61 protein-coding genes and 1 pseudogene (2 of these 62 running past the window's edge) are annotated in these 57,671 nt (G+C 41.5%); 22 read left to right on the forward strand and 40 right to left on the reverse strand.

Annotated features, from left to right (window positions below):
• Both ABIE66_RS25030 and ABIE66_RS25035 read right to left on the reverse strand, forming a co-directional pair.
• Positions 1-361, reverse strand: the 5' portion of a protein-coding gene (locus ABIE66_RS25030; RefSeq protein WP_289326772.1) for a cell wall hydrolase. Its footprint begins 68 nt before the window's first position; 361 of the gene's 429 nt are visible here — the first part of the coding sequence; its start codon is at positions 359-361; its stop codon lies beyond the left edge, outside the window.
• A gap of 226 nt (positions 362-587) precedes the next feature.
• Complete coding sequence (locus ABIE66_RS25035; protein WP_289326773.1) at positions 588-857, reverse strand: DUF1292 domain-containing protein; 270 nt, start codon at positions 855-857, stop codon at positions 588-590.
• Between the two features lie 360 nt (positions 858-1,217).
• Here ABIE66_RS25035 and ABIE66_RS25040 point away from each other — a divergent pair, with 360 nt between their 5' ends.
• Both ABIE66_RS25040 and ABIE66_RS25045 read left to right on the forward strand, forming a co-directional pair.
• Positions 1,218-1,604, forward strand: coding sequence for a VOC family protein (locus ABIE66_RS25040; RefSeq protein WP_289326774.1), 387 nt, complete (start codon positions 1,218-1,220; stop codon positions 1,602-1,604).
• Between the two features lie 292 nt (positions 1,605-1,896).
• Positions 1,897-3,540: an alkaline phosphatase gene (locus ABIE66_RS25045; protein ID WP_370017114.1), complete on the forward strand. Its 1,644-nt coding sequence runs from the start codon at positions 1,897-1,899 to the stop codon at positions 3,538-3,540.
• A gap of 479 nt (positions 3,541-4,019) precedes the next feature.
• On the opposite strand, the gene rpsN is transcribed toward ABIE66_RS25045, so the two are convergent.
• The 10 genes from rpsN to purT form a co-directional block, all read right to left on the reverse strand.
• The gene (rpsN, locus tag ABIE66_RS25050; protein WP_289326775.1) at positions 4,020-4,289 is read right to left on the reverse strand and encodes a 30S ribosomal protein S14; all 270 of its coding nucleotides are present in this window, start codon (positions 4,287-4,289) and stop codon (positions 4,020-4,022) included.
• Between the two features lie 149 nt (positions 4,290-4,438).
• Complete coding sequence (locus ABIE66_RS25055) at positions 4,439-4,687, reverse strand: hypothetical protein (protein WP_370016677.1); 249 nt, start codon at positions 4,685-4,687, stop codon at positions 4,439-4,441.
• 186 nt (positions 4,688-4,873) lie between these two features.
• On the reverse strand, positions 4,874-5,023 hold the full coding sequence (gene rpmG / locus ABIE66_RS25060) for a 50S ribosomal protein L33 (protein WP_034310390.1): 150 nt from the start codon (positions 5,021-5,023) through the stop codon (positions 4,874-4,876).
• Positions 5,024-5,042: 19 nt separating this feature from the next.
• The gene (locus tag ABIE66_RS25065; RefSeq protein ID WP_289314589.1) at positions 5,043-6,236 is read right to left on the reverse strand and encodes a GTP-binding protein; all 1,194 of its coding nucleotides are present in this window, start codon (positions 6,234-6,236) and stop codon (positions 5,043-5,045) included.
• A 434-nt stretch (positions 6,237-6,670) separates the two neighbouring features.
• The gene (locus ABIE66_RS25070) at positions 6,671-6,841 is read right to left on the reverse strand and encodes a hypothetical protein (protein ID WP_181762212.1); all 171 of its coding nucleotides are present in this window, start codon (positions 6,839-6,841) and stop codon (positions 6,671-6,673) included.
• Positions 6,842-7,005: 164 nt separating this feature from the next.
• The gene (locus ABIE66_RS25075; protein ID WP_289327401.1) at positions 7,006-7,386 is read right to left on the reverse strand and encodes a nucleotide excision repair endonuclease; all 381 of its coding nucleotides are present in this window, start codon (positions 7,384-7,386) and stop codon (positions 7,006-7,008) included.
• Between the two features lie 205 nt (positions 7,387-7,591).
• Entirely contained in the window at positions 7,592-7,744 is a 153-nt protein-coding gene (locus tag ABIE66_RS25080; RefSeq protein WP_072272311.1) for a YpzG family protein, read from the reverse strand.
• Between the two features lie 103 nt (positions 7,745-7,847).
• Positions 7,848-8,495, reverse strand: a complete 648-nt coding sequence (locus tag ABIE66_RS25085; protein WP_370016678.1) for a DUF4352 domain-containing protein — start codon at positions 8,493-8,495, stop codon at positions 7,848-7,850.
• A gap of 22 nt (positions 8,496-8,517) precedes the next feature.
• Complete coding sequence (locus tag ABIE66_RS25090) at positions 8,518-9,885, reverse strand: alkaline phosphatase (RefSeq protein ID WP_370016679.1); 1,368 nt, start codon at positions 9,883-9,885, stop codon at positions 8,518-8,520.
• Between the two features lie 451 nt (positions 9,886-10,336).
• Positions 10,337-11,497 carry a phosphoribosylglycinamide formyltransferase 2 gene (purT, locus tag ABIE66_RS25095; RefSeq protein WP_370016680.1) on the reverse strand — a complete coding sequence of 387 codons (1,161 nt, stop codon included), beginning with the start codon at positions 11,495-11,497 and terminating at the stop codon, positions 10,337-10,339.
• A 276-nt stretch (positions 11,498-11,773) separates the two neighbouring features.
• Between purT and ABIE66_RS25100 the strand changes: the two genes are divergently transcribed.
• The gene (locus tag ABIE66_RS25100) at positions 11,774-12,100 is read left to right on the forward strand and encodes a hypothetical protein (protein WP_289326781.1); all 327 of its coding nucleotides are present in this window, start codon (positions 11,774-11,776) and stop codon (positions 12,098-12,100) included.
• A gap of 443 nt (positions 12,101-12,543) precedes the next feature.
• Here the strand turns inward: ABIE66_RS25100 and ABIE66_RS25105 are convergent, their stop codons facing one another.
• The 4 genes from ABIE66_RS25105 to katA all read right to left on the reverse strand — a co-directional run bounded on the left by ABIE66_RS25105 (position 12,544) and on the right by katA (position 16,097).
• Positions 12,544-13,737, reverse strand: a complete 1,194-nt coding sequence (locus ABIE66_RS25105) for a M14 family metallopeptidase (protein WP_370016681.1) — start codon at positions 13,735-13,737, stop codon at positions 12,544-12,546.
• A gap of 95 nt (positions 13,738-13,832) precedes the next feature.
• Positions 13,833-14,009, reverse strand: coding sequence for a hypothetical protein (locus ABIE66_RS25110; protein ID WP_370016682.1), 177 nt, complete (start codon positions 14,007-14,009; stop codon positions 13,833-13,835).
• 1 nt (position 14,010) lies between these two features.
• Positions 14,011-14,226 (reverse strand): hypothetical protein, encoded by a 216-nt coding sequence (locus ABIE66_RS25115; RefSeq protein WP_370016683.1) that lies wholly within the window; start codon positions 14,224-14,226, stop codon positions 14,011-14,013.
• A 416-nt stretch (positions 14,227-14,642) separates the two neighbouring features.
• Positions 14,643-16,097: a catalase KatA gene (katA, locus tag ABIE66_RS25120; protein WP_370016684.1), complete on the reverse strand. Its 1,455-nt coding sequence runs from the start codon at positions 16,095-16,097 to the stop codon at positions 14,643-14,645.
• A 650-nt stretch (positions 16,098-16,747) separates the two neighbouring features.
• Here katA and ABIE66_RS25125 point away from each other — a divergent pair.
• From ABIE66_RS25125 to ABIE66_RS25145, 5 genes and pseudogenes are all read left to right on the forward strand, one after another.
• Positions 16,748-17,638: a TetR/AcrR family transcriptional regulator gene (locus tag ABIE66_RS25125; RefSeq protein WP_289326786.1), complete on the forward strand. Its 891-nt coding sequence runs from the start codon at positions 16,748-16,750 to the stop codon at positions 17,636-17,638.
• A gap of 152 nt (positions 17,639-17,790) precedes the next feature.
• A complete protein-coding gene (locus tag ABIE66_RS25130) occupies positions 17,791-18,138 on the forward strand; it encodes a phage holin family protein (RefSeq protein ID WP_289314575.1) in 348 nt (115 codons plus the stop codon).
• A 206-nt stretch (positions 18,139-18,344) separates the two neighbouring features.
• Positions 18,345-18,719, forward strand: a complete 375-nt coding sequence (locus ABIE66_RS25135; protein ID WP_370016685.1) for a DUF6359 domain-containing protein — start codon at positions 18,345-18,347, stop codon at positions 18,717-18,719.
• A 101-nt stretch (positions 18,720-18,820) separates the two neighbouring features.
• A pseudogene (locus ABIE66_RS25140) lies at positions 18,821-19,501 on the forward strand (endonuclease I family protein); the annotation flags it as partial.
• A 313-nt stretch (positions 19,502-19,814) separates the two neighbouring features.
• Complete coding sequence (locus ABIE66_RS25145; RefSeq protein ID WP_370016686.1) at positions 19,815-21,182, forward strand: amino acid permease; 1,368 nt, start codon at positions 19,815-19,817, stop codon at positions 21,180-21,182.
• A 52-nt stretch (positions 21,183-21,234) separates the two neighbouring features.
• Here the strand turns inward: ABIE66_RS25145 and ABIE66_RS25150 are convergent, their stop codons facing one another.
• Positions 21,235-22,098: a DUF4349 domain-containing protein gene (locus tag ABIE66_RS25150; RefSeq protein ID WP_370016687.1), complete on the reverse strand. Its 864-nt coding sequence runs from the start codon at positions 22,096-22,098 to the stop codon at positions 21,235-21,237.
• A gap of 120 nt (positions 22,099-22,218) precedes the next feature.
• Between ABIE66_RS25150 and ABIE66_RS25155 the strand changes: the two genes are divergently transcribed.
• A complete protein-coding gene (locus tag ABIE66_RS25155; protein ID WP_289326790.1) occupies positions 22,219-22,701 on the forward strand; it encodes a TspO/MBR family protein in 483 nt (160 codons plus the stop codon).
• A 61-nt stretch (positions 22,702-22,762) separates the two neighbouring features.
• On the opposite strand, the gene ABIE66_RS25160 is transcribed toward ABIE66_RS25155, so the two are convergent.
• Together ABIE66_RS25160 and ABIE66_RS25165 are read right to left on the reverse strand one after the other, a co-directional pair.
• On the reverse strand, positions 22,763-22,918 hold the full coding sequence (locus ABIE66_RS25160) for a hypothetical protein (RefSeq protein ID WP_370016688.1): 156 nt from the start codon (positions 22,916-22,918) through the stop codon (positions 22,763-22,765).
• 96 nt (positions 22,919-23,014) lie between these two features.
• On the reverse strand, positions 23,015-26,833 hold the full coding sequence (locus tag ABIE66_RS25165; protein ID WP_370016689.1) for a bifunctional 2',3'-cyclic-nucleotide 2'-phosphodiesterase/3'-nucleotidase: 3,819 nt from the start codon (positions 26,831-26,833) through the stop codon (positions 23,015-23,017).
• A 636-nt stretch (positions 26,834-27,469) separates the two neighbouring features.
• Between ABIE66_RS25165 and ABIE66_RS25170 the strand changes: the two genes are divergently transcribed.
• Positions 27,470-27,955 carry a DUF2798 domain-containing protein gene (locus ABIE66_RS25170; RefSeq protein ID WP_483313980.1) on the forward strand — a complete coding sequence of 162 codons (486 nt, stop codon included), beginning with the start codon at positions 27,470-27,472 and terminating at the stop codon, positions 27,953-27,955.
• 278 nt (positions 27,956-28,233) lie between these two features.
• Here the strand turns inward: ABIE66_RS25170 and ABIE66_RS25175 are convergent, their stop codons facing one another.
• The 3 genes from ABIE66_RS25175 to ABIE66_RS25185 form a co-directional block, all read right to left on the reverse strand.
• Positions 28,234-28,692: a DinB family protein gene (locus ABIE66_RS25175; protein ID WP_370016691.1), complete on the reverse strand. Its 459-nt coding sequence runs from the start codon at positions 28,690-28,692 to the stop codon at positions 28,234-28,236.
• Between the two features lie 16 nt (positions 28,693-28,708).
• On the reverse strand, positions 28,709-29,557 hold the full coding sequence (locus ABIE66_RS25180) for a GNAT family N-acetyltransferase (protein ID WP_289326794.1): 849 nt from the start codon (positions 29,555-29,557) through the stop codon (positions 28,709-28,711).
• Positions 29,558-29,947: 390 nt separating this feature from the next.
• A complete protein-coding gene (locus ABIE66_RS25185) occupies positions 29,948-30,109 on the reverse strand; it encodes a YvrJ family protein (protein WP_176526338.1) in 162 nt (53 codons plus the stop codon).
• 159 nt (positions 30,110-30,268) lie between these two features.
• Here ABIE66_RS25185 and ABIE66_RS25190 point away from each other — a divergent pair, with 159 nt between their 5' ends.
• Together ABIE66_RS25190 and ABIE66_RS25195 are read left to right on the forward strand one after the other, a co-directional pair.
• Positions 30,269-30,892, forward strand: a complete 624-nt coding sequence (locus ABIE66_RS25190; RefSeq protein WP_370016692.1) for a sigma-70 family RNA polymerase sigma factor — start codon at positions 30,269-30,271, stop codon at positions 30,890-30,892.
• Positions 30,885-31,103, forward strand: coding sequence for a hypothetical protein (locus ABIE66_RS25195; protein WP_289326796.1), 219 nt, complete (start codon positions 30,885-30,887; stop codon positions 31,101-31,103). The genes ABIE66_RS25190 and ABIE66_RS25195 overlap by 8 nt, the downstream gene beginning before the upstream one ends.
• A 54-nt stretch (positions 31,104-31,157) precedes the next feature.
• On the opposite strand, the gene ABIE66_RS25200 is transcribed toward ABIE66_RS25195, so the two are convergent.
• From ABIE66_RS25200 to ABIE66_RS25210, 3 genes are all read right to left on the reverse strand, one after another.
• On the reverse strand, positions 31,158-33,527 hold the full coding sequence (locus ABIE66_RS25200) for a penicillin acylase family protein (RefSeq protein ID WP_370016693.1): 2,370 nt from the start codon (positions 33,525-33,527) through the stop codon (positions 31,158-31,160).
• 356 nt (positions 33,528-33,883) lie between these two features.
• Positions 33,884-34,318, reverse strand: coding sequence for a hypothetical protein (locus ABIE66_RS25205; protein ID WP_370016694.1), 435 nt, complete (start codon positions 34,316-34,318; stop codon positions 33,884-33,886).
• Between the two features lie 190 nt (positions 34,319-34,508).
• A complete protein-coding gene (locus ABIE66_RS25210; protein ID WP_370016695.1) occupies positions 34,509-35,372 on the reverse strand; it encodes an STAS domain-containing protein in 864 nt (287 codons plus the stop codon).
• Positions 35,373-35,516: 144 nt separating this feature from the next.
• On the opposite strand from ABIE66_RS25210, the gene ABIE66_RS25215 reads away from it, so the two are divergent.
• Entirely contained in the window at positions 35,517-35,660 is a 144-nt protein-coding gene (locus ABIE66_RS25215; RefSeq protein WP_289326800.1) for a hypothetical protein, read from the forward strand.
• 88 nt (positions 35,661-35,748) lie between these two features.
• On the opposite strand, the gene ABIE66_RS25220 is transcribed toward ABIE66_RS25215, so the two are convergent.
• The 4 genes from ABIE66_RS25220 to ABIE66_RS25235 all read right to left on the reverse strand — a co-directional run bounded on the left by ABIE66_RS25220 (position 35,749) and on the right by ABIE66_RS25235 (position 40,044).
• Positions 35,749-36,078: a hypothetical protein gene (locus ABIE66_RS25220; RefSeq protein ID WP_289326801.1), complete on the reverse strand. Its 330-nt coding sequence runs from the start codon at positions 36,076-36,078 to the stop codon at positions 35,749-35,751.
• Between the two features lie 99 nt (positions 36,079-36,177).
• Complete coding sequence (locus tag ABIE66_RS25225; RefSeq protein WP_370016696.1) at positions 36,178-37,371, reverse strand: MFS transporter; 1,194 nt, start codon at positions 37,369-37,371, stop codon at positions 36,178-36,180.
• Between the two features lie 149 nt (positions 37,372-37,520).
• The gene (locus ABIE66_RS25230) at positions 37,521-38,843 is read right to left on the reverse strand and encodes an APC family permease (RefSeq protein ID WP_370016697.1); all 1,323 of its coding nucleotides are present in this window, start codon (positions 38,841-38,843) and stop codon (positions 37,521-37,523) included.
• A gap of 376 nt (positions 38,844-39,219) precedes the next feature.
• Positions 39,220-40,044: an undecaprenyl-diphosphate phosphatase gene (locus ABIE66_RS25235; RefSeq protein WP_370016698.1), complete on the reverse strand. Its 825-nt coding sequence runs from the start codon at positions 40,042-40,044 to the stop codon at positions 39,220-39,222.
• A gap of 147 nt (positions 40,045-40,191) precedes the next feature.
• Between ABIE66_RS25235 and ABIE66_RS25240 the strand changes: the two genes are divergently transcribed.
• Positions 40,192-40,941: a glycerophosphodiester phosphodiesterase gene (locus tag ABIE66_RS25240; protein ID WP_370016699.1), complete on the forward strand. Its 750-nt coding sequence runs from the start codon at positions 40,192-40,194 to the stop codon at positions 40,939-40,941.
• A 59-nt stretch (positions 40,942-41,000) separates the two neighbouring features.
• Here the strand turns inward: ABIE66_RS25240 and ABIE66_RS25245 are convergent, their stop codons facing one another.
• Entirely contained in the window at positions 41,001-41,210 is a 210-nt protein-coding gene (locus tag ABIE66_RS25245) for an alpha/beta-type small acid-soluble spore protein (protein WP_034310322.1), read from the reverse strand.
• A gap of 169 nt (positions 41,211-41,379) precedes the next feature.
• Here ABIE66_RS25245 and ABIE66_RS25250 point away from each other — a divergent pair, with 169 nt between their 5' ends.
• Complete coding sequence (locus tag ABIE66_RS25250; RefSeq protein WP_370016700.1) at positions 41,380-42,663, forward strand: glycoside hydrolase family 18 protein; 1,284 nt, start codon at positions 41,380-41,382, stop codon at positions 42,661-42,663.
• Positions 42,664-42,927: 264 nt separating this feature from the next.
• The gene (locus ABIE66_RS25255; RefSeq protein WP_370016701.1) at positions 42,928-43,920 is read left to right on the forward strand and encodes a potassium channel family protein; all 993 of its coding nucleotides are present in this window, start codon (positions 42,928-42,930) and stop codon (positions 43,918-43,920) included.
• Here ABIE66_RS25255 and ABIE66_RS25260 read toward each other — a convergent pair.
• The 3 genes from ABIE66_RS25260 to ABIE66_RS25270 all read right to left on the reverse strand — a co-directional run bounded on the left by ABIE66_RS25260 (position 43,917) and on the right by ABIE66_RS25270 (position 47,375).
• On the reverse strand, positions 43,917-44,321 hold the full coding sequence (locus tag ABIE66_RS25260; RefSeq protein WP_289326808.1) for a YugN-like family protein: 405 nt from the start codon (positions 44,319-44,321) through the stop codon (positions 43,917-43,919). The two genes, ABIE66_RS25255 and ABIE66_RS25260, sit on opposite strands and share 4 nt — an antisense overlap.
• 396 nt (positions 44,322-44,717) lie before the next feature.
• Positions 44,718-46,064 (reverse strand): glucose-6-phosphate isomerase, encoded by a 1,347-nt coding sequence (locus tag ABIE66_RS25265; protein ID WP_289326809.1) that lies wholly within the window; start codon positions 46,062-46,064, stop codon positions 44,718-44,720.
• Positions 46,065-46,211: 147 nt separating this feature from the next.
• On the reverse strand, positions 46,212-47,375 hold the full coding sequence (locus ABIE66_RS25270; protein ID WP_370016702.1) for an iron-containing alcohol dehydrogenase: 1,164 nt from the start codon (positions 47,373-47,375) through the stop codon (positions 46,212-46,214).
• Between the two features lie 206 nt (positions 47,376-47,581).
• Between ABIE66_RS25270 and ABIE66_RS25275 the strand changes: the two genes are divergently transcribed.
• Positions 47,582-47,815, forward strand: a complete 234-nt coding sequence (locus tag ABIE66_RS25275) for a DUF378 domain-containing protein (protein ID WP_370016703.1) — start codon at positions 47,582-47,584, stop codon at positions 47,813-47,815.
• Positions 47,816-48,009: 194 nt separating this feature from the next.
• On the opposite strand, the gene yugI is transcribed toward ABIE66_RS25275, so the two are convergent.
• Positions 48,010-48,414 (reverse strand): S1 domain-containing post-transcriptional regulator GSP13, encoded by a 405-nt coding sequence (yugI, locus tag ABIE66_RS25280; RefSeq protein WP_061143894.1) that lies wholly within the window; start codon positions 48,412-48,414, stop codon positions 48,010-48,012.
• Between the two features lie 347 nt (positions 48,415-48,761).
• Here yugI and ABIE66_RS25285 point away from each other — a divergent pair, with 347 nt between their 5' ends.
• A complete protein-coding gene (locus ABIE66_RS25285) occupies positions 48,762-50,105 on the forward strand; it encodes a sodium-dependent transporter (RefSeq protein WP_289333999.1) in 1,344 nt (447 codons plus the stop codon).
• 139 nt (positions 50,106-50,244) lie between these two features.
• Positions 50,245-50,598 carry a helix-turn-helix domain-containing protein gene (locus ABIE66_RS25290; protein ID WP_289326812.1) on the forward strand — a complete coding sequence of 118 codons (354 nt, stop codon included), beginning with the start codon at positions 50,245-50,247 and terminating at the stop codon, positions 50,596-50,598.
• Between the two features lie 161 nt (positions 50,599-50,759).
• Here ABIE66_RS25290 and ABIE66_RS25295 read toward each other — a convergent pair whose 3' ends face one another.
• Together ABIE66_RS25295 and ABIE66_RS25300 are read right to left on the reverse strand one after the other, a co-directional pair.
• Positions 50,760-51,929 carry an aminotransferase gene (locus ABIE66_RS25295; protein ID WP_370016704.1) on the reverse strand — a complete coding sequence of 390 codons (1,170 nt, stop codon included), beginning with the start codon at positions 51,927-51,929 and terminating at the stop codon, positions 50,760-50,762.
• Positions 51,926-52,426 carry an Lrp/AsnC family transcriptional regulator gene (locus ABIE66_RS25300; RefSeq protein WP_100533585.1) on the reverse strand — a complete coding sequence of 167 codons (501 nt, stop codon included), beginning with the start codon at positions 52,424-52,426 and terminating at the stop codon, positions 51,926-51,928. The genes ABIE66_RS25295 and ABIE66_RS25300 overlap by 4 nt, the downstream gene beginning before the upstream one ends.
• A 295-nt stretch (positions 52,427-52,721) precedes the next feature.
• Here ABIE66_RS25300 and ABIE66_RS25305 point away from each other — a divergent pair, with 295 nt between their 5' ends.
• Complete coding sequence (locus ABIE66_RS25305) at positions 52,722-53,564, forward strand: alpha/beta fold hydrolase (RefSeq protein WP_370016705.1); 843 nt, start codon at positions 52,722-52,724, stop codon at positions 53,562-53,564.
• A gap of 37 nt (positions 53,565-53,601) precedes the next feature.
• Here ABIE66_RS25305 and ABIE66_RS25310 read toward each other — a convergent pair whose 3' ends face one another.
• Complete coding sequence (locus ABIE66_RS25310; protein WP_289314545.1) at positions 53,602-53,862, reverse strand: DUF1871 family protein; 261 nt, start codon at positions 53,860-53,862, stop codon at positions 53,602-53,604.
• Between the two features lie 93 nt (positions 53,863-53,955).
• Here ABIE66_RS25310 and ABIE66_RS25315 point away from each other — a divergent pair, with 93 nt between their 5' ends.
• Positions 53,956-55,140, forward strand: a complete 1,185-nt coding sequence (locus tag ABIE66_RS25315) for a MalY/PatB family protein (protein ID WP_370016706.1) — start codon at positions 53,956-53,958, stop codon at positions 55,138-55,140.
• A 39-nt stretch (positions 55,141-55,179) separates the two neighbouring features.
• Here ABIE66_RS25315 and ABIE66_RS25320 read toward each other — a convergent pair whose 3' ends face one another.
• Positions 55,180-55,935, reverse strand: a complete 756-nt coding sequence (locus tag ABIE66_RS25320; RefSeq protein WP_370016707.1) for a TraR/DksA C4-type zinc finger protein — start codon at positions 55,933-55,935, stop codon at positions 55,180-55,182.
• A gap of 143 nt (positions 55,936-56,078) precedes the next feature.
• Between ABIE66_RS25320 and ABIE66_RS25325 the strand changes: the two genes are divergently transcribed.
• Positions 56,079-56,936, forward strand: coding sequence for a manganese catalase family protein (locus tag ABIE66_RS25325; protein WP_370016708.1), 858 nt, complete (start codon positions 56,079-56,081; stop codon positions 56,934-56,936).
• Between the two features lie 41 nt (positions 56,937-56,977).
• On the opposite strand, the gene ABIE66_RS25330 is transcribed toward ABIE66_RS25325, so the two are convergent.
• Together ABIE66_RS25330 and ABIE66_RS25335 are read right to left on the reverse strand one after the other, a co-directional pair.
• Positions 56,978-57,592, reverse strand: a complete 615-nt coding sequence (locus ABIE66_RS25330; protein ID WP_370016709.1) for a PH domain-containing protein — start codon at positions 57,590-57,592, stop codon at positions 56,978-56,980.
• A 39-nt stretch (positions 57,593-57,631) separates the two neighbouring features.
• Positions 57,632-57,671 carry the 3' portion of a GNAT family N-acetyltransferase gene (locus tag ABIE66_RS25335; RefSeq protein ID WP_289314540.1) on the reverse strand. Its footprint extends 437 nt past the window's final position, so 40 of the gene's 477 nt are visible here — the last part of the coding sequence; its start codon lies beyond the right edge, outside the window; the stop codon is at positions 57,632-57,634.

Here is a 57,671-nt window from a genome sequence, read left to right on the forward strand (position 1 = left end):
GCCCAACCAGAGGCTGATTATACCAGGTTGCCGGACAATCTCCCGGTGGCCTGAAGTACCATAGGCTAAATTTCGAGGGCCATAGCCTTTCACCACTTACACTGCGGCGTGCAAGCCTTTTTTCCCTATCCCTTGCTCGTTGATAAAAATACCCCTTCTGCACAGCTTCAAAGGCATGTTCCTGATAAATCATGTCTGGAATCGTCCTTAACCCTTTGAAATCGGAACAATTCGACCTGATCCGATTCACCCCTACATTCCCGATCATCAACATGCCTTGATCGCCTTCGCCCTCGCCTTCAGCTCTAAGCAACCTTGCCAATAAAGCAATATCGGCATCAGTGTGCTTTACAACAGCCATCCTATCACCTCCACTTTTTTATCCTATGCCTTGGAGATGGAAAAATGCTCCGTTTATTAACAAAACCTTCATATAGAGTACATGTCCCATCAATAATACAATCCTATACTTAAGTAAGGTTGGATAGCACGAGTGGCTATCATGGTATATGGCGAAGGCGGGGCCAATACTTTCTTATACATATAAAAAAGGCGGCACATATTGTGCCGTCTTTTATCTTGTCCCATCATTCTTTCTCTTCAAATGCGGCTTCAAACGCCAATGATACCTTTTCGAACTCTTCATCCGATTCGATATCGAGCAGCTCACCTTCGCCTTCGACCCTGAAAAAGAAAATATCGATATCTTCTTCAGTATCCTCTTCAATATCCTCAAGCAAACCTACCGCTACATATTCCGTTCCTTCTACATCCAATGATCCTAAAACCTCAACTTCATGGCCTTCATCATTATCATCAGAAAGAGTGAAAACTTCACCTTCACGAATTTTTCCCATATTACCTCTCCTCTCATATCCATTAATAATGGTGTTGTTTCCATAGTATATCGACTAATCCATATAGAAACAAATTTTTTCCTTGTAAAAATATAAATTCTATTCTTTCCAACATAATGTAATGTAAACGCAATAATTTTATACCTCGAATTTGAATAGACAATATTATGAAAAAAAATAAAAAATATTATCTATAACGTCACCGCTCACCTTTCAATATTCACCAATAATTCCTCTTCATTAACATTATTTTAAATATTATCTAAAAAAGGCTATAAAAATGTAATTTAATTCCGAATAATGTTATACATACTATTAATCAGCATATTGCACATGAACATAATGAAGGAGGAAATTTTCTTGGCTGCGAAAAGGGTCGATCACATTGGCATCGTTGTAAAAGATCTTGAAAAATCCATCGCCTTTTATCAAGATGTGCTGGATTTAAAATTAAAATTACGCATGCCTCATACTAATGGGGTAATCGAACTGGCATTCCTGGGTTACGAAGAGTCGGACGAAACAGAAATAGAATTGATTCAAGGATATAGCGACACACTGCCATCCGAAGCAACGATCCACCATTTTGCCATTACCGTGGATGATATCGAAGAAGAATATGCCCGGATCAAAAGCTTGGATAACACCGAGCTTATTGAGGAGGAAATCGTCACACTTCCAAATGGTTATCGCTATTTCTACGTTTATGGACCAGAAAAAGAGTGGATTGAATTTTTCCAAAGGTAACTAGCATACTAAAAAAGCAGAGTCCATGGGATTTCTGCTTTTTTAACGTTCACTCTTAAGCTATTCCTTCTGAACGGCCTTCAAAAATATCACTTCAGTCCATTTCCCATGAGCTTTTCCATGATAAATAACAGTCGCGCTTTCAAATGGTACGTTCATTTCATTTATAGCGAGAAAATCAAATTTTACAGATAAAAAACCTTTCTTTACTTAAATGAAGGAATTTCTTAATATATCCCATTTATCCTTAGATGTATCAAGTATATTTTTGGAGGTATGCATTTTGGGGAAAATGAGTAAAAAGGTAGCAGGAATTACGTTAGCGGGTACAGTAGCCCTTTCATCACTGGGTATTTCAACAATGAAGGAAGATGTTCAGGCAAAAGACAAGAAAAAAGAACCAACAAACGTCATCATGATGGTTATGGACGGAACAAGTACAGGTGCCACAACCCTTTCAAGGTGGTATAAAGGCGATAATCTGGCCATGGACGAAATGCTGGCTGGTGGTATGCGTACATACTCAGCTGAATCAGCGATTACAGACTCAGCTCCTGCAGCAACAGCGCTTGCGACAGGAAATAAATCCAATGATAAATTTGTCGGTGTCCTGCCATCCATCGTCAATTCTCCAGGGCTCGATCCGGTTAATCCGAAAAATGCCCATAAACCAGTCGCCAACGTATTGGAAGGGGCGAAACAAGCGGGAAAGGCAACTGGCATCATCTCTACCTCTGAAATCCAGCATGCTACACCCGCAGGCTTTTCAGCTCATGTGACACATCGAAGCAATTACGCTGATATTGCGGAACAGCAGGTTTATCAGGGCATTGACGTGGTTTTGGGAGGGGGCAAGGAATCCCTTTCACCAGGTAAAACAAAAAATGCAAGAATTGATGGGGAAAACCTTTTGGAAGTGCTTGATGATGGCAAATATGACTTTGTAGAAACCCGAGATGAGCTGTTAAACTCTAAATCTAATAAAATTTGGGGAAGCTTTGCACCAAGTGCCCTAGCATATGATTTTGATCGTGAAACAACAAAGCCAAGTGAGCCCACTTTAGCAGAAATGACCAATAAAGCCCTTAAAACCTTGAAAAAAGATAAAGACGGCTTCTTCCTATTTGTTGAAGGCAGCAAGATTGACTGGGCTGCTCACGGAAACGACACAATCGGAATGATCAGTGATACTTTAGCTTTTGATAATGCCGTGGACGAGGCACTTAAGTTTGCAAAAAAAGATGGAAACACAATGGTTATTGCTGTAACGGACCATGGGAACAGCGGAATTACAATGGGTAACTTAAACACGAACTCCTCTTACCCGGAAACACCCGTTTCAGCCTACATCGATCCATTAAAGAAAGCGAAGATGACAGTTGAAGGAGCTTTAAGTAAGTTGAAATCAGATAAATCCAATCTAAAGGAAGTTGCAGCCCTTTATGGACTTAATGATCTGACAGCTGAAGAATCAGCAAAACTATCCTCTTCTAAAAACGTAGGGGCTGACATGACAAAGCTGCTTGCTAACCGTGCCAACATTGGCTTTACAACAGGCGGTCATACAGGAGAAGACGTATTCCTGTATTCTTATGGCCCTTCAAAACCGACAGGATTAGTGGAGAATACAGATCTCGCTAAAAAAATGGCCCAATTCATGGGGTTTGATTTACAAAAGTTATCGAATCAACTATACATGAATGCTAAAGATTCCTTTGAGAAAAAGGGATATTCAACCCGTATTGATGTGTCTGACCCGAATAACCCAGTTTTCGTAGCAAAAAAGGGTAAGCAAAAAGTGGAGTTGCCTGCAAATAAGAATATCGTTATCATGAAGACTTCTAAGTCTATACAGCAAAAGAAAATAAATGCCATCACCGTTTACAATGGAAAAGACTTCTATATATCTGAACAAGCATTAAAGACAGTCAAGTAAGCATCACTTCTTTATAATGATGAGCGAATGGAAGGAGCCCCTGTTTTAACAAGGGCTCCGACTGTAGGCAAACTCAATGAAAATCGAGTTTGCCTACAGTTTTTTTTGATTAGTACAATTTGTCCACTCCAGGCACTCGCTTTCCGCGGGCGGTCCGGGAGCCTTTCCCGCAGGAGTCTGCACCTTCCGTTCCATTCACTTTTGCTTTAAAATTCAGATAGAAATCATACCTAAGGTGATGTAGGTGTGGCTTTGGGCCAATTGGTTCCTGAACATCGCTATGGTTTTATGATAAAGTCCGCCATACTCTTGGTTTGGTAACAACTACGGGCTAAAAAGGGTTTAGCCATGCGGCAATCTGGATCTTCAAAAAGGAGCCCATACTAGGGCTCCCTTTTTTATGACTGTTTTTTGTATTACTAGGACTTGATTCTAGTGAATGAAAGACTTTCATCCCTAATCACTTTCATCACCACGCTTCACCAGCTTGCCTTTTTGACACCCGGCAGATGCCCTTTATGTGCAAGTTCCCTAAAAACGATACGGGACATGTTAAATTTGCGCATATACCCACGCGGTCTCCCTGTTACTCCGCAACGATTGTGGACCCTTGTCGGCGAAGAATCCCGCGGGAGTTTGGCCAATGCAGCATAATCACCTTTCTCCTTCAATTCCCTACGGATTTCTGCATATTTTTCGACCATTGCCAACTGTTTTTGTGCTTTTACCACCTTGGATTTTTTCGCCATTTATATTCTCCTTTTTTAAACATAATGATTTTATTAATCCTATAACTGTTCACAATCCGTTCCGCTGCCTGCCTTGCTCCCGATATATTCATGGATATCGGGCCCATTTCAAGTTCAGCCAATGCTCCCGTGACATATAAACCAGGTCTCTACTGCAATGACTGCGATACAATCGGATAACCACATTCCGCGCAGCGTAAACCATGCGACTGGATGACTGGCGTTAGCCAATCCTTCCCTGGCATTGATGACTTAAAGCCGGTCGCCAAAAGGATCGTCCCTGTTTGTTGAATAACCTTTTCATTTTTATCCCTGAGGCTAATATGCCCATCCCTCCACACAGCGCTTATCACTTCAAGATCCATCACACGCAATAATCCCTGTTTAACTTGATTCATCAGCGCTTTATGTAAGTCAGGTGGAATGGATCCCTTATTACGGGCGTGGATAAGACTTTAGTAAAAATGCAGCCATCGTCGTACCTTGAATGCCTCCGCCAATAATGATCCATTCCAACATGAACTTCCCTCCTTTTACATCCAATCTCTTCATAAAGCATAATCATTACGATTTAAATCTCGATATTACTTCGTTTCACGGTGAAGCGTGTGTTTCTTTAAACGCGGGCAGTACTTTTTCAATTCGATCCTGTCCGGGTTATTCCGCTTGTTTTTCGTTGTGATATAGTTCCGGTCCCCTGATTCAGTGCATGCTAAAGTAATGTTCACTCTCATGTTTTTTTCCTCCTAAATTTTAATGGACTATTTCCGTAAATGCAGGTAATGGATCTTCATACAGAGACCAATCCTGCTGCAACTCTGCTGAAGTCAGTAAACATTGATCTAGTTCACGTTCTATCTCTTCTTGATTCATCTCGATGCCAATCATCACCAGCTCCGTCATCCGGTCACCATATACCGCATTCCACCGTTCCAGTAATTCAGGTGCTTCCTGCAAAATTTGGAGCTGTTCTTCCTCAGGGTAAGCTGCGACCCATTTACCGGCTGCTTGTATCGTTAATGACGGTCCTGCTTGCGATAGTAATCCGGCTATATCATTTCTTGATGCCAGCCAAAGGAAGCCCTTTGCCCGCACCACTTCCACCGGCCAACTTTCTAACCACGTCATCAGCCGTGATGGATGAAAGGGTAATTTCCTTCTGTAAACGAAGGATGAAATCCCGTACTCAAGGGTTTCAGGGATATGCTCTTCATTCAACTCTTTTATCCAGCCTGCACCTTGGCTTGCCTTTTCAAAATCAAATAAATGAGTATTCAATACTTCCTTTAGCTGCACCTTGGAATGATCCGTTTCGATGATCCTCGCATCTGCATTCATCTTATGAAGAACCGCTTTCAGTTCCTCCACGGCGTCAGCATCCATTAGATCAATTTTATTTAACAGGATGACATTGGCGAACTCTATCTGATCTATTAATAGATCGACAACTTCCCTGCCATCCGCAGTATCAGTTGCCTGCATCCTGTCAATAAGTGTTTCTCCGGAAGTGAAGTCTTGCCAAAAGTTATACCCATCAACAACGGTGACCATTGTATCCAGCCGGCAATATTCCGATAAATCAATTCCCATGCTTTCATCAACATAGGAGAAGGTTTGGGCTACAGGTACCGGTTCGCTTATCCCAGTCGATTCAATCACGATGTAATCAATGTCCCCTTGTTTCGCCAATTTCTCCACCTCGATCATTAAGTCCTCACGAAGCGTACAGCAAATGCAGCCATTCTGCATTTCCACAAGTTTTTCATCCGTCCGGGTAAACCCTCCCTTTTTGACCAGCGAAGCATCAATATTGATCTCACTCATATCATTAACGATGACGGCAACCTTCAGATCATTGCGATTTTCAAGTATATGATTCAAAAGCGTCGTCTTTCCCGCACCAAGGTATCCACTCAATACCGTAACGGGAATTTTCTCCTTCTCCATCCCTTGTCACTCCCTTACCTGTTTTATTATTTTTGTTTACAAATCAAAATCATTACGATTTAAATGCAAAAGTTAACCTCCATGAAAAATCACTCTTTAATAATAAAACGTAATCATTCCTATTTGCAAGCTTTTTTCAAAATTACCTCTCGAATACTCTTACTGAACATATGTAATCAGCCATTGCACCCAATACTCAGCATGGGCAATCACGGATAAATGAAAGGTGCTGACATTCTTCCTAAAACTAAAAACAAAAATTAAATGGAAGCCCAATCACACATAGCATCATGTGTAATGAACCTCCATTACAGTTTTATCATTTATTGTACTTCCATATTGACAAGCTGCTGATCATCAACAACGTATCATTATCCAATACATTTTTCTATTTCTTTGTTGCAAATCGAGAAAAAAATTATTGGTTACTGTGCTTATTCCGCCATTTCCCACCCTGAAGATTTTACTGTCTTTTGTTCAAAAGTTTCAATCTCTCTCTGTTTCGCCAGTTTAGAAGCTTGTGACACGGACCACGTTAAATTCCCAAAGGCAATCACTGTCCCGATTGAGATAACTAACACCTTTTTACAAAGTATTTTCTTCAATAGCTTCCTCCTGAAATGTATTGGAATACTCTAAATATAAACCAACATTGTTAACCTAACATGGAGCAGCTGTAAATGTACGAAATTATTTTTGTACATATGTAAACTTAAGTTCGGACACAAAAAGCTGAGTGCATATGCAGTCAGCTTTTCATAGGTTCTTCTTATTTATAAAACACTTTGTCGACGTTGTATTTAGCATGAAGTTTATTGATCATGTACGTTTCATAGATTTCACGTTCCATTGCATCTTCGACTATAAGAATGTCAATTTTCTTGACTTCATTACGATGCTCTTTAATTGGAGAAACATTATCCTCGAAGTGCTTTTTGACCCTTTGTCTTAATTTACGTGCTTTCCCGACAAAAATCAGCACATCGTTTTCATTGTAAAACAAGATGATGCCGCCTTTATCACGGGGAATCAAATGAAAATCGATAAACCCGTAAATTTCAGGAATGACGGCTTCGTCTCCTTCTATAACTTGCTTTCTTTGTTTAATGCTTATATCCGCTGCAGGGATTTCAATTTTAATCATTACAATTCACGTCCTCTATTTGTATAAGGTGAAACTTTCAATCGGGATCGAAACTCCAGTTTCACGCCAAGCTCATCACTTTAATCTTAAAGGTAAATGGTATCATAATTATCAATGAAAAGCCATGTATGCCTTGATTGGTTTAGATGAACTATTTTAAATATAAAGAAGAAGACTCGCTAAGAGCCTCCTTCTTTGTCGGGAATATCCTTTACCACCTGTGAGCCTTTGCATTGCTTCTTAGTATAATGTTTGTTTGCGATTCTTGCGTATGGCCATTAACTTGAGATTTTGAACGCTTAGGTCTTGTCCAATTATGGTGAAACTTTTGAGAATGTGGATCTAATTGATCTTTATAGCTCATTCTGTATCACCTCATCATTAGGATTTGAATATTCCGTCCAGTGATAGAAATCCCCATCACTTGTTCTAGTATTTTATTTTTCCAAGGCTTTTATACATATTCTTTAAAAAGCGAATTCAGATGACTTGCCTTTTGCAAGGACTTCCCCTTCTTCATCCACCGCATCACTTGTCATGAGGGATATTCCCTTTATGTTTCCATCATTTAGAATGAAACCGATGTTTCCGCTTTTTGAACCGTTTCCTTCTATTTTACCAGTAAGTTCTTCCAGGTAAATCTCATCTTCCCATGTCAGATGTTCTCCGCTGTCCGTTTCAAGGAAAGCAACTGGGGAAAACTTGATTTTTTTATCCGTATTATTTTTGATTTCCACGTTCACTTTTACGATATCGAAATCTTCATCATGCGTATAGCCGTGGAAGAAATCGATCATGCTGTAATCCGGAGTGGCATGCATCACTTTCATTTCTTTGACTTTAACCTCGATCGGACCAACATTCAACGTTTCATTCACTTTTTTATAGGCCTTCAAAGTTAATTCGCCTTTTGCATCGGAAACGTTCTGACCGATCTGGTTCAAGTTTATATCATCAGGAAGCTGTGGATTCGGAACATAGACATCCTTTTTTACCAGTGGTCGTGCACTTTCCTCTGTTTTTTCTTTAGCTGTTGTTTCTTCTTCGTAAGCTGGTTGGGTATTAAGAGCACCAAATGCCGTTAATAACAGGGCACCAATCATCAGTCTGTTCATTGAATCCCTCCCTGAAGTGTTATTACTTCTTTAATAGATCAAAGATGATTTTGGCATGATCCGTGTTATCGACCTGCCCGGCAAAACGCTCTTTATATGGCCCGTATGCGTAGACCGGTACATCTTCACCCGTATGTCCCCCGGTAGTCCATGCAGTATTGGTCCGATTATCGAATATGGCTTCAATGGCATTATCGACTTTCGTCACATTTTTTGTTTTGGCAGCTTCTGTTACCGTTTTGATTTCATCGTTAGTTAGCTTCACTTCATTTTGATCAATATATTGCTTTAACGTTTTTTCAACATCGGCGCCTTTGACGATGGCATCCGCCATGAAGTCAGGGGTGCGTTTGGCTGCCTTGATCGGTTCACCGTACCAGTTATAGATTCCTTTGGCTCCGATAGAGAATCCTCCTGTAGAGTGATCCGCAGTAGCCACCACTAAGGTATGTTTGTCTTTCTTCGCAAATTCTATGGCCGCTTTGTATGCTTTTTCAAAGTCTTCCATTTCACTCATTGCACCTACGATATCATTATCATGTCCTGCCCAATCGACTTGGCTTCCTTCGACCATAAGGAAGAAACCATCTTTATTTTTATTCAAACGCTTAATCGCCGAACTTGTCATGTCTTCCAAAGAAGGCGTTTCACTTGGGCGGTCAATCATTTTTGGGAGTCCTTCAGAGGCGAATAAACCAAGGACCTGCTCATTTTTGTCCTTAAGCATTTGATTTTTATCTGTCACATAACTATAACCGTCTTTTTCGAAGGCTTTCGCCAAATTGACATCCGGACGGACAAAATTGGATTCCCCACCGCCCAAGAGGACGTCAATTTTATGTTTGCCCTTGATTAAGTCATTATAATAATCGTCTGCGATTGAATTCATGTTTTTCCGATTTTCATCATGGGCGCCAAAAGATGCAGGTGTAGCATGGGTGATTTCTGAAGTGGCAACCAATCCCGTCGCTTTTCCTTTTTCCTTTGCTGCTTCCAATACGGTTTTGACTTCAGATTTATCATTATCCACTGCAATGGCAGCGTTATAAGTCTTCACTCCGGAAGACATTGCCGTTGCTGCCGACGCTGAATCCGTTATATTTTGTGCAGCATCTTCAGGGTAGGTCATCTGCTGGCCCACCAAGTATTTATCAAACTCTGTCCGTTCTGCCACCTGGGTACCAGGGTTATCTTTTAAATACCGGTAAGCGGAGGTATAGGAAACACCCATGCCGTCACCGATCAGGAAAATCACGTTCTTGATTTCGGGTTCTTTTTTTGAATTCCCCTTTGCCGAAACACGATCCGTAGCGGACCATGATAAACTTCCAAATGCTAATGCAGAAACGAGTGTGATGGGTAAAACCTTTTTACTCCATGTGCGATTCAAATGAATGACCTCCCATTAATGTTTTCTCTTTAATTAAACTATAGGTGAAGAAAATGAACTCAATGTCAAGGCTATGTAAAAATGCAGCAAGATAATTGTTAAGACAAAGTAAAGGCAGCTTGACTCGGAATTGCATGCCACTTTTATGAAGTTGTGGGTTATTCATGAAAATCATCAGTAGTGGGGTCATTTTACAGGTTTTAGAGGAATGAAAAAGATTTAGTTAACACCAGCGTGGGTAAGTGATCTTGAACCAAGTTCTTTTCATTCAACGTCTTCAAATCAGAGTGATTTGTTAGGTGTTTGAAAGTGCAAAAAAATTAATGGAGAAAAGAAAATAAAGCATCCAATCAGGATGCTTTATTTTCGCTTATAGAACTCTGTCGGAGGCCTGGTTATGGAGGTCATGCTATATGAAAAAGCGCTCCATTCAATGAAGCGCTTTTCACTGTCATTTCTCTACTATCTCTAAACATTCCAAAGCACGGGCCGCATTCACTCTCGCCAACTCGATTGAATCGGCAGATGACAGGGCGACAGCAACCCTTCTCCCTACCTTGGTAACCGGTTTTCCGAAAAGACGCACTTGTGTATTCGGTAAAGCCAAAGCTTGTTCAACACCGACTATAGAATATTCCGATAACTCATCTTGCGCTTTTAATGGACGGCTAGCACCTGGGGTGATCAGCGTGATTTCCGGGATCGGATATCCAAGTATCGCTCGAACATGCAGGGCAAACTCCGACAGATTCTGAGTCACTAATGTCACTAGCCCCGTATCATGAGGACGTGGGGAAACTTCACTGAAATAGACTTTATCCCCTGAGAGGAATAGCTCAACCCCGAATAATCCGTACCCTCCAAGTTCATCTGTAATGGCATGGGCAATTCTTTTAGCTTCCGCTATTTGCGCTTCTGTCATATTATGCGGCTGCCAGGATTCAATATAATCCCCGCCCTGCTGAATGTGACCTATGGGAGCACAATACATGGTACCGTTTACGGCTCGGACAGTAAGCAGCGTAATTTCCGAATCAAAAGAGATGAATTCTTCAATGATCACCCGTCCATTTTGAACCCGGCCGCCTTCCATGGCAATTTTCCAGCACTCTTCCAGGTCACCTTCCGTTCGGCACACACTTTGCCCTTTCCCTGAAGAACTCATCAGCGGTTTTACTACATTGGGAAATCCGACTTCTTTGGCAGCTTGGACAAATTCTTCATAGGTATCAGCGAATTTGTAGGCTGCAGTCGGAATCTCCAAGGTTTCGGAAGCCAACCTCCTGATTCCTTCACGATCCATAGTCAATTTAGCCGCTCTTGCCGTCGGAATGACGTGAAAGCCTTCCTCTTCCAACTTGACTAATTCAGATGTAGCAATGGCTTCGATTTCCGGCACAATCAAATCGGGTTGTTCTTTTTCTACAATTCCCCTTAGTTGTTCCGTATCCAGCATATCGATCACATAACTGCGATGAGCGACTTGCATGGCAGGGGCATGTTCATAGCGGTCTACAGCAATGGTCTCCACACCAAGCCGCTGTGCTTCAAGTATGACCTCTTTCCCCAATTCACCCGAACCCAATAATAAAATCTTTTTCGATTTATACATTCAGTCTCTCCTCCTCAATACCTTTAAAATCATTATATACGAACTATAACTAATAAACATAAATATTTATTCGTATTTTCAATCGATTTTCCCGGAAAATATAAAGTAAACACATCTATTTCAATAATTTTAAATACCAACTTGACAAATAGGATTAATGTATTTTATACTGCTTTTATATAAGGAACATATATAAGCTGACTAGTTCACTGGAGGCTCTCTATTCAACAAGAATAGGGGGTTTTTTCGTTTTTATCAATGAGGGAGGATTGCACTATGCAAAAGGAATCGCTACGGACCATTTCCCCTATCATGAATGAGAAGCAAAATGGGGGCTTAGAAGATATGGAGTACCTAAATCTGCCGGACAGAATATTTTTCCACTGGTGCCAGCAGCAATACCGACTGAATAGAGGGGTTTACAACACGATCGATCGTTGGTTCTATGAATATGGCATTGTCCATATTCTTTACCGCCGGATCAACTTATTAGCCTTTTTGGAATTCGCTTCTACCCCTGAACAAGATGCCGGAAAAACAAAGTTCATTAAATTCGGCAATGGTGGACTAACGCAAAAGTTGCAGGAATTCATTACAGATTAACCTGAATCTTATAGGGCCCTTATCAGTAATATGCCCATTCTCCTCCTACTGGTAAGGGACACTTATGCGAATGTCGAAATTTGCAATACGAATGTTTTTGTAAATGTAAGCGCTTTCTATTATAATGAAATTAGGTTGGATGGCATGCGTGGCCGTCAAAGTATCTGGCGTAGGTGGGGCCAATACTAGCGCTAAGGGAGACAAACTTCCTTACCGTAAAACTATTAGAATTCCTTTTGGTAGGGGCTGCATTATTACTAAGACGAAAACTGGAGAACGTCCTTACTTTTTAGGCTTAAAGCGAGTTAATCATGCAATCGATAAGTAAAGCATAACTTTACTTATTCTTTGCAGCAGCCCTCATCGTTTCAAGTCTAATAGTTTATAAGACTAAAAAGCTCTACCCCAGGAAACGGAGTTGAGCTTTTTCATTTGGTCAAAATTCACATATATAGCCCTGCTAAGAAAATCCCAAGCGATTTCTGATAAATCTCATCGAACTGTGATATAGGAAGGGGATTGGTTCCTTTGCCCAGCTCCACGGTAAATCCTGGCCTTCGCCAATCCTGAATGTACCAATCCTTATAGCCTGCGTAACTATTGGCGGATTTGACAGGCTCATATCCACTGACCCTCGCAAACTCATTGACTATCGTTTCGGACTCGGGTGGTTCCAACTCTTCAAACCCCCAATAAATGACCTCTCCTTGGGTATGGAAAGCAAGGACTTTGCCAAAATCGCGTTTTCTTGTCAACTCTGACATTGCAATCGCTTCAGGCTGCGTAAGTGGGCCTTCCCCAGGATAGTTTGCCGGACCTGGCTCCGTTACATTATTGCGCGCTTGTTCCAATTCCCATTTGGCGGGAAATTGATCATTCAGATCCACTCCATTGATATTGGCTTTCCAGCCAGAGAAGTCTTCGCTGCCATTATTCCATTCCACGAGCTGACCTTTCAATGACTCATCTGCAGGCGGGCCTTTCAGAACCAACTCCACTCCGTCCGGATTCACCATCGGAACGACCGATAACATCGTCTGTTGATAAAAAGGAAACATGGATAGACCGCGGATGTCAGCCTGATTCGTGATTGCGAGTAAATAATCATTTAAAAAGGTCATGACCACAGGTGTCGTAATCCACTCATTGGCATGAAAGGATCCATTATAGTGAACTCGTTTGTTACCATTTCCAATCAGCACTTCGGGGATATCCCTTTCAAGCACCGAGTCCCCAATTGGGGATGTTTTAATAAATGGATAGATATTTTTCAAACGTCTTACATCAGTCACCATCATCTCATAATCATATTCCTGGTTTCCTTGAACTAGCCTCCATGTAATCCTTAATGGCACAGAAATCGTTTGACCAACTTGCAGGGCATTCGGGTTGAGATTAGGATTAACCAAAAATAGGGCGTCCAATGAAAGATTACGTGATTTGGCAATTGCCCATAAAGAATCCCCTTGCCTAATCTTATGGCCGGTCGTCGTAAAGCCAGGAATTTTGATTTGCTGTCCTATCATAAGCGCAAGTGGATCAATCCCACTATTGGAATCAATGATAAGTTGGTAATTCACCTTGAATAATTGGCTATAATACCACAAGGAATCATTCTGCCTCACAAAAACGTCCATACTGCACCTCCTCTTAACCAAATGTATGCTGATTCGATTTAATTATTGCCAAAGCACCCGTGCCATCTTGATAGGGACTTCATGATTAATGATCCTCACTCCTCAAATCGAACCAAATTGGGGGCATCCTTCGGAATGCTTAAATAATGCTTGGTACTCCCATAGGTACCATCAGGATCCACTCCCTGATATCTTTTGAATTTCGCCATCCGATCTTCTTCTTTGACCCAGCCCAGATGCTTCAAGCGGATGTCAGATAACTTGTGAGGCAATTCAAAAACATTTCTCCAAATCTCCCGCTATGCTGCGGCCTATCGTTCCACTTGCATTCAAACCCCTCACGATACCTGACCTGGAACGGCCGATAGTACTGGTGAGCGCACCAGAGTTCATCCTCCTTGTAATGGGTTTCATTCCAAAAGTCATATAACCGGATTTTCTTGATCGCTCATCTTCATTGTCATCAATGAAAAAATGGCCAATCTCCATTCCCTCCACATCCAAGCGTTCAAGTTAGAGTAAAAGCTTTTGTAAAATATGTGGTTTCTGGTAAATTGGACTGCCTACTAAAACCCGTTTCTTTTTGTCATTAACTCCACCCTTTACCGATAAACTAAGTACCCAGCCCCCTATTGATCTGAAAGCATTACTTCCTTTACGAACATTTATAACTATATATTCATACCGAACTTGTTGGGTGTCAGTGATACCTTGTTCCACGCTTTATAAAACGATGGCTTTAATTCATCAACTTGCAGCAGCCACCTTTTTGGCGTCCTATTTCTTGGGGTCAAGGTCAGAATATCATCGCCTTCCTGATGAACAGGACATCCCGGTATAAAAAAAGGCACCCATTCATGAATGGATGCCTTTTTGCTTTAAAAATAGATTGGGAGTTCCATATTTTACGCTTCTTGTGGTACCGCCAAGCCTAAGCCTTCAGCTATGCGCGTTCCGTATTCCGGATCGGCTTTGTAAAAATGGCTGATTTGACGAAGCTTGATTTCTTCCAATTCAACAGGTTTCATTGCGCCCACAATCGTTTCGACAAGGCGAGTTTTCTCTTCCGCACTCAATAGACGGTATAAGTCACCTGCTTGAATGTAGTGATCATCACTATTATGACCCACTTGTGCAGCTTTTCCAGTCACCTCGAAAGGAGTGACTTTATTTTCCGTTGATTCTGCAGGACCGCCAAAGCTATTCGGCTCATAATAAACAGATCCCTTTCCATTGTCATCCGCCCGCATGAAGCCATCACGCTGGTAGTTGTTCGCTTCGACTTTCGGACGGTTAACCGGAAGCTGGTTGTGATTCGAGCCTACACGGTAACGGTGTGCATCTCCATATGCAAATAGACGTCCTTGAAGCATCTTATCTGGGGAAGCTTCAATTCCTGGCACGAACGTCCCCGGTGAGAACGTGGCTTGTTCCACTTCTGCAAAATAGTTTTCAGGATTTCGGTTCAATTCCATACGGCCAAGCTCGATTAGCGGATAATCTTTTTGAGACCATACCTTCGTTACATCAAATGGATCGAAACGGTATGTATCCGCATCTTCCAAAGGCATGATCTGAACATATAATTTCCATGCAGGGAAGTCCCCTTTTTCAATGGCATTGAAAAGGTCTTCCGTATGGTAATCAGGGTTTTCACCTGCTAGTTTTGCAGCTAGATTCACATCAAGGTTTTTGATGCCCTGTTCTGTTTTGAAGTGGTATTTCACCCAAACGCCTTTTCCTTCATCATTCACCCATTTAAATGTGTGGCTTCCGAAACCATGTGTATGACGGAGTGTAGCAGGAATGCCCCGGTCGGACATCAGGATCGTTACTTGATGTAAGGATTCTGGTGAATGTGACCAGAAATCCCAAACTGCAGTCGGGTTTTTCAAATGTGTTCTAGGATCTCTTTTTTGTGTATGAATGAAATCGGGGAATTTAATCGCATCGCGAATAAAGAATACAGGCGTATTATTACCGACGATATCGTAGTTTCCTTCTTCCGTGTAGAATTTAACGGCAAATCCACGCGGGTCACGGACTGTATCGGCAGATCCCAATTCACCGGCTACTGTAGAGAAACGGATAAAAAGATCTGTCTTCTTGCCTACACCATTGAAAAGTTTAGCTTTCGTATACTGAGAAAGGTCGTTCGTTACTTCGAAAGTACCGAATGCACCGGCACCTTTCGCATGAACTACACGTTCAGGCACACGTTCACGGTTGAAGTGGGCTAGCTTTTCCAACAAGTGTACATCTTGAATGAGTACAGGACCGCGTTCGCCGGCAGTGATTGAGTTTTGATTATCTCCAACTGGTGCTCCCCAGCTTGTAGTAAGGTTTTTCTTGTTCGTCATTATTGAACCACCTTTTTCATTATTATTTATGTATATAATGATAAAGCTTCTCAGAAAAAAATCAATACTTATTTATAATAATTTTAATATAATAATCAATTCATTAAGTCACCATTAATATTTCACCCCAAAACATACCCATAATATGGATTACTCGTACTTTATAAATGTTGGTTGTACAACATATAAACAAATTAATATTCCTAATAATGGTATACGACCCTCATGCCCAATATTCCTTCGTAATAAGTGTTTTTATCATTTCTCCTACTAATGGGATAGTAAACGAGAATGAGAGATAGATGCTTTCTTGATACGATGCAGCTGCACCTGGTTCCTTCTATTTATTTTATAACAATCCAGATGATTCTCCTGTGACTTTGTTCACTTCATTAGCCTTTATTTACATAAAGTGTAGAAGGATGCATTTTGTTGATTCCCGATTTCATCAGACTTGATCCATTCACGTACATTTTGGATTTCAAAAATCCATGAATTCCTATAAAAAAATTGACTGAAACAAGGTATCCATATGAGGACATCCCCCTTATTTTGCTAGAGAAATTGTAAACATACTGGTTTGTATTCGTATAGAAAATAAGATACTATTACGTTAAAATGACCGTCCAATAAGAGTAAGGGTGATATAAATGAATGAGCGGAAACAACAGGTAGTTAAATATGCACACCAATTATTTATCGAAAAGGGTTATCAAGCAACATCCATTCAGGACATTTTGGATTATAGCGGCATTTCAAAAGGAACATTTTATAACTATTTTTCTTCTAAAAGCGAATTGCTTAAGGCAGTCTTCCTGACTACCCTAGAAAAATTAGAAAAAGAGCGGAATGAATTGCTGATTGGGCAAAACCTTGGAGATATTGAAATATTCATCAAACAATCCGAATTGCAAATGCACTCCAATAAAAGTAATAAACTCTTTTCCTTATATGAAGAAGTAATGATTTCGAATGATACCGAACTTAAGAACTTCATAACCCATGCTAAATTCCAGCATATACATTGGCTATCAAAACGGTTTCTGGATATTTTCGGCGCTGAGAAAAAACCCTATATTTTGGACTGTGCCATTCTTTACTCGGGGATGATGCATCAAACGATTCATTTTAATGCCTTGGCTAAAGAGCCCGATTTCAACCCTACTGAAGTTATCCGTTATTGTGTGGACCGGATCAAAACCATTTTCGAAGATGTTAGCCAGTCTGGCGTACAGCTTTTAGAACCCGATCAAATCAAGCAATGGCTGCCGGAGTGCTTCAATACACAGCAGGATTTTCATACAGCACTACTGCACTCTGCAAACGACCTAAAAAAGATGATCTTGAAGCTATGTCAAGATGATGAAGCTGAACGGGTGAAAAACTTAAAATTAATTCACTTTATCCAAGAGGAATTTTTACAAAACAGTGATCCGCGAACCTTTCTCATCGAAAGTGCCCTGCTTTCCTTAAACACCAATCCAAAGCTGAAAAACACATTGGAGTTAAGTGAATTCGAAAAGATCATTGCCATCAACTAATGGAATAAGACCCTAAAAGGGTCCTTTTCTTTTCCGGGGGGAGTACATATCCGCATCCCTCTTTTTTGTGACAATTCTGCAAACATATAACTGAAATTCATGAAATTTTAGTATAATGACTTGTAGTAAAGTGACTTCAGGAGGAGTTTTTCATGAACATAATAATGCGCTTTCTTATCAACGGGCTGGTATTGCTCGTTATTGACTGGCTTCTCGACTCCATCACGATCAAATCTTACGGTACAGCCCTGCTGGCGGTTTTTATATTATCAATCATGAACTTGCTGGTTAGACCCATTCTGCAACTTATCACATTGCCGATCACCATCCTGACGTTCGGGTTGTTTTCTTTCATTATCAATGCCTTCACATTTCAAATCACCTCCTATGTAGTGAGTGGCTTTGTAATAGATTCTTTTTGGGGAGCTTTAATCGGATCATTTCTATTGAGTTTCATTCAAAGCCTTCTTATAAAAAAGAGTAAAAAAAACCGTCAGTAGGATGCTGACGGTTTTTCGTATCCATGTCATTTCCATAACGGCCTTCGATATTTCCCGGGCTATTTCCCTAAATTTCGCTAACCCTCACTAGCTGTATTCTCTCATTTTTGACAATCCAGAAGGAGAAGGCACCATTTATCCATAACTTTACATATACATGCCGACTTTTTTGGAAGTGGCTATGAATCGATTTATGGAGGAATGACATGTTCACAAAACATGAACCAAGACTTATCCTGTCCATTTTACTCGTGCTTGCATTCTTTATTCCCGCACTTTTCGGCACCCCTTCACTAGCCGCGGCTGGCGATGGCAGCTTGTCATCTCCTTTCTCCGTTTCCCAAGCCATTGCAAATCAAGACAGCACGATTAAAACAGTCAGTGGCTATGTAGTGGGACAGCCCACCTCTGCTAACACCGTAGTCACGAACAGCTATCCAAATGATTATGCCATAGCCTTAGCAGACAGTTCCACGGAAACAAACATTGCCAATATGGTATATGTTCAGATCCCATCTTCCTTTCGACCTGAATTTGGGTTGAAATCGAATCCTTCCTTAAAGGAAAAAAAGTCACCGTAACCGGAGCACTGAGTGCATATTTCACCCATCCAGGCTTAAAAGATGTTTCTGCCATGGTTTCAGGGAATGATTCACCAGAACCGGAGACACCCGGGGTCGGCTCATACTATGAATCAGCCAGCGGAAAATCAGGGGCTTCTTTAAAGAGTTCCCTCCATGAAATCATCGATGACCATACGGAAATATCGTATACAAATGTCTGGGACGCTTTACGGAAAACCGATGAGGACCCGAATAACGCCAATAATGTCATTCTTCTTTATACAGGGCGTTCTCAAGGAAAAACAATAAACGGATCTGGTGTCAATGATTGGAACCGTGAACATGTCTGGGCAAAATCACATGGCGATTTTGGCACCACTTTAGGACCTGGCACCGATCTACATCACCTTCGGCCGACTGATGCGTCCGTCAATAGTACAAGAAACAACCTGGACTTCGATAATGGAGGTTCTGAACACACCGAAGCGAAAGGAAATTACTATGACTCGGATTCTTGGGAACCTCGCGATAGTGTCAAAGGGGATGTCGCCCGAATGCTGTTTTATATGGCGGTTCGTTACGAGGGCGATTCAGGGGAAGTCAATTTAGAGCTAAATAATCAAGTGAACAATGGTACAGCCCCGTATCATGGTAAATTGGCTGTCTTACTGGAATGGAATGAACAGGACCCTGTAGATGCCTTCGAGCGTAACCGAAATGAGGTCATTTATAATGAATATCAACATAATCGCAACCCTTTCATAGATCATCCAGAATGGGCCTCCGCCATCTGGCAATGATAAACAAAAAGCTGTTCCTTTACATTGGGACAGCTTTTCATCATAAATAGTCTAAATTTTTGGAAAAATCACATAATTATATTTTGTTTAAATAGCATTCCATTTAGTTATATAAGATTATTATATAATGAAAACAGGTAAGATCCCCTTCATGGTAAGCGTTTTCATTTTTTGCTTTACAATCTCCCTATTAAAATATATTATTTAGTTGTAATATTATGTGAAAAATCAATAAATAATATGTATTCAGCTCTACTAGTGATAAAATGCTAGATAGAGAAAACTTCACTCCAACAAAGAAAAGGGGAAAATTATGCAAAACTCCAAAGAATCTCAACTGCATAGAGGTTTGGAAGAAAGACATATCGCATTAATGTCTCTTGGCGCAGCCATTGGAGTCGGTTTATTTCTCGGCTCGGCATCTGCGATTAAACTAGCTGGCCCAGCTATCATTATTTCTTATGCAATTGGCGGGCTTATGATCTACCTTATCATGCGGGCACTAGGGGAAATGGCGATAAAAAATCCTGTCGCAGGCTCATTCAGTCGCTATGCAAGCGAATTTGTCGGCCCTCTTGCCGGATATATAACCGGTTGGAATTACTGGTTCGTTTGGATTGCCACCTGTATGGCCGAAATTACGGCAGTCGGAATCTATATGCAATTCTGGTTCCCGGGAACTCCACAATGGGCTTGGGCGTTAGCCGCACTTGCCATCATGACAACGATTAACTTTCTTGCAGTAAAAGCTTACGGTGAATTGGAGTTTTGGTTCGCACTAGTTAAAATCGTTACGATCATCCTAATGATCGTTCTTGGCTTCGGGATGATCATCTTTGGACTGGGGAACGGCGGAATCGCGGTTGGATTCGGCAACCTTATTGAACATGGCGGATTTTTCCCTAATGGGATTTCCGGTGTCATCCTCTCTTTCCAAATGGTCATGTTCGCCTATTTGGGAATTGAAATGCTCGGTGTAACCGCAGGTGAAGTCAAAAATCCTGAAAAATCTCTAAAAAGAGCCATCGATACCGTCTTTTATCGGATCTTACTTTTTTACGTTTTAGCTCTGACAGTCATTCTATCGATCACTCCATGGGATCAAATGAATGGAGAAAACAGCCCATTCGTTATGATGTTTGATAAAATCGGTATACCAGGCGCAGCAGGAATCATTCAGTTTGTCGTATTGACAGCGGCCCTATCATCTTGTAACAGCGGGATCTTCAGTACGGGAAGAATGTTATTCAACCTAGCGCAGCAAGGTGAATCACCAAAAAGTTTCGAACGTACAACAAAGTCGGGCGTTCCTGGCGTTGCCATTATCGTTTCGGCTGTCGTGCTTCTTTTCGGTGTTTACCTTAACTACATGGAAGCCGATAAAGTTTTCAGTTACGTGACAAGTGTCGCCACATTCGGTGCACTCTGGACATGGGGAACCATACTTGTCACACAGATTATGTCTAGACGGAAAATGAGTCCGGCGGAAAAACAAGGCTTAGGTTACAAAATGCCTCTTTTCCCATTCACTTCTTATTTCACTCTAGCCTTTTTAGTATTCGTAATGGTTGTACTCGGCTTTTCAGCAGATACTAGAATCGCTCTAATCGTTGGTCCGATCTGGATCTTACTGTTAGTGGTCCTGTATTATGTGACCGGTTTGCATAAACGAAAAAGATAAATGCCAGAGGGTGCCAAACGAATTTGTTTGGGCACCCTCTTTTTTTCTTCCTTTACCTTTTACCCCTTCTTTTCAGCGCCCAATGGACCACCGCTACAGCTCCGCCTAAAATAATGAGGATAGGCAAGTTTCCTATTATGAAAACAATGATTCCTGAACCCGCTTTAAGTAATAGATTCGCACTCGTTGCAAGTTGTTTCTTCGTTCTCTCCCATGTATTCAATTCCTTATTATCAAGACCCGGTACAACAATCCGGTCCTGTATGAACGTGATTGTAACCGTTGAATATGAAGTCTGGTTTTCAAGAAACTTCATTTGCCCGGTCAGCTGCTCTATTTCTTCTTGAACCACGGCAAGATCAGATGATATTTTCAACAGATCTTCCGTCTTCTTAGCGTCCTGCATGAATGTAAGTAACCTTTCCTCCACAGCCCTCTTTGACTTCAACCTTGCTTTTAAATCTACATATTGCTCCGTCACATCCTGTCCTGTAACATTCCTTCCGACCACTTCTGAAGCCTCGCCCTCGCTATCGGCTAGAAAATCCTGAAAACGGGCCTCGGGGATCCGAACAGTGATGGTTCCTTCCACCAATTCTTCATCTTCCCTGTATACATTGGACTCGACAACATATCCGCCATATTCATCCACCTTATTCTCAATCTTCATTTGTGCCTTTTCAAGGTTCTTCACTTTCAACTCTAGCTGGGCTTGATGAATGACCTTTCTTTCATCCGTCACCCCTTCTTTTTCCACGACTTCTTCCGGCTCCTTATTCCCAGAAAAGGAAGCGTCCATTTTACTGCTCGCCTTTTCATCCTGTGATTCCGATGCTGAATCATCTTTTTCATTACTGCTGCATGCAGCAAGTAAAAGGAACAAACTGAACAAAAGCATCATTTTTTTACGGTTCATCGGTATTCCCCCTTTTCTTAATAGTACCGACGTAAAATTTGGAAGAAAGTTACACTTCTTGATTAAAGGGCATGTCTTATTTTCAGATGAAAAGGTAAAGGTATTAAGAACATCCAAACAATGAAGAAAGAAGATGATTGCATGATGAACTACGGAAAATTAGCTAAAAGTGTTTTGGTACCTGTGGTCGGAGGTTCACTTGTAGGGATATTCGCCACAAGGAATTCAAAAGAAATTTATGACAAACTCAAGAAACCTGCTTTTGCTCCTCCCTCCTGGACCTTCCCCGTTGCTTGGACCGGCCTTTATACGATTATGGGAATAGCGAAATATCGCATTGCATCCAAAGAAAAAAAATCGAAGTCAGCTGAACTCCTCTACGATACTCAACTAGGGTTGAATTTCTTATGGTCTTTTTTATTCTTCAAATGGGGTTTGCGCGGAACAGCATTTATTGAAATGGCTGCACTGCTGACCTTGATTACATTAACGGCATTCGAGTTTTATAAAATAGACCGTACATCAGGTTTAGCGATGATTCCCTATATCGCATGGGTCACCTTTGCATTGGGATTAAACTTTTCCATCTTCAGAAACAATTGATCAAAAAAGGAGCGCCCCTTGTATTAGGAGCGCTCTCTTTTAGGTTCACGAGTAAATTCAATTAACTCACGAGTAAATGTCCAATTTTCACGAGTAAATCCGCTTTACTCACGAGTAAATGCTCAATTTTCACGAGTAAACCCTCTAAACTCACGAGTAAATGCTCAATTTTCACGAGTAAACCCTCTAAACTCACGAGTAAATGCTCAATTTTCACGAGTAAACCTCTTAACTCACGAGTAAATGCTCAATTTTCACGAGTAAACCCTCTTAACTCACGAGTAAATGCTCAATTTTCACGAGTAAGCCTCAATTAATTATTGATATTCGTAATTCTGCCTTCAATTTCTGCCGTGATCTTTCCGCCTTTGAAGGTTTCTTTCACATAGTTAACGAAAGCTTCCAGATCAGCATGCCCAAATACACGCTCTTTTCCTTTCAGGACGGTATAGTTATCACCACCGCTTGCCATGAAATCATTGACGGCGACCGTGTATGTTTCGGTATCCTTGATCGGTGTCCCGTCCGCTTTCTTCAATAAAGTGACACGTTCGGTGACAGGTTTACTGAAGTCGGCTGTGTAGCTCAGTCCAGAAATTTGCAAAGTTTTCGGAGACCCTTCAACGATCCATTGCTGTTGAAGCAGCGTTTTCACTTCGGCTCCAGTCAGTTCGAGCTTAACCAATACGTTTCCGAACGGCTGGATTTTCGCTAAATCGGAAAAAGTGACTTCCCCCTTTGGAATATCTGCACGAATTCCACCTGGATTCATGAAGGCAAAATCGGAATTCAAATCTGCTTTCATCGAATCGGCAATTAAATTACCGAGTGCAGTTTCCTGTGTATAGGCATTGGTTCTTAAAATTTTCTCATCCGTTGTCCCAAGTGGGGCTTTCAACTCGGGGAACATGTCTAAATAGTCGTTAATGAATTTCGTCGTCCCGGCATCGGGTGTGATGCCATCTTGTGTAACCGTGACAATTTCAGCTGACTTTTTGACAATATCCTTTGTGTTTGGATCGATTTCCAAATCAACATCTTCAAAAGCCGTTCCATAAGAGTAAGCTTGTACAATCAATTTATTATCCACATAGTTGTTGACCCTTGCATGATTATCTCCTGCTAAGATCACATCGACTTCATCATCCACGGCTTTGGCAAGATCAGCCACTTCGCCTGTGATGACCCCTTCCTTTTCAGTGCCTGGGTCATGCGAGATGATCACAATGGATTTGACGCCCTTTTCCTTCAACTCATCAACCGCCTTATTTACCGCAGGTGCCTGTTCTATGAATTCCACATTCTTAATGCCATCCGGACTTACTTTTTGAGGTGTGGCATTCGTTACTACACCTATGAACCCGATATCAACCCCGCCTACCTTTTTTATGACGTAAGGGTCCAAAATGGGTTTTTTCGTGTCTTTATATACGACATTGGCAACCACATACGGAAAGTTCAATTTATCGAATACCACATCAGATGTGGGCGACTTTCCGCCATTGATTTGAGCCATAAGGGTTTCTACCCCTTTGTCGAACTCATGGTTCCCGACAGTTCCGACATCGAATTTCATATTATTCAAAAACTGTAGCGTCGGTTTGTCCTGGATCAAAGAGGAAACGGGAGCACTTGCCCCAACAGCATCCCCTGCTGATAGTAAAAGTGTATTTTCAGGGTTTTCAGCTTTACGCTGCTTCATGTGCGCAGCTAAATAATCAGCACGCCCTTGTTTGATACCGCCAAAATCAGAAGTGGTATCCAGCTGGCCGTGAAGATCATTGATTCCAAGCAATTGCACCTTAACGTTTTCTTTCCCAAGATTGAATTTGTAAATGCCAAAGCCTTTATCATCGGTTTTACCTGTATAGAAAATTGGACTGTCTTCATTTAAATATTCCGCACCCTTTGGTGATGAGGTGAAAGTAACGTTCACCTTGCCTGAAATCGGGGCAATTGACCAGTTATTATCAGCAGTTGGATTGATCTCACCCTCTTGTGTAATGTAATCCATCAAGATTTGGCGATTTTCATCCGCAGAGTCAACTACGTATTCGCTGCCTTTCACTCCCGGGAAATTTCCTCCGCCCGAAGCACGGTAATTATTCGTCACGACGATGAAGTCTTGATTCGGGTCCACTGGTTTTCCATTATATTTCAAATCTGCAATCCTGCTTGAATCCGACACTTTTATCCCTTTTTCATCATAGCGCGGAGCCTTGGTGACATCGATTTGATACGTAACGCCGTCAATCACATCAAAATTATAGACGGCAAACTTTCCATTAAGCAATTCCTGTTCCTCAGACTTGGCAGGATCAATTTTATTATATTTCCCGGCAGACATCTCAAGCCATTCTTTAACCACGGACCCTTTGATCTTGATTGCCTTCAAGGTATTATCGTATAAATATAAATCGCCGGCGCTGCGAATGGTCAGTCCGCCTTCTTTGATTTCGGTGAATTCCTCGACTCCATTGCGCCCCGCTTTGAAAGGGGCTCCTACAGAGAGAATAGGCAAGTCTTTGTATTCAGGGCGGTTGCTTTGGATATATTTTTCCACATACCATTTCTGCGCGCTTGTCACGACCTGTACAGAAGGATCATCTTGCACAAGGGCGAAGTAACTATGGATTGGAGCTGTCGTCGTTCCAATTGGCGTGTTGACATACTTGATCGTTCCTTCGTGATCCTTTTTAACGGCTTTGACGACAGATGCATCTTCAGCTGCTTTTTTTCCTGTTACTTTGTCGTTGATTGCCCGAGTTGATGAATCGGAATGAACGACCTTCCATTTCCCTTTGATATTCTGGATATCAAGATCGATGATCCCCAGATTACTGCCGCCATATCCTGCTTGAACAGCTGGTACACCATTGATGGTGCCCTTTTTATTATCCACGCCTTTAAGGATTTTTCCTTGGCTATCTTTAAATAGGCTGTCTAAAGACGCCTCATCTTGTGCCGGAAAGACTTTATGTGTGTGGGAGAACGTGATGGCATCGATGCCGGATACCTTGCTTAATGAATAGATGACATCCTCGGTATTCTTGGTGTCGCCATTAAACCCGGAATGAGTGAGCGCCACGATGACATCCGCACCCTTTTTCTTCATTTCAGGCACATATTTATTTGCAGTCGTGACGATTTCTTTTGTAACGACCTTACCGTCAAGATTCGCTTTATCCCAATCCATGATTTGCGGAGGGGCAAACCCAATGTAGCCTATTTTTACTGATTTTTCGTTTCCATTGATATCCTTTACTTTTTTCGTGACGATCTTATAAGGGGTATATTTATTTTTGTCATTCTTTGGATTATTGTCTTTATCCTTTTTATAAACATTGGCATTCACATAAGGGAAGTCCGCATCGTTGATGGCCTCGTCCAAATAAGATAAACCATAATTGAATTCGTGATTGCCGAATGTAGCGACATCATAGTCAAGCAAGTTCATCGCTTTATAGACAGGATGGACTTCACCTTTTCTCAGTGGCGCTATTTTCGCTTTGTACGTACCCAGGGGGGTCCCTTGAATAAGGTCGCCGTTATCCACTAAAACACTATTTTTCACTTCTTTTCGTGCCTGTTTGATTAAAGATGCCGTGCGGGAAAAGCCGACGGAGTCCGATACGGCATCCTTATAATAATCATAGCTCACTAGATTAGTGTGTATATCTGTCGTCTCCATGATCCTTAGTTCAAATGGTGCATCAGAAACGGAGGTTGCCAGGCTGTTGCCGAAGTTACTCGTATTGCCGTTATACTTGGAGACAACCGATACCTTGACCCAATAACCCGCTTTATACGTATTGAAGTATGCAGAGAACTTTTGGGCCGATTTAATATCCGCCTCAACGGCTGACTGTGAAATGACCTTCGTCCCATTCATTAACTGGAAGACAACTGTTTCATTTCCTTTGTTCCCTTTTTTCGGTGTGACCGTTACAGTCGCCTTGGTGCCATTTGTGTAATTAACGGCAGGAGCTGTAATGATGAACGGTTTAGTCGCGACCGGTTTCTTATTAGACCCTTTGGCGGATGTCTCCCCCGGGACGGTAAATGGGGCTGTAATCAAACTTACAGCAAGAATCGGGGCAAGCATCTTTTTAACATGCATCTTGAACGACATACTTCACAACCCTTCTATTTTTGTAAAATGCTAGAATAATATAACATGATTTTGTCGAAGTCGCGTCACAATTTACCTTAATATTAAGAATTTTGAATAATTGGTACTATTTATCCATTTCCATTCACTGAACATGGATCGTTTTTCCTTCAAATATATATAATCGTCACCGAATCCGAGGGAATCCTTAGGGAGAAAGGTGCTTTTTAATAAAAGGCTGACCCATGCACATGAGCCAGCCTGCTTACATCGTATGGATTTCAAGATCGTTCCTTCTTTCTTCGACGCTCTCTACTTCAGTGAAACCGGAAGCGCCGCTGCAGTTAATCCGCTTGATAATAATAGGACCAAGGCAATCACCCCAGCATACTCCCGATCGATAATGAAATGCGTACCGGGAATCTAATGAATCATCAAACTCATTGAAACAAATTAAATTCGTTATTATTCTTTATGCTTTTCTATATCTATCAATTTTCTAATTCGTTTTTTTTGCAAAGCCTCTATAAACAAGGTTTCATCAAAACAACAATGTAATTAAAATAACTTAAAATAAAAGTCATAAAAATGTCACTTATGTAAAAATTTTTCGGCATATATAATTACATTTATGCTTAAAAGAAAGGATGTTTTTATTTGCCTAGTAATAAAAAGGAAGGCATAATCTTTGGACTTTTTATGTGTTTTGGAATGGTTCTTATTATGTCAGTTTACAACACAGCTTTACACGGGGTTTCATCGTTTACAATAGGGGCTGCAGTGATTCAATTTGTGGTAACATTTATCGTCGCTTTTATTGCAGAGTCAATAGTTGAACCGAAGGCGCGTAAACTTGCATTATCACTGCCTTATGATAAATCGAAAGAAACCAACTTTATTATTGCAATTGCCTTTTGTATGGTCCCTATAATGGTCCTTATTATGTCAGTATATGGGGTTATTTTAACGAGGTTAATGATAGGAATCGAGGGTTCAATTGTCACAGCTTACCTTAAAACAGTTGGTCTAAACTTTATCGTGGCGCTACCATCACAGTTACTGATTGTTGGACCAATCTCACGCCGGTTATTAACTAAATACATTAAACCAGCGACACATAAGCCAAAATTAACAAAAATTTGAGTGCGTAAATATTAATGTATATGACAAATAAATAAAAAGGATTAAGCTAATACACTAATCCTTTTTATTTAATATGTTATAACTCTACTGTGTTAAGACGAGTAATTTCTTATATTAGGAATTAACCTGTCCCTTCCGGACCAAGGCGTGCCGTTGAAACGACCATTATACCCAACATGGATTCCCGGATTGTCCTCCCTCCATAATCCCCTTTTTTGAAAAAACTTGAAGAACTCCTTTCAAAAATAACTGGTAACCAGTTATTAAAACATGAAAACCTATAAATCCCGATTTATTAAACTGGCGGAAACCGGTTCGATTCCCATCTCCCTCGACCAGATGGACAACTGGCCTATATGATGAATTTCATGCGCTATCAGATGGCGCAGTATCCTGCCTTTTTGGTATGTCCCCTCCATCCAGGATGGCTGAATCATTTCATTCTCCCCATCAATAGAATGCGAGTTCAAATAGTCCACGACCTCTGAATGATAACGCCCGGATAATTCCTCCACTTTCTCGATCGTATTATAAGCGTCTAAATCAATCCCGACATCCGGCTTCCCTTGTATGGCCCTGATCCAGCTGCATTCGACATCGATTATATGGGCGAGTGTCCTTAAAATTTTGCCCATCCCGCCAGTACGCTGTCGTTTCAGTTCCTCACTCGGTACGGATCTGCACCACTTGAACCACTCATTTCGCACCTGCCAGTTATAAGTGAATAATGTCAACATCCCTTTTCCCCCAACACTATTTGACGTTAAAGCACCGCTTCCCTTTATATAGATAATAATCCTGTCTTTGAATGGTTTTGAATCCACAAGATTCATAGAGTCTTAAAGCATGCTCATTAGTCGCCTCGACCTCGAGAAAAATATCATATCCCAGCTGGCATTGTTCGGCTACAACCTTTTTCAACGCCTTTCTGCCAAGTCCGTTTCCCTGGTATTCCGGCAAAATGGAAAATCCATAAATCCACGCTTCCCGGTCTGAGTGATCAACACGAATCTTACCGACCGCGCGGCCATCCTTTTCAATCATCATGGTTTTCAGAGTATCCTCATATAGGATGCGCTGATAATAATCCTTCGCCTCTTGTTTCGTAAATTGGAAACACTGAATATCCAGCTGAATTTCCGTTTCCTCATCATCTCTCCGTGAAGGGCGAACGACTGCATCCTCATAATCATCCAGTTCCGTTTGAGACCATTTCATTTGAAACTCAGAAAAAGAAAACTCACATGGGAGCTGTTTCAAGAATCCTGTCCCTGAATGGGATTGGGAAGGTGCGTTCAAGATGATCAACTTATAGTTGCGCTCCACGGCACTCCTTATAGCTTCGTCCATCAGCTTTGTAAAAATGCCTTGCCTCCGAAAATCAGGGTGTACCATCCCACACATCTCCACTTTGTTTCCAAAATCGTAAAGACCAAGAAAACCAACAAGTTTTACTCCATCGTAGTGAAGAAAGTCATTCTTGTTCACACCATTTCGACTGCGAAGTGTTTCCCAGTTCAGCTTTAATGTAAAATCCTCCCGTTCACATTCATGCTGTAGAATCCGAATATCTTCTAGCTGTATTTCATTCAAAATTGTCACCCCTTTCCATACTATCAGTTTATTACCAAAAAATAAGAAAAGCAGCATCCTTTTACTTGGATGCCGCTTATTTACATAAGTTTATATATGAATGTTGTTTTTTTAAAAGTATTTTCACTTTAATCCATAAAACTAAAATCGTATGAGGGGAGGATTTCCTATCTAATTCCATTGACGGATGAATTATAGCAGTAAAATGATTCCAATTGAGGATTATTTTTTACCCATTTTGTGCTATATTCCAAATAATGGTTTATTATTTTTTTATTTGACTTTAAAGGAGGAATATAATGGTCCAATGTACCGGTTTCTTTATACCCGAATTCCGGACCCTTTATTGAACAGAACCCGAAATTCGGTTTTTACTACCTAGCACATTACGTCCTGAGGTTATCGTTTTTTCGTTTTGTGAGCGGACTTTTTTAAGTTCTCTACGTCCGTTGTCAGTTCTTTTAATTGTTTACCGAAGCGGAAGAGCAAAAACATAGAAACGACGAATGGATAGCCAAATTCGCTAACTAATGACACCCACATAGTAGCATCCTCAATCATCATCCTCTTCACCCCTTTTCTTGTATCTGATATCTAAAGTGAAACTTGTTTTAAAAAAACAATCTAGCACTATTGATTTATGGATAAAAGAACGAATGTTCGTATATAATTGATTTATTCCCCTTGTCCATCACTTTATTAATTAAAGGAGGGATAGTGATGAACCAATTAACTTCTCATTTTTTTTCTCATTCATTGGAATTTCTGCAACAACAGTACTCATCTTTCTTTGAACAACCGATCATTCAAGTATTTTTACAGAACCCAGAGCATTTAAAGATTTTTACCGAAACTCTTGATTCCCCTTCTTCACACAACATTTGCCAACTCAACGAGACTTTCAAAATTTTCTATTACCGGGCTAAGGTATACAAATACATGTGCTCCTTAATTTACTTTTTCTCCGTTGACTTTGATAAAAGGGCACGGAAGCAGCGGGAACGCTATCGAATGGTACTTGATGCGACACCAAGGGATACTGGCGGAATGATCGATCGAATCGGCACTTTGGACGTTCAACTTGAAAAGATGGGAGAAACGAATGATCTAACTTCACACATAAGTGATGAAGAGATGATAAAAGCCTTGAAGACGTTAACATCCAAACAAAACCTGGTGCTGACCATGATTTTTTCCTACGGCCTATCCAACAAGGAAATTGCTGCCTATTTCCATGAGTCGCCACAGAATATCTCAAGCATCCGTAAACAAGCTCTAAAAAAACTTCGAAAGCACTATATGGATGAGGTATATAATAGAAAGGAGAAAAGCCATTGTGGATAAAAAACTCTCAAAAGAAGAATTGGTGAATCTTATCGATTCTTTGAATCCTAAAATAAAAAAATCGTTAAAAAACACAAACTATCAAGACCGGAATGATCTGGAACAAGAGATTAAACTCAAGATCATTGAGTCATATGAAAAAATTGCAGCAATCGAGGCACCTAATTTCGAGGAATTCCTTGCAGAATTCCTGACTAAGCAAAAACAATGAAAAATTACCAAGTCCAGAGCATGCATGCTGGACTTGGTACTTTTTTTCTGAATATCAGTATGATGGATTCAATGTCAGCCTATCACCTTTTGGATCGTCTAATGCCGTTTTGTGATAAGTACCTTCTGCCCAATCATCAAGCTGATCGTGGTACCACTCACTTTTAACGTTACCTGATTGCCCCGGACCAACGAGGTGATACCCCTGGTTCATGTCGGATAGGTCGATGACAAACCTCCAGGAGCCACCATGATTAACAGTTCCGTCATCTAAAAATGCCGCTGCCTGTACAGTTACACTGCTGCCGCCGACCGGCATTCCGCCGCCGCTGTTAAATAAATAATTTAACGGGGCGACACTTGATAGCGGGTGGTTAAACCTTACCTGATGATAGTCACCCCATTCCCAATCAGCTATATCGTCACCTTGTGATTCTTCCAGCTCCTTTAACGTCTCCTGTAACGACTTGGCGAGTACCTGCTCCAGTCCGCCTGCCTCTTCAATCCAAGGACCCGGCTTACCGTCCAGTGCCCGCCGCAGGAGTTCATCAATGGCTGAACGCCTTCCATTAAAGAGGTTGAGGGTTTCCTCCGGTATTTCTTCCGTAAGCAGAACTTCCCCTATTTTTTTCATCCAGACATTAAAAATCAGTGGCGCTGCTTCATCAACGGAATCAATTTGATTCCATTTCTTAAGAATCCTGAGTGCCTGTTCTTCCTGTTTTCCCGAAGGACCTTTCAATACCTCTAGAAATTGAGGGACAAACTCTCTAGCTTGCAGATTCAGCTGATCCATTTGCAGGCTTTGCATATCCTCGGTCGTAAGCTTTTTATTGGCTTTTAAAAACTCCTGTATCCTCATCTGACGGTAGGGCTGTGCCCAGTTATTGCTGATGTGGTAAGGATAGTCATCCGAGATGACTTTATTATTCGCTGTCGAAATGAATCCCTCTTCCGGATTGACCGTTTTTGGAAGTTCATCAAACGGAATGTAGCCTTTCCACTCAAATTCATCCGTCCAGCCAGGTACTGGCAGCATACTATCGCCTTTTTTCCGGATTGGGATTCTCCCATTAGCCTTATAGGCAATGGTCCCATCGACTGAGGCAAAGACGAAATTCTGTGCCGGGGTTTCGAACTTCAAGAGGGCCTTTTCGAATTCTTTCCAGTTTCCGGCTTTATTCATATTCAGCACCGCTTCAAGCTCGGCAGAAGGATCAAGTGCCGTCCACCTTAATGCAAGGACGGTATCTTTTCCGCTTTTCCCGGCAAACTCGGAAACAACCGGTCCATGGCGGGTAACAGTCACCTTATAGTCAAGTGTCTTACCATCCTTCACCCTGATCGGTTCGTCCAATATTTGTGCTTTTTCCCATTTACCTTTGAAGGCGAATTCTTTCGCGTTTTCCGGGTTTCTCTTTTCAATATACAGATCCTGAACATCCGGACCTGCATTGGTCACACCCCAAGCGACCTTTTCGTTATGACCGAGAATGATTCCCGGAATCCCGGCAAAAATAACACCGCTCACATTGACTGACGGGGCCTCTAAATGCATTTGATACCAAACGGACGGTGTAGCTAACCCCAGATGGGGATCATCCGCCAATAACGGCTGACCGGAATCAGTTTTCTTGCCTGAAACGACCCAGTTATTGCTGCCGTTGAATTCATAAGGAATAACAGCCCCTGCAAAACTTTTTTCAATATCCAGCTCTTCCTTACTGATGATATATGGAGCGCCCTTTGGATAATCAGGAAATAAATCATACGCTTTTTCCTTTGGGAACGTTTGCAGTAAATACTGTCTAAACGCCTGATCTTCCCAGTTCCCGCCTAAATCAAAGGCCATATATTTACCGATGGTCAGCGAATCGACTGGTGTCCACGGCTCTGGTTCGTATCCAAGTAAAGTGAACTCGGCCGGCCATTTCCCATTCTGCTTCAGTTCATCGATATAAAGATTCACCCCTTCAGCAAACACATCCAGGGCTTCTTTCCCGTTACTTGTATATGCAGCATAAGAGGCTTCAGCCGCCCTTCTCAACCCCAGTGCACGAAAATATTTATCATTTTTGACGGTTTTCTCACCAATCACTTCACTCAATCTTCCTGAGGCCTGACGCCTGCTTAAATCCATTTGAAATAAACGGTCCTGTGCTTGGATATACCCTTGGGCTAAATACAAATCATGTTCATTCGCTGCGTTGATATGCGGTACCCCACTGGAATCCCTCACTACCGTAACCGGTTTCAAAAGGCCTGGAAGCGATATTTCCCCCTTTGTTTCGGGCAAGGATCTTGAAAGAAATACATTTGCAGCAATAAAGACAGACAGCAAAAGTAAAATCAGGATTCCAAAACTCCATAGCGCCCGTCTTTTCCATTTCGATTTTGGCTTTTGCTGAGGTACGGCAACTTCCATCGACACATCTCCCTCTCCCCTTAAAACTCTCTTTCTTTCTATTTAAGATATTCCGCGTTTCCACCCACCTTTCCTACCAACTTCCTGACATTCTCTCTTTTTATTTCCAGAAGGTTGGAAAGGGGCAAGGACGAATTACTACCGCGTAAGGTCAGATTATTCCGAGGAAGGTCGAATTACTACGCACGAGGTCGAATTATTACACCACGTAGGTCGAATTATCCCGCCTAAGGACCGATTATCTCGCAAAAGGGCGAATTATTACCTGGCAAGGTCGATTTACTACCGCGATATGCTCCGATAAACATTGTCAAATCCAAAAACACCGATACAAAGTATCGGTGCGTCAGGGGATTCTAGCTATTTGCAATTATGTATTCAATCACTTTTTCCGCATCATCCGTATAAAAGAGTGCCTTATCGAAGTCATGGGCCGCCTTCGTCTCGGCTTCCATGTATTCAAAGGAGAGGAAACCAAAGAGCCGCTTCCATTTATTGTTTTTCTCAAGAAGTTTTCTTGCCCTTTTTATATCCTCAGGTATGAATTCATTAATGATAAAACATGGGTCAGAAAATGAATGGTCCTGAAAACGTTCGTTCAAGGCCTGCAATTTTTCCCGATCCCATTCCAGCCTTATCAAATCCGATATGACCGTCACATTTTGAACCGAGTCGAGGATGCGTTTTGACAAAACATCATATTCTTCATCCTCCAACCCATTATCCGTCATGATTCCTATACAATACCATTTTTCATTATGATCCAGTTCTTCATTTTTCTTGAAAAACACTATTCATACACCCTCCTTTTACGCTTTACATGTCCTATTTCTTTTTCTTGTATATTAAATCCATTCATTATCTAAATGGCAAATGCAACATGTCCGTCCTCACGCCATTTCACTATAGCATAGAGGTATATCCACAGGATTCGGGAACTTCATTACATACAAAAAAGATACCCTGAAAAGGATACCCCCATCATACCGGCTGAAGAGCCAGCCCTCTTTGTTTAAACAGATATTCCATAGCCTCCCTGAACGATAGAAAAGCTTTTACCTGATTAGTGAAATCGAGTTTGATTATCTCTTTCACCACATCAGGGGTAAAACCGACAAACATCGTTTCCGTACCCATCAACGCCAGTGCCCCCACTAGTTTATCTAAAAGGGAGAGCATATTGCTTTCCTTCGTAAAGGTAATCCCGGAGAGATCGATAATCAATACTTCCGCATGCAGATCTGCACATTTTTGCAGTACAGTCGATTGCATCGGCTCCATTCTCCAATCATCAATGCGCCCGATCAATGGTAAGAGCAGGACATCCTTTAAAACGGTCTGTACGATTGGAGTGGCCAATTCTTCCATGACTTCCCGGTTCTCTTTTATCTTCTGCAAAGAATCGTTTGCCATTCTTGCCATTTCTTTATAATGATTCACATAACTTATACTCACACAGTGTATGAATTGATCCAGGATCGCATCAATTATCGAGCTTGCCTTTAGCAAAATTTCAATGGAGTAGTAGCGGTTGCTTACTTCTTCTTCAATGAAACTCCAGAAAAGATTACGTACCAGCTGAGCTTCCTCAATATTCTTATCTAAAGGAATACCCATATCCACGACGCGCTTTCCTATTTCCATCCCCGTTATTTTCATACGTTCCATCGCTTGTGACTTTCCATGGATTAGGGCATCTGCATGGATTTGAATAAGCTCTGACCTTACCTTTTTACTGGTTTCAAAATCATAGAGCGGGCCATCTTCTTCGAACAACTCGATATGCTCCACCAAGATATATTTAAATTTTTCAATTTTTTCACCGATCATTCTTAATTCTTCCATGTAGACCTCCCATAAAGGGCTTTTATCACATTTTATCAAATAGTTAATGGTTGTGGGTATAAAACCTTCTATTACCAATATGATAATAGACGTTTACCCTTTTCTGAATAAGGGTATTATGATATATGACTTGGAGGGATTACCATGAAAAAGGATCAAAAAGACTTTGAATCTGAAAACATGAGCGATTTAGTCGAACTCATAAACAGTAAAAATAACAGCCGCAGAATATTGGATGTAATTCGGCGTAACAAAAAGGATAAAAGTAAAAACAAAGATACAAAATGAAAAACCCAGTCCAATGTGGTCTGGGTTTTTGAATGGATAAATAAAAGAGCTGAGTTTGTTATTTAAGCAAACTCAGTTCTTCCTGTCACTATCTTTTTCTCCGAATCTCCTTCACATGGTTCCCTTCAGTGGTAATATAGACTGTTTCATCAATTTTGTATGTTAAATAACGGTCACAATCAATTTCCAACGTTTTCCCATTGTCGAATTTCATTGCACAATTGGATCCCTCTTCGGTCTCCGTCACATCAATGACTTCGTTCGTCTTAAAACCGACTGCCTTGCCATCGGAGAAATGAGGATAGTATTTTTCAACAATCTCCACCTTTTCCAATCTGCCAGGACTTGTTAAGTATACAACGAATAAAATAATTAATACGGCTATTAACCCAATGAGAATTACTACTTTTCGTTTCACTCTATCTATTACCCTCTTCTCTTATCAATCTATTATTCAATATCCTTTTTCACTAGATTATATTCAGGATTCCGGAAAATCATGATAGAAAAGATCATTTTATTTAACGATTTTCACTTTTTCAACCATCATGGCACAAGCAGCAGCCAGGATGATTAAAATGGATACTGCCGAGATGACCCCTACCCAACCGAACTTCATCAGGAATAAACCGCCTGATGCCCCCACTACACTTGATCCGGCATAGTAAAACAGGAGATATAATGCGGATGCTTGTGCTTTTTCACTTTTATCGGCTAAACTTCCAACCCAACTGCTCGCAATTGAATGAGCTCCAAAAAAGCCAAATGTTAACAGGGCAAGCCCCATTATTTTCAGCAATAGTGGATCCAATAGGGTTAAAAGGGCCCCCATCAGCATGATTGCGATTCCGATAAGAAGTACAAGCCTCCGACTATATTGATCGGCAAGCTTCCCCATCCATGTAGAACTAAATGTCCCCACAAGATAGATGATGAAAATGAAGCCAATCAATGTTTGTGATAAATGATATGGCGGTCCCATTAAAGGTATACCCACAAAGTTATAAACGGTAACAAACGAGCCCATTAATAGGAAGGCCATACCGAATAAGAGTACTAGTCTGCCATTCCTTAAGTTATTAATGAGGGAGGTTTTTATTCTCGACAATGAGACTCGTACGCGGACTGCATGCTGCGAAGGCGGGAGCATCCACCAAAAAGCCAGACTGATGATCAAACTTAAAGCTCCAAGGCTGCCAATCGCTATGTTCCATGAGAAATGATCGGTCAGCACCCCGACAATCAACCTGCCAGCCAATCCGCCGATACTCGAACCGCTCACATAGATACCCATCACATAGCCCAGGCTTTTCGGATGAAATTCTTCATTGATATAGGCCATCGCAATTGCCGGGAAGCCTGCAAGCACGGCTCCTTGAATCGCCCGTATTGCGATAAGGATGTATAGGTCATCCTGGATGAAGCTTACACATATGGATAACAATGCAGACAGGGTGAGCGCCGTCCCCATTATTTTTTTCCTATCGATATTTTCCGAGAAAAAGGAAACTAGCAATAAACAAATGGCAAGCGTCCCCGTTGCGAAAGATAATGTAAGACTTGCCATAGCAGGAGAGACTCCGAATTGCTTTGCGAATACCGGAATGACCGGTTGGGTACTATATAGATCGGCAAACGTTACAAAGCTACCAAGAAATAAAGCCAAGATTGTTTTCCTGAATGATTTACCAGCAGGCTCGATATAATTCACTTATGTTCAGACCCTTCACTTTTAAACTTTCCCCCTATGTTAATACGAACTTCCTGAGTTGTCTATTTCGCCACTTATGGCCAAAGGGAAAGTTCAGTTCCAGCAATCCTAAAAAAAACCCTTCACTGCACTGAGTGAAGGGTTTTTCATCAATATGACCGTTTATCATTCCGCTCACTTTTTTTAAGCAGCCAGTACACAGGCATTCCTATAATGAGGATGATCACCGAGTACAGGGCATTTAAAGGTGTTTGGATTAATGTGCTTAAAACAATATATATTGCACCAGCAATCGCTACAATGGGGATCAATGGGTAAAATGGCACTTTATAAGTTTTCGCATCCGGGTCTTTTCTGCGTAAGATGAAGACCGCAAAGAAGGCTAATCCATAAAAACAGAAGACAGAGAATACGGCCATATTGGTAAGTTTGTCAGGGTCTGTTGCAACCATCATGATGATTGCAATGAACACTTGTAATATCGTTGCATTTACAGGCGTTTTAAACTTGGGCGATATTTTCCCGATTTGTTTATGCCCAGGCATCATTTTATCAGTCGCCATCGCCAAGGTTATGCGCGGAAAGGTCAGGAGTTTTCCGTTCAAGCAACCGAAAATGGAAATAGCTATTCCGATTGATATCAATTTCCCGCCCAATTCACCAAATAGAAGCGTTGCCGCAACATTCGCTGCATTCGTTCCATGAGCTATGACTCCCTCTGCTCCCAATACATGAAGCATGGCAAGGTTCACAGCTAAGTATGAGACCATGACCACAACTAATCCCGTTATGATCGCTCGCGGCAACGTTTTCTGCGGGTTTTTCATTTCCCCTGCCATGAAGCCGACATTCATCCAGCCATCATACGCCCAGAGCGTAGCCAAAATCGCACCGGCCATACTGATTTTCATTGAACCTTCACTATTGATATTGAATACAGGCATATCACCTTGTGCGATACCGAACACTGCTATGAAAATGATGGGGATCAATTTAGCAACGGTCGATAAGGTTTGTATCATACCGCCGTATTTTGTCCCCAGCAGATTCATGCCTGCTATAAATACGATCGTCAGAATCCCTATTGCCAAAGTGTAATCTGAAGCGATATTAAATATTCCTGCGATTAATATTCCGAAGTATAAACTGAGGGCACCCATGACTGCAGGTCCATATACCAATGTTTGAACCCAGCCGCATAGGAATCCCCATGCTTTTCCGTACACTTCTTCCATATAAACATATAAGCCACCCGTTTTAGGAATCCGGGTACTCACTTCCGCAATCGTCAATCCGCTTGCCAGGGTAATCAGACCGCCTATTAGCCAAGCTAATAAGGCCATAGTTGAATTACCACTTAACTCAAGCACGTCACCAGGTCTCATGAAAATACCAGAACCGATAACTGTACCAACTACAATAGATGTTCCAACCCAAAAGCCAATCGTTTTCTTCAATTGGTCATTTCCCATGATGTCCTCCCCAGGTGTACACATGTACTTATTTTATACTAAAATTATATCATATAAATTATACGAAAATAGTTTATGCAATCATTTGAATATTCCAATAAAAACTCAGACACATTGGTATTACTACGCTCAGGTCGCTTTATTACATTTATATTTTTTTTACTAAATATGACTGAAACTACGCTAAAAGCCGAATATTTTTTTATTCACGAAAGATTATTCGTTATTTATCTTAATAATAACGAATTAAAAATCACAAAACACAATTATCATTCGTTATATATTTTCGTGAGATTCCAGCATTTTTCTAGGAACGCAAAAAAACCACCCCAAATCAACGGGGTGGTTCCACTCCACTTTCAAGCTTCATTTCGTATTACCAAATAATGAATAGAAGCACAACCGCCAAGACAATCCGATAAATGGCAAAAGGAGTCAATTTAACTTTATCGATTAAAATCAAGAAAAAGCGGATACAGAATAACGCAAAGATAAATGCGCTTATGAAACCTGCAATAAAGAATGGCAGAACTTCAGGTGTGAAGAATTCCCAATATTTCACAATTTTCAACAAACTGGCACCTGCCATGATCGGGACTGCCATGATGAACGTGAAATCGGAAGCCGCCCGGTAGCTCATTCCTAATAGCACACCGCCTGATATCGTTGAACCTGAACGGGAAAATCCCGGCCATAGAGATATACATTGGATTAACCCAACTCCAAGGGCCTGTTTATAAGTGATTTGGTCAACTGTTTCAGCAGTCAGCTTTGGACGGAATTTATCCGCAGCAATCATCAAAAACGCGCCAAGGAACAACCCGACGATAACCGTCTTAATGTTAAATAATTCATCAATATAATCTTCGAATAATAGACCTAAAACTCCCGCCGGTAACAATCCGACGATAACCTGCAATAGGTTAAGCTTTGGGCCCTTCACAGCGGATGTCCCTTTCAGCTTCCTTAAACCAAGCAAGTCCATGAATCGTCCCCAGAAGAGCACGACTACAGCAAGTATCGAACCAAGCTGAATGACCACCTTGAACGCATTGGCCACCTCACTCCCGAAAAGCTCTTTCGAATTCAGCCATAAATCATCGACGATAATCATATGCCCTGTAGACGATACAGGAGCAAATTCAGTTAATCCTTCTACAAGACCAAGAATAACTGCAACAAAAATTTCCCACATATTCATTTTATTCACCTCATAATTCGAACACCTATTTATGGAAATATCATTTGTATTTTACTCGTTGTTTAAAATATTGTCTATTAAACATTGCTGAAACAATTTACGGGTACATGTATGATAGGGTTCAAGATTAAGTTTAAAGGGGAAGTGATGATTTTGCAAAACATACTGATTTTCGCCCATAGAGGGTCAAAGGGGACGCATCCTGAAAATACCATGGCTGCATTTCAAGAGGCGGCAGAAATCGGTGCCGAGGGGATCGAGTTCGACGTCCATCTCAGTTCTGATGGTGAATTGGTTATCATTCATGATGAAACACTAGATCGAACGACCACCCTTACTGGTTATGTAAAAGATCATTCGTCACAACAGCTGAAAACGGCAGATGCCGGGAGCAAATTTTCCAAGGAATTCCTTGGGGAACGGATTCCTTTTTTAATGGAAGTTTTCGACTGGGCAAAGGGAAATGCTTTATTGATGAATATCGAAATAAAAACGGATAAACTCGCTTACGAAGGGATTGAACAGAAGATCATTGATTTAATTCGGCAATATCGAATGGAAAATCGGGTGATCCTCTCTTCCTTCAACCATCAATCCATTGAAAAAGTGAAGGTGCTTGCCCCGGAACTTGAACGTGCATTATTGTTCGAGGGGCTTCCTGAAAATTTCGAAGAAATCTTACGTGATAAAAAAGAATCTGGGTTTCATCCAGATAAAAACAGCCTGACCCCGGCAGTTAGTGAAACAGCGAAAAAACTCGGATATAAAATCCGGCCTTGGGTCGCCAATGATGAAGCCGACATCGTCAAGCTGGCAGAGTTGGGTGTCGACGTCATCATGACCGATTTCCCTGAAAAGGCAATCAAGATTTTAAAGGCTTGGCAGGCAATTAGCTGAACAATGCGAAAGAGAAGGAGCGATGCCCCTTCTCTTTCAATCCATATTTATTCAATTAATTAACGAGAAAAGTTTGAACCGCCTAATTGTTGTTCAGCCATTTGAACCAAACGTTTTGTGATTTCCCCACCAACAGATCCGTTAGCGCGAGAAGTAGTGTCAGCACCTAGGTTTACACCAAATTCACTAGCGATTTCATTTTTCATTTGTTGTAGAGCTTGTTCTGCACCAGATACTAAAAGTTGATTGCTGTTATTGTTGTTTGCCATGTGTTTTCACCTCCTACTAATATTAATTAGCATTTTAGGCTTAAATTATTATTGCCAATTTATTGTATTTTTTTCTTTACGGCCCTTCAATCCAAAGCTCTTTATCATGATTTTCTTTTTATGTTCATAAACTGTTAGGAAACTTTCAGTACAGTAGGAGGGAAAAGAATTGCAAATACATGTGGTTAGGCCAGGCCAGACGTTATATGGCATCGCCCAGACGTACAGCGTAACCGTTGACAGGCTCGTGGAAACGAATAAGATTCCTAACCCAACTAACCTTGTTTCGGGGCAGGCCCTTGTCATTCCAATAGTCGGCAGCTATTATTTCGTTCAACCGGGTGATAGTCTTTATTCCATTTCCCAAAAGGTTGATGTCCCTTTTCAAGAGTTGGCAAAAATAAATGGCATTCCTGAAAATCAAGTCTTATCCGTTGGATATCGGCTCTATATTCCGGCACGGAAGAAAAAGACCGCCGAATTCAACGGTTATGTCGAGCCTAGGGGTACGACGGTCGCACCGGCCCTTGTAACGGCTGCAAGGGAAGCTGGGCCCTATTTAACCTATTTAGCCCCATTCAGCTTCCAGGCGCTTCGTGACGGCTCTTTAAAAGAGCCTTTGCTCGATGACTTCCCTGCCATCGCCAGAGAAAATAAAAATGTTTTAATGATGGTGATCACGAATCAGGAAAATGACCAATTCAGCGATGAGCTCGGGCAAATCATCTTGACGAATACTTCCGTTCAGAATAAGTTCCTGAACAATATCGTTACAACGGCAAAGAAATATGGATTCCGGGATATTCACTTTGACTTTGAGTTTTTAAGGCCGGCCGATAAAGAGGCCTATAATCAATTTCTCCGAAAAGCCAGGGATCGATTCAAGAAAGAAGGCTGGTTCATTTCCACGGCACTTGCCCCTAAAACAAGTGCTGAGCAAAAAGGCCGTTGGTATGAGGCACATGACTATAAAGCACATGGTGAAATCGTCGACTTCGTTATCATCATGACTTATGAATGGGGATATAGCGGAGGACCTGCAATGGCCGTGTCCCCTATTGGACCGGTTCGGGATGTTCTCGAATATGCCGTCACCGATATTCCCTCCAATAAGATCCTGATGGGGCAGAATCTATATGGCTATGATTGGACCCTGCCTTTTGTACAGGGATCCACCGCCAAGGCCGTGAGTCCGCAGCAGGCCATCCAGATTGCGGCGGCCAATAATGTTTCCATCGAGTATGATGAAACCGCACAGGCCCCGCACTTCAACTATACTATTGAGGATAGACAGCATGAGGTGTGGTTTGAGGATGCCAGATCCATTCAGGCAAAATTCGATTTAATCAAAGAGCTGAACCTAAGGGGGATGAGTTATTGGAAGCTCGGCTTGGCCTTCCCTCAAAACTGGCTGCTCATCAGTGATAATTTTAACGTACGGAGAAGGGTCTAAGAACAGATTGAGCCTATCGTTAAACTTTTGGAATACCAAAACGCAAACGGACATATAATCAAATATCGAGCATGAAGTCCAGTTCTGGATACGTGACTCAGCCAAAAAGCCTTCCGGCATTGTCCGGAAGGCTTTTATCATTTCAGCCGCAACTTTCCAGGTAATCTGCCGAAATTCATCATTCAAAGTTTGTCTGTCCGCTCCCTTATGAGTCAAGCCTTTTTTGACCATACTAAAAGGAACAGTTAAGGGGGTGTGAGAAACATGATTCGAATCGGCCCATACATCAGCGCCGTTCCAAGATTTCCGCGTTTCATCAGATTGCTTTCTATCATCGCATTATTTTTACTCTCATTCGGGGTCTTGATCCACATTGTGGAGCCGAAGAGATTCCCCACTTTACTTGATGGCATATGGTGGGCAATCGTCACTATGTCAACGGTGGGTTACGGAGATTTCACTCCCGTTACAAATCTTGGAAAAATCATTGGGATGGTCCTCATTTTGTCGGGAGCCGGCCTGATCACCTCTTATTTTGCGTACATTGCTAAAATGTCCATTTCCAATGAACAGCAATTTCTAACAGGAAAGAAAGTATTCGGCGGCGGCGGTCATATCATCATTGTAGGCTGGAATGGCCGTTCCAAGAGAATCATCCAAAACATTCATGATCGTAAACATCATCAATCCATCGTCCTTATAGATGATACACTGCAAAAGCATCCGCTTCCAAGAACGAATATCCACTTTGTCCAAGGAAAAGCTACATTGGATTCCGTTTTGCAGAAAGCTAATATAAAACAAGCCATACGCGTACTTATCACAGCGGACCTCAAGCAAGACGAGCTGCAAACGGATATGTTCTCGATATTAACATTATTGGCCGTCAAGGGACTGAATCCGCATGTGTATTGCCTTGTGGAGATATTAACGCATGAACAAAAGGAAAATGCTTTACGAGCAGGAGCGGACGGTATAGTGGAAACGAATAAATTCGCGAGTGAATATATGCAGGATTGCTTATCGAAAGGGATCATTGCGGATGCAGAAGAGCAAAATGATTGGGATGGATTGAACATCAAACAGCTGCCCATCCGGAATGACTGGGTGGAAATGTCGTTCAAACAGCTGGGCGTCAAGCTATTTGATCAGGACATTTTATTGATTGGCATCATTTCAGGGGGCAAGACTTTCATCAAGCCCCCTGCAGATGTAATCATACATCTTAATGACACTCTGCTCATCATTGAAGATTAATGTAATAAAAGCTTTTCCAAATCACGGACAAGCGTTTTTCCATATGAGATATAGTTTTCCGGAAATTCGGCATCCGGATTTTCCGGCTCAGCAAACTGGTTGAAGGAAGCGGAGAGGTTTCCGATATTTCCTTCACCGTCAATACCGTCCTCGTACTTATGAGATAACAAAAACGGCTGTAAAAATTCGACCATTACCCCATCCTTATCGAGTGAACCATCAACAGCCTTGAAAGGGACTCGCAAGAACTGGTATCCATCACTGTCATCTATCTTATAATCAAAAGTCCCGTGGTCATAATCCCATCCTCCGCCTATCACATAGCCTTCGGGTTTTAACTTCGTCTCCAAATCGAACAAACCGAATGTTTTCCCTTCCAACTCAGAAGAAATTTTAATCATTGTAAAAAACCTCTTTCGCTAATTTTCTATTAGCTTAACCAAAAGGCCTTTAAAAAAACCCCTGGAATGCCTCTATTGTTCCCTTGATCAGGCATAAAGGAAGATTGGCTTCCTCACTGATTTCCAAGCTTTCCTTACGCTTTTATTTCAGCTTCGCCGCTCCCTTCTCCTCCTCCAGTCGTAATTTCCGGATCTTCTGCTGCTCTTCTTTCCATCCGGCATGCAGGCTTCTAGCGGCCCGGGGAACCGTTCTCGGTTTCTCTAGCTCCTCGATACTACTTAGCCCCCACTTTCATTTTCGATGCCAGTATCGAATATGTTTATTTTTACCCTTTGGCGTTCAACCAAAAAAAAGGCATCAAGTTGGATGTATTCCAGCTTGATGCCTTTTTATTATTATAAGCGCTTTTCGAGCTCCGCTTTTTTCTCTTCATAACCCGGTTTGCCTAAAAGTGCAAACATGTTCACCTTATATGCTTCCACTCCAGGCTGATCAAATGGATTTACCCCTAGTAAGTAACCGCTCATTGCACAAGCTTTCTCGAAGAAATATACAAGGTAGCCAAATGTATAAGCATCGAGCTGAGGCACCGATAGGATCAGATTGGGAACGCCGCCGTCCGTATGGGCTAACAAAGTACCCTCAAATGCTTTATTATTTACGAATTGCACCGTTTCACCTGAAAGGTAATTCAGACCATCTAAATCATTTCCCGCTTTTTCAATTGAAATTTCATGACGGGCTTTCTCCACTTTGATGACCGTTTCAAAAAGATCACGTCGCCCTTCCTGAACATACTGCCCTAATGAATGCAGGTCAGTCGAAAAGTTAGCGGATGAAGGGAAGATCCCTTTTTGATCCTTTCCTTCACTTTCTCCAAATAATTGTTTCCACCACTCAGAGAAGTATTGAAGTCCAGGCTCATAGTTTATCAGCATTTCAATGGTTTTCCCTTTATTGTAAAGGATATTTCGAACCGCCGCATATTGGTATGCCTGATTATCCGCTAGCTCGGAAGAACTGAATTCCACCCTGGCTTGCTCGGCTCCCTCCATGATTTGATCGATATCCGCCCCGCTGACCGCAATCGGAAGCAGCCCTACTGCCGTTAAGACCGAGTAACGTCCGCCAACATCATCAGGAATGACGAAAGTTTGGAAACCTTCCTCCGTTGCTACCGTTTTTAATGCGCCCTTTTCTTTATCAGTGGTCGCATAAATGCGGCCTTTAGCTTCTTCAACCCCATATTTTTGTTCCAGCAATTTCCGGAAAATCCTGAAGGCAAGTGCAGGTTCAGTGGTCGTACCGGATTTAGAGATGACGTTGATCGAGAAATCCCTATTTTCCAATAGGTCCATTACGTCCTGCATATATGTAGAGCTTATATTATTACCCACAAATAAAATTTGCGGTGTATTTCTTTTGTCCGATGGCAAAATGTTATAAAAACTATGTTGAAGCATCTCGACTGCCGCACGTGCTCCCAGGTATGATCCACCGATTCCGATAACCAGCAACACATCTGAATCTTCTTTTATTTTTCCGGCCGCTTTTTTGATTCTTGAGAACTCTTCTTTATCATAATTGGCGGGTAAATCAAGCCAGCCAAGATATTCATTGCCTGCCCCTGTCTGCTCATGCAGAGAATGGTGTGCCACTTTTACAGCATCCTGTAAATAGGTAATTTCATGCTCCCCGAAAAACGGTAGGGCTTTTGAATAATCGAAACGAATATGGGCCATTCAAATTCCTCCTTTAATTTTAAGTTTCCCTTTCACTTTATCTGATGTAATTCTCATAATCAAGACATCGATTAAGTAATTAAAGAATAATGCGTTCAAAGCAATCTCCCACCTGACAAGATGGGAGAAATGATCATTTCACTTGATTTATAATGAAGCCCGTAAAATGGCAAGGACATCCTCGCGGTTCAGGATTTTGAATCGTCCAAATTCCCCTCTGCTCATCGCTTTATCAGCCATGACTTCCAATTGTGAGTCATCGATGCCATAATCCGAAAGATTGGTCGGCGCCCCTAAGCTGCTCCAAAACGCCCTAAGCCTTTCAATGCCCTCAAGTGCAGCTTCCTCATCCGTTTTACCTTCCGGGTCCACATGGAACACGCGGACTGCAACCTGTTTAAAGCGTGCGACGTTTTCATGGAGCACATGTTTCATCCAATTTGGGAATAAGATGGCCAATCCTCCGGCATGCGGGATGTCATAAACGGCTGAAACGGCATGTTCAATGTTATGAGTTGCCCAATCACCACTGTAGCCAACCCCAAGCGAACCATTCAAGGCTAGATTTCCTGCATATAGGATAGTAGCCCGGTGCTCATAATTCTCTAGGTCTTCCAATAGTTTAGGTGCCGTTTCAATCACGGTCAATAACAGCGATTCACAGAAACGGTCTTGAAGGGGTGCATGCGTTTCCGGATGGAAATACGTTTCGAACACATGTGACATCATATCGACCATTCCGTATACCGTTTGATCTTTAGGCACCGAAAAAGTATTTTCGGGATCTAAAATCGAGAATTGAGGAAATACCAATGGACTTCCCCATCCATATTTCTCTTTCGTTTCCCAGTTTGTTATGACTGAGCCCGAATTTGCCTCGGAGCCGGTTGCAGCTAAAGTCAGCACCGTTCCAAATGGAAGCGCCTCTACCACTGGTGCCTTCTTAATGACAAGATCCCATGGATCCCCCTCATATTTAGCACCTGCAACAATTGCCTTTGTAGCATCAATAACGCTTCCGCCTCCAACAGCAAGGACAAAGTCGATACCCTGTTCTTTACAAAGATCCACACCTTTCCGGACTGTTGAGATGCGTGGATTCGGTTCAACTCCGGAAAGTTCGTGTACCTCTGCATCAATCACCTTCAATGCGTTGGCCACTTTATCATATAAGCCATTTTTCTTTATGCTTCCTCCACCGTAAACAAGTAAAACTTTATGACCATAAGCAGGAATTTCAGTTTTTAAACTTTCAAGCTGATTTTTCCCGAAAATTACTTTAGTAGGATTTTTATAAGTGAAATTTTCCAATGGATTTCTCTCCTTTAGTGCCTCATTGACCCATCTGTGGCCATAAAATTGCCCACTTGGCCAATGGCTGGTTTTTCTTTTCATTATGACCAATGTTCCATATAAATACAAAATATCCGCCCGGATCTTTTATAAGGATGTATATTTACATGTTGAAAAAGCATGATAAGTAAAGAACTGATTTTCTCAAAAAAGGAGGCTGTACAATGAGTGGAATACAAAGAACTGCACTTGTTCTTATTATAATCGGGGCAATCAACTGGGGATTAATAGGTTTTTTCCAATTTGACTTGGTCGCTTCAATTTTCGGAGGGCAAGATGCAGGAATGGCCCGCATCGTTTATGGATTGGTTGGAATTGCCGGTCTCATTAATCTTGGTCTTCTCTTTAAACCAAGTCCTGAAATTTCCAGGGAGCCTGAAACCAAACCTACTCGTTGAAAGTCTAAGTCCATGAACATTTGTTTAAGTTCTATAAAATAAAGCCGGACCATGGTAAACACATGACCCGGCTTTATTTAATTCATATGCCTGTCTACCATCAATAAGCGGCAATATAGGTCTGGACATCTTCATGTGATCATGAAAATGGACAAAAAAAACCGGCTGATCGAAGGATCTGCCGGTTCACAAAATTATTTTTTGATTAAGTCTTCACGTTGAGATTGTTCAATCCACTCTTGAAGTTTGTCTTTCAATGTGTTGAAACCTTCAGTAGATTCGATGTGAGATGTCGCTTTAACAGATGCTTGGCGTTTTTTCGGAGCTTTTTTCGGAGCTTCAGTACGCTCAGGAGCTTCTTCTGTAGCGCGGATCGATAAGCCGATTTTTCCAGCAGCTGAATCGATGGAAAGCACTTTAACTTTTACTTCATCGCCCACTTTTAAATGTTCGTTGATATCTTTAACGAATCCGTGAGTAATTTCAGAAATATGAACTAAACCTTGAGTTGAATCATCTAGAGCAACAAAAGCACCGTATGGTTGAATACCAGTAACTTTACCAGTAACTACCGCACCAATTTCGAATTTTTCAGACATGGTAACACTCCTATTTTATATATATTTTTTCGTCTTTTCACGCAATAAAAAATTATATCACATAATTGGAAAATAATCAAAGTTAAGTATACCATACTTTTTGGGATTTTACTCATTAAATATGTTTATTTTTTGGAAATAATAAATATCATAAGATCGTTATTAATAACTTATCCTAAAAATTTGCAAATAACCTCATTTCCCCTTAAGATATTTACTCATTTTTCTAAAGATTGTAATATTGAAACACTATCCAATCCCTCATAAACATAGTAAGATGGGAAAATGTTTTTAAAGAAAGTAATTTACAGCTAGATATTTTTTACATCTAAAGGAGTTTTTCCATCATGTCAAAACAAGATCAATGGACTTCAAAACTTGGGTTTATCCTGGCAGCCGCGGGATCCGCTATTGGATTGGGTGCCATCTGGAAGCTCCCATATATGACTGGGGAAAATGGTGGAGGGGTCTTTTTCCTGCTCTTCATTTTGTTCACCCTGCTTATCGGTGCACCCATATTAATTGCAGAATTCACAATTGGCCGCAATGCACAGAAAGATGCCATCAGCGCATATAAACATATCGCCCCAGGAAAGCCTTGGGTTTTGATTGGGTACGGCGGTGTCGTCGCTTCCATCATTCTGCTTTCATTCTTCAGTGTGGTTGGAGGCTGGATCATCTCTTATTTAGCAAGAAGCTTTACAGGTTCCCTCTCAAACTTAACCCAAGAGGAATATGGAAACTTCTTTAATGCGATAATCAGCAATCCTTATGAAACGGTAATCGCTCAATTATTATTCATGGTCTTTACCATTTGGGTCGTGCAAGGTGGCGTATCCAAGGGAATTGAAAAAGCGAATAAATATATGATGCCTTCATTGTTCATTCTTTTCATCATTCTTCTAATCCGTTCCTTGACTCTGGATGGAGCAATGGAGGGTGTGAAATTCTTCTTGAAGCCCGACTTTTCCGCTTTAACAGGGGAAACGATCCTATTGGCACTTGGCCAATCCTTCTTTGCGCTAAGTGTTGGTGTTTCAGTGATGGTAACCTACGCATCCTATTTAAGTAAAAATGAGGATATTACAAAATCGGCCTTTTCAGTAGTCGGACTGAATATCTTCATTTCCTTGTTGGCAGGTTTAGTCATCTTCCCGGCTGTTTTCGCACTAGGCTTCAGCCCATCAAGCGGGCCTGGACTGGTATTTGTCGTATTACCTGCCGTCTTTAATGAAATGGCGCTTGGCGGGATCTTCATGGCCATTTTCTTCATTTTATTATTATTTGCCACCCTTACAACGTCATTCTCGATACTTGAAATCGTTGTGGCAGCCATGATCAAAGGTGATACTGCAAAACGGAAGAAGGCTTCTTGGATAGCTGGTATCCTCGTGTTCCTGATTGGGATTCCAAGCGCATTATCATTTGGGGTGCTTTCAGATGTGAAGATTTTCAATTTATCCATATTCGATTTCGCTGATTATCTGACAAGCAATATCGCGCTGCCAGTCGGCGCCTTGTTCATATCCCTTTTCATCGGCTATCAAATGAAAAGGATCGAGGTCCAAAGGGAGTTCGAATCTGGCGCAGATTCCGGCCGATCACTTTTTAAACTTTGGTACTTCCTGATTCGCTACATCGTGCCGATCATGATCATACTCGTATTCCTTAAGTCAATCAATCTCATTTAACATCCAAAATGCCGTCTCGATATATCTCGAGACGGCATTTTTTTCACAAAACCTACATAATCAATTACTTCTCTTTAAGTTATAATATGGTAAAATAATTACATTACTAAAATATTTCCTGAAAAAGGAGTGCCTGACTATGTCAAATATCGCGAAGAATATCCGGCAATACCGAGAAAATCATAACCTCACTCAACAGGAACTGGCTTTAAAATTACGAATCGGCACCAAGAAGATTGAAAAGTATGAATCCGGTGAATCGATTCCTGATACACAAACCATTTTACGGCTTTCCACCGTTCTTGACATTCCAGCTTCAGAATTCCTGGAGGATACCCCAACCGGGAACGCTTCTGATGTGGACGAGGACATCAAAAAGCTCATTGAAGAAATTGGAACAAAAAAAACAAAGCTCATTCTAAGAACAGCTAAAGATTTTAGCGAAGAACAAATTCTGAATGTTATGCATACTTTATATAATACAAAAGCCTAATTAAAAAAAATGGTCGTAGTATGTGTATTTTTTTTCAGAGTGCTGGATATACTATGATTAACACTTTCTATGTTAATCCATTAGATTAACTCTTTTTTCTAATTCCCCCTATGGAAAGGGATCCGGCTGCTTGAAAAGGCCGGATCCCTATTTTTTTGCTTTTATTGGCAATGGTTCTTCATGAAACGTTCCATCCTACTAAGCGCTTCTTGAAGTTGTTCCATGGAGGATGCATAGGAACAGCGGATATGACCTTCACCGCTTTCCCCGAACACATCTCCCGGTACAACGGCTACAAGTTCTTCCGTCAGAAGTTTTTCAGCAAATTCCATCGAAGTCATCCCCGTTTTCTCGATGGACGGAAAAGCATAAAAAGCCCCGCCAGGATTATGGCAATCCAAACCCATATCGTTAAATGATTTCACGATATAATTTCGTCTTCTCCGATAACTCCGACGCATTTCTTCGACATCCTGCATTCCGTGCTTTAAAGCTTCCAATGCAGCATGCTGTGCAATGGTCGGCGCACACATCATCGCATATTGATGAAGCTTAAGCATCGCTTCAGAAATTTCCTTAGGTGCACAAACGAACCCAAGACGCCATCCAGTCATCGCAAACCCTTTCGAAAACCCATTGATGACAATTGTCCTCTCAAGCATGCCGTCAATGGCAGCAAAGGAGGTGAATTTCTCATCATAAGCAAGTTCGGCATAGATTTCATCGGAAATGACCAATAAATCATGCTTTTTGACGATGTCAGCAAGCATCACTAATTCTTCCTGCCCAAGCTGGGTGCCCGTTGGGTTATTCGGCGAACAGATTAAAACGGCCTTCGTTTTAGGGGTGATTGCCGCTTCGAGTTGCTCGGGAGTCAGCTTAAAGTCATCTTCCTTTGAAGTTTGGACCGTCACCGGTATTCCCCCGGCCATGGTCACAAGCGGTGCATAAGCGACGAAACAAGGTTCAACGACTATAACTTCCTCGCCAGGATTCAGGATGGTCCTCAAAGCGATGTCGAGAGCCTGACTTGCTCCGACCGTGACAATGATTTGATCCTCTGGTCTATACGAAACATGGAACTGCTTTTCCATATACCAGCTGATTTCCGACCTTAATTCATATAATCCGGCATTAGCCGTATAAGAGGTATACCCTTCCTCCAAGGAGTTGATCGCTGCTTCCCTTACAGCCCAAGATGTAACGAAATCCGGTTCACCCACACCAAGTGAGACGACCCCTTCCAAATTGGCTGCCAGGTCGAAAAAGCGGCGGATACCTGATGGCTTAAGCTCTGCAATCGTTCTTGAAACATAACTCGTTTTAATCATGGTGACACCACTATCCGCTTATCTTCTTCAGTTTGATCAAAAATCGTGCCATCGTGCTTGTATTTTTTCATAATGAAGTGAGTCGTCGTAGAAATGACGGAATCCAGTGTCGAAAGTTTTTCTGAAACAAAGCTTGCCACTTCGTTCATCGAACGTCCTTCGACAATGACTGAAAGATCATAGGCCCCTGACATTAGATAAACGGATTGGACTTCTTTGAATTTGTAAATCCTTTTTGCGACCTCATCGAAACCGACACCGCGTTTTGGAGTGACTTTTACATCAATCATGGCTGTGACACCATGGTATTCATCTACTTTTGCCCAGTTAATGACGGTTAAATAACGTACAATAACCCGCATATCTTCTAATTTCTTCAATGTGATTTCAATGTCCGCTTCTGATAGATCGGTCATTTTAGCCAAATCCTTCAGATCAATCCGGCTGTTATTTTCAATGATTCTCAAGACTTCCAATTCCTCTTCATTCAAGTGCATTGGAAAAACCCCCTTTTGGAATTCACTAATTTAGATGTGATGGTTTGGCTGGCAGATAGTCTCACGAATTACCTTATTAGACTTTTTTACAATCCTATATGACAATATAAATTAATAAGTCCTATTCTGTCAGGATAAACTTACACTATTATATCAAAATTGGTTGGTGACCTGTTATAGTAATTGTCTTTTTTCATCGTTATTATTACAATTACTGTTATGCAACAGTATTAAAGGACCTTTTTTGGGATATTCAGGTTAACATGGACTTTCATTTTAACGGAGGAGGATCTATATGGAAAGTCATACAATCAAAGGCGTGGAACGGGTGGATGATATGGAAATCTATTTTGAATATGACCGAATGGATGATTCACTCCCAACCCTTGTACTACTTCATGGTTTTTTGTCATCCAGCTTCAGTTTCCGTAAATTAGTACCCTATTTGATCAAGGAATTCAATGTGATTTCAATAGACCTCCCTCCCTTCGGTCAAAGCGGAAAAGATTATCGATATACATATTCATTCCGGAACATTGCTAAATCCGTCGTTCTGTTCTTAGAGGGGAAAAATATCAGGAAATTCAGTCTCATCGGCCATTCCATGGGCGGGCAGATTTCCCTGCAGCTCATCAAATCATATCCTGATCTTGTCGACCACGCCATTCTGCTTGCCGGTTCAGGCTATCAGCCCGGCTATTCGGAAAAAATGAAAATGGTCAGTTACCTGCCTTTCTTTTCATTCGGGATAAAACGGTATTTACAAAAATCAGGTATCGAAAAGAACTTGAAAAATGTCGTCCATGACCCGGCCATGATTGACGATGAAATGCGGCAGGGTTATCTGGGGCCATTCATAAAGAATCATGATATTTTCCGTGCCTTGGGGAGAATGCTTCGAGATAAGGAAGTCGATTTGCTGAAGGAGGACCTTAGTGATATCCATACACCTTGCCTGCTTATTTGGGGAAGGCATGACAGAGTGGTGCCATTGAATATTGGTCAAAGGCTCCATGATGACCTGCCTAATTCCGAGCTTGTTGTCATTGAGGATACTGGGCACCTCCTCCCAGAGGAGAAACCGGAAGAAGTGTATCAATTAATTAAGGGGTTTCTTGGAGTAGCCACCCCATCTTAAAAAAGGTGACCCTTATTCGGGTACACCCTATCCACCTTTAGATCGAACAGCTGGCATCATTTTTTATGATGAGCAGCTTCTGTGCAACTTCCAGGCATTTTTCCATCTGAACGGATTCATCAAACGCGAACTCGTAAATGGATTTTATTTTTTCCGCCAGTTCCTTTGGGTCATCTATATCCCGGATTGCCACGACTGTATCTGCAATTTCCGGTTCATATAAATCCCAACCTATTTGGAAGGGATCCCACTCTTGCAAAACGGCAACCAACGCTAAATTCATTTGCTGTGTATCCATATCTTCATCACCTGCTCAATATTTTCACAGAACATGATATCATAGTATCATAACAACAGGCTTTTCGCGAAGACGACAAATTATTATTCGGTGGTGTATATTTTGAACAAGTCAATTTTTGAAGAACACATAAACAGGGAAAATTCAGGGTCAGCAAAATGGGATAAAAACTCGCTTAAATCATTGTATGGGCGCGAGGATATTCTACCAATGTGGGTTGCCGATATGGACTTCCCATCTCCTGAGGGCATTCAAAAGGCGTTAATGGAACGCTTGAATCATCCAATTTTCGGCTATACCGTCCCTTCGGAAACGGTTTTCACCGAAATTCAAAGCTGGCTTAGAGACCGGCACTCCTGGCAAATCGAAAAAGAGTGGATTTCATTCAGCTCTGGCGTCGTTTCAGCGATCGGTACAACGATCCAAGCATTCACGAACCCGGGCGATAAAATATTGTTACAATCTCCCGTCTATACTCCATTTTTTGATATGATCAAAAATAATGATCGGGAAGTAGTCAATAGTCCCCTTATCATAGAAAAGGATCGCTTTGAGATTGATTTCACGGATTTTGAGGACAAACTGAAAAGCGGAGTGAAACTATTCCTTTTTTGCAGTCCACATAACCCTGGCGGACGCGTTTGGACAAAGGACGAACTCTTGCGAATCGGGGAGCTATGTGAAAAATATGATGTAGTCATCGTCAGTGATGAGATACACGCTGACTTATTCCATAAAACTTCGAGGCATTATCCGATCGGCTCGCTTTCGGAAAAATTAGCGGACATAACCGTTACGTTAATGGCCCCAAGTAAAACATTCAATATTGCCGGCCTTCAAGCTTCATTCCTGATCGCCAGTAATGAAAAATTGCAGAAGCAATTGCAAAAGGCCCAAACGAAGCTTGCCTTCCATGGTCTTAACATCTTTGCCTTAACAGCTATGGAAGCCGCGTATCGAGAGGGCTTGAATTGGCTGGAAGACATGATTGGCTACATTGAGGAGAATATAAAAGTGGCAGAGGAATTCATTGCTGCTGAAATTCCTTCACTGCATGTCATGCATCCAGAAGCTTCTTACCTATTATGGATTGATTGCCGTGACCTTGGATTGACCGACAAGGAAATTAAGGAACGGCTGATCCATCAAGGGAAGCTCGCATTGGAGCCCGGTTCAAAATATGGACCTGGCGGAGAAGGATTCGTCCGAATGAATCTCGGTTGTTCACGCAGCATGATGATGGAAGGGCTAAACCGTTTGAAATTGGCTTTTCCATAAATAAAAAAGGAACCAGGTTTAGAAACCTGGTTCTTTTTTTCATTCTTTCTCTTCATCTACATAAGGATCATGCTCATAACGTGGCAAATCCCCAAACGGGGTTTGAATATTTTCTTCAAAAAGTTCTTCCTTCAATTCTTCATATTGCGAGTTAGGGTAAACGGTTATCTCTTTACCGTATATATCCACACCAACGAAATTTTCATAATCTTCGACATATCCGATATTTTCTTCGGACTCGACATACATATCTTCGTAATCATTTGGTGGATTCACAAAATCGGAAGGCGTTTCAGATGTTCCAAAGCTGGCAACGTCCTGCCATGAATCTTCCGCATCATATGCAACCGATTCGTGCCGGTCATCATAATCAAACTTTCCAAATGGGGGTCCCAACACTTCCTCTTCCACCGGCCGATTGTCCGAAGTTTCTTGTGACGGGGTATGCTCGACACAATAAGTAGTGGTAGGGATGGCATTCAACCGTTCAAGAGATATTTCTTTTGAACAAACCTCGCATTTTCCATACTCACCTGCCTCGATGGCAGAAAGCGCTCTTTCAATATCCCTTATTTCATCCCGATCATGCTCGGTAAGGGCCAAATCCTTTTCCCGTTCATATAACTCGGTTCCCTGATCGCCGGGATGATTATCGTAATTCGATAACTCACCTGTCGAATCCTCCATGCTTCTTCTTAAATCGTGGTCGCCTTGATCATTTAATCGCTCTTTCAACTCTTGCTTCGTTTGCTGCAATTGCTGTTGAAATTCTTTAAGCTGCTGATTGGATAGCATGTGCAACATCCTTTCAAAATCGTTCTTCCCTCTAGTATTTCTCTCTTCCCGTCATTCCATAAAGGTATTTTTTACCTTAGGAATAATTTAATTCAGATAACAGAAGCTAAATTAGAAATATTTATTTTTAGGAGGGCTTTTATTTGTATTTCTATAAAGAAGATTTAATAAATATGATCGTTCCCGATAAGCCTGATCCGAATGCAGCAAAAGTACTTCAGGAAACGCTCGGAGGGCAATTCGGTGAAATGCGGACGATGATGCAGTATTCTTTCCAAAGCGCCAACTTCCGCGGCAAGGCTAAACAATATCGTGATTTAATCCGTGGTGTTTTCTTAGAGGAACTAAGCCATGTTGAACTTGTCCAATCAACCATTAACCAGCTGCTAAATGATGCTGGCGGGGATATGCCCGGAAATGCCGGTATCGATGGTGCCCCATTGGATGATGTCATCCGGGGTGGCGCAAACCCCCATCATTTCATCATCGGTGCGAAAGCTTCCCTCCCCGTCGATGCTGGCGGCAATCCCTGGAATGGATCATGGGTCTATGATCACGGTAATCTTGTGGCGAACCTTTTGAATAATGTCATGCTTGAATCCACGGGGGTCCTGCAAAAGTCGAGGATTTATGAAATGAGTTCCAATAAAACAATGCGTGAAACATTGGCATTTTTAATGGTTCGTGACAATGCCCATCAAAATGCATTTGCCAAAGCATTGGAAACCCTCGGGGTCGACTGGGGGAAAATCTTCCCCGTACCTAATTATGATTTGAACAAATATCCTGAATGCCGCAAATATGTGGATTTAGGCTACCATAATGCCCAATTCAATTTCAGGCTGGATCAAACTCAAATCAGTGAAGTTTTCCAAGGGGAAACACCTAGTCGAAATGGCGGAAAACTTGCTGTTACCGATCCGCCAAATGGATTCCCGGTCCCAGAAATGCCAGATATGCCAAATGAACACAGTCCTGGATTGAGTGATTTGAACAATTAAAAAAGAAGGCGGACACATCATTCTGTGTTCGCCTCCTTGTTTTAATTATTGATATATTTCTCAAAAACATAGCCAAAATCTTTCAGATGGTACTTTTTCCGGCTATCCATCAACCATTCGAAAGCTGCGGAATTAATTTCCTTGAAACTTGCAGCCATTTGGCTTCCTTCAGTACGAACCTGGTTCAAAGTGGAAGAAGCAAGGTTTACACTTTGCTGTGCATATTGAAGGGCAAATTCATTCTCATGGCAAATTTCCGATATTTTCACGAGTGTTTTGAACAAGTCCTTTAATTCTTCAATGAATTTCTTATGGACATCAATGGAGAAACTCTTTGCACCGATTGAAAATTTAATTTCCACATCCAAATCAACAGTCCCTGCCGTTTCAAGCGATACATTGGAAATATTATACTGGCTGTAGCTATATCTAGTAAGTGTACGCTTTTTGCTTATGGCACTCGTGCCATCCAAATGTATGAACGCTTGATTCGTGAAACAGTACTCATCGGTTTTTGATTTAATCAGGAAATAAATTTTTTCCTCATCTTCATGCATGATATAATCATCTGCATCCACCTTGTCATAATCGGCAGGGCTAATCACACTCCCAATATCACTAAGACCAAGGGCATCAGCCGCAATTTTCTTGAACATTCCCATTCCCCCTATCAAATTTCAGGTAATTACACCCTATCATAAGTATTTCTCCAGTATTATCTCATCTCGGATCGGA

The organism is Peribacillus sp. B2I2 (assembly GCF_041261685.1).
GTDB lineage: Bacteria > Bacillota > Bacilli > Bacillales > DSM-1321 > Peribacillus.

Bases quoted from the DNA above. Each gene is read 5' to 3' on its own strand.
- rpmG (WP_034310390.1), bottom strand. From the start codon at position 5,023: ATGAGAGTGAACATTACTTTAGCATGCACTGAATCAGGGGACCGGAAC.
- ABIE66_RS25165 (WP_370016689.1), bottom strand. From the start codon at position 26,833: ATGTCGTTCAAGATGCATGTTAAAAAGATGCTTGCCCCGATTCTTGCT.
- ABIE66_RS25155 (WP_289326790.1), top strand. From the start codon at position 22,219: ATGAAGAAAGAAGATGATTGCATGATGAACTACGGAAAATTAGCTAAA.
- ABIE66_RS25105 (WP_370016681.1), bottom strand. From the start codon at position 13,737: ATGGACGTTTTTGTGAGGCAGAATGATTCCTTGTGGTATTATAGCCAA.
- ABIE66_RS25275 (WP_370016703.1), top strand. From the start codon at position 47,582: ATGAGTGGAATACAAAGAACTGCACTTGTTCTTATTATAATCGGGGCA.
- ABIE66_RS25145 (WP_370016686.1), top strand. From the start codon at position 19,815: ATGCAAAACTCCAAAGAATCTCAACTGCATAGAGGTTTGGAAGAAAGA.
- ABIE66_RS25100 (WP_289326781.1), top strand. From the start codon at position 11,774: ATGCAAAAGGAATCGCTACGGACCATTTCCCCTATCATGAATGAGAAG.
- ABIE66_RS25125 (WP_289326786.1), top strand. From the start codon at position 16,748: ATGAATGAGCGGAAACAACAGGTAGTTAAATATGCACACCAATTATTT.
- ABIE66_RS25035 (WP_289326773.1), bottom strand. From the start codon at position 857: ATGGGAAAAATTCGTGAAGGTGAAGTTTTCACTCTTTCTGATGATAAT.
- ABIE66_RS25285 (WP_289333999.1), top strand. From the start codon at position 48,762: ATGTCAAAACAAGATCAATGGACTTCAAAACTTGGGTTTATCCTGGCA.
- ABIE66_RS25320 (WP_370016707.1), bottom strand. From the start codon at position 55,935: ATGCTATCCAATCAGCAGCTTAAAGAATTTCAACAGCAATTGCAGCAA.
- ABIE66_RS25080 (WP_072272311.1), bottom strand. From the start codon at position 7,744: ATGAGCTATAAAGATCAATTAGATCCACATTCTCAAAAGTTTCACCAT.
- ABIE66_RS25265 (WP_289326809.1), bottom strand. From the start codon at position 46,064: ATGGCCCATATTCGTTTCGATTATTCAAAAGCCCTACCGTTTTTCGGG.
- ABIE66_RS25330 (WP_370016709.1), bottom strand. From the start codon at position 57,592: ATGTTCAAGAAAATTGCGGCTGATGCCCTTGGTCTTAGTGATATTGGG.
- ABIE66_RS25150 (WP_370016687.1), bottom strand. From the start codon at position 22,098: ATGAACCGTAAAAAAATGATGCTTTTGTTCAGTTTGTTCCTTTTACTT.
- ABIE66_RS25295 (WP_370016704.1), bottom strand. From the start codon at position 51,929: ATGATTAAAACGAGTTATGTTTCAAGAACGATTGCAGAGCTTAAGCCA.
- ABIE66_RS25185 (WP_176526338.1), bottom strand. From the start codon at position 30,109: ATGATTGAGGATGCTACTATGTGGGTGTCATTAGTTAGCGAATTTGGC.
- ABIE66_RS25115 (WP_370016683.1), bottom strand. From the start codon at position 14,226: ATGGAGATTGGCCATTTTTTCATTGATGACAATGAAGATGAGCGATCA.
- ABIE66_RS25045 (WP_370017114.1), top strand. From the start codon at position 1,897: ATGAGTAAAAAGGTAGCAGGAATTACGTTAGCGGGTACAGTAGCCCTT.
- ABIE66_RS25210 (WP_370016695.1), bottom strand. From the start codon at position 35,372: ATGGAAGAATTAAGAATGATCGGTGAAAAAATTGAAAAATTTAAATAT.
- ABIE66_RS25085 (WP_370016678.1), bottom strand. From the start codon at position 8,495: ATGAACAGACTGATGATTGGTGCCCTGTTATTAACGGCATTTGGTGCT.
- purT (WP_370016680.1), bottom strand. From the start codon at position 11,497: ATGTATAAATCGAAAAAGATTTTATTATTGGGTTCGGGTGAATTGGGG.
- ABIE66_RS25135 (WP_370016685.1), top strand. From the start codon at position 18,345: ATGTTCACAAAACATGAACCAAGACTTATCCTGTCCATTTTACTCGTG.
- ABIE66_RS25055 (WP_370016677.1), bottom strand. From the start codon at position 4,687: ATGAATCAAGTTAAACAGGGATTATTGCGTGTGATGGATCTTGAAGTG.
- katA (WP_370016684.1), bottom strand. From the start codon at position 16,097: ATGACGAACAAGAAAAACCTTACTACAAGCTGGGGAGCACCAGTTGGA.
- ABIE66_RS25235 (WP_370016698.1), bottom strand. From the start codon at position 40,044: ATGAATATGTGGGAAATTTTTGTTGCAGTTATTCTTGGTCTTGTAGAA.
- ABIE66_RS25290 (WP_289326812.1), top strand. From the start codon at position 50,245: ATGTCAAATATCGCGAAGAATATCCGGCAATACCGAGAAAATCATAAC.
- ABIE66_RS25310 (WP_289314545.1), bottom strand. From the start codon at position 53,862: ATGGATACACAGCAAATGAATTTAGCGTTGGTTGCCGTTTTGCAAGAG.
- ABIE66_RS25300 (WP_100533585.1), bottom strand. From the start codon at position 52,426: ATGCACTTGAATGAAGAGGAATTGGAAGTCTTGAGAATCATTGAAAAT.
- ABIE66_RS25255 (WP_370016701.1), top strand. From the start codon at position 42,928: ATGATTCGAATCGGCCCATACATCAGCGCCGTTCCAAGATTTCCGCGT.
- ABIE66_RS25245 (WP_034310322.1), bottom strand. From the start codon at position 41,210: ATGGCAAACAACAATAACAGCAATCAACTTTTAGTATCTGGTGCAGAA.
- ABIE66_RS25065 (WP_289314589.1), bottom strand. From the start codon at position 6,236: ATGGAGAAGGAGAAAATTCCCGTTACGGTATTGAGTGGATACCTTGGT.
- ABIE66_RS25305 (WP_370016705.1), top strand. From the start codon at position 52,722: ATGGAAAGTCATACAATCAAAGGCGTGGAACGGGTGGATGATATGGAA.
- ABIE66_RS25175 (WP_370016691.1), bottom strand. From the start codon at position 28,692: ATGTTGACATTATTCACTTATAACTGGCAGGTGCGAAATGAGTGGTTC.
- ABIE66_RS25260 (WP_289326808.1), bottom strand. From the start codon at position 44,321: ATGATTAAAATTTCTTCTGAGTTGGAAGGGAAAACATTCGGTTTGTTC.
- yugI (WP_061143894.1), bottom strand. From the start codon at position 48,414: ATGTCTGAAAAATTCGAAATTGGTGCGGTAGTTACTGGTAAAGTTACT.
- ABIE66_RS25215 (WP_289326800.1), top strand. From the start codon at position 35,517: ATGAAAAAGGATCAAAAAGACTTTGAATCTGAAAACATGAGCGATTTA.
- ABIE66_RS25240 (WP_370016699.1), top strand. From the start codon at position 40,192: ATGATTTTGCAAAACATACTGATTTTCGCCCATAGAGGGTCAAAGGGG.
- ABIE66_RS25200 (WP_370016693.1), bottom strand. From the start codon at position 33,527: ATGGAAGTTGCCGTACCTCAGCAAAAGCCAAAATCGAAATGGAAAAGA.
- ABIE66_RS25190 (WP_370016692.1), top strand. From the start codon at position 30,269: ATGAACCAATTAACTTCTCATTTTTTTTCTCATTCATTGGAATTTCTG.
- ABIE66_RS25230 (WP_370016697.1), bottom strand. From the start codon at position 38,843: ATGGGAAATGACCAATTGAAGAAAACGATTGGCTTTTGGGTTGGAACA.
- rpsN (WP_289326775.1), bottom strand. From the start codon at position 4,289: ATGGCGAAAAAATCCAAGGTGGTAAAAGCACAAAAACAGTTGGCAATG.
- ABIE66_RS25130 (WP_289314575.1), top strand. From the start codon at position 17,791: ATGAACATAATAATGCGCTTTCTTATCAACGGGCTGGTATTGCTCGTT.